At 63.9% G+C, this 54067-nt stretch carries 57 protein-coding genes (2 of these 57 only partly in view); 31 read left to right on the forward strand and 26 right to left on the reverse strand.

Annotated features, from left to right (window positions below; translation table 11 throughout):
- Positions 1-113: the 3' portion of a DUF2846 domain-containing protein gene (locus AC1RNN_RS01350; RefSeq protein ID WP_493086641.1), read on the forward strand. The gene continues 322 nt to the left of window position 1, outside the view; only the last 113 of its 435 coding nucleotides appear in the window; its start codon lies beyond the left edge, outside the window; the stop codon is at positions 111-113.
- 47 nt (positions 114-160) lie between these two features.
- Here the strand turns inward: AC1RNN_RS01350 and AC1RNN_RS01355 are convergent, their stop codons facing one another.
- On the reverse strand, positions 161-685 hold the full coding sequence (locus tag AC1RNN_RS01355) for a 3'-5' exonuclease (RefSeq protein WP_493086639.1): 525 nt from the start codon (positions 683-685) through the stop codon (positions 161-163).
- Between the two features lie 151 nt (positions 686-836).
- Here AC1RNN_RS01355 and AC1RNN_RS01360 point away from each other — a divergent pair, with 151 nt between their 5' ends.
- Genes AC1RNN_RS01360 through AC1RNN_RS01370 form a run of 3 tightly spaced genes read left to right on the forward strand, consistent with a single transcriptional unit; the run spans position 837 to position 3466 of the window.
- Complete coding sequence (locus AC1RNN_RS01360; protein WP_493087085.1) at positions 837-1733, forward strand: DUF808 domain-containing protein; 897 nt, start codon at positions 837-839, stop codon at positions 1731-1733.
- Between the two features lie 18 nt (positions 1734-1751).
- On the forward strand, positions 1752-2672 hold the full coding sequence (locus tag AC1RNN_RS01365; protein WP_493086638.1) for a DMT family transporter: 921 nt from the start codon (positions 1752-1754) through the stop codon (positions 2670-2672).
- Positions 2672-3466 (forward strand): SDR family oxidoreductase, encoded by a 795-nt coding sequence (locus AC1RNN_RS01370; RefSeq protein ID WP_493086637.1) that lies wholly within the window; start codon positions 2672-2674, stop codon positions 3464-3466. Before AC1RNN_RS01365 ends, AC1RNN_RS01370 begins: the two co-directional genes overlap by 1 nt.
- 12 nt (positions 3467-3478) lie before the next feature.
- On the opposite strand, the gene AC1RNN_RS01375 is transcribed toward AC1RNN_RS01370, so the two are convergent.
- Entirely contained in the window at positions 3479-4435 is a 957-nt protein-coding gene (locus AC1RNN_RS01375) for a helix-turn-helix transcriptional regulator (protein ID WP_493086635.1), read from the reverse strand.
- 142 nt (positions 4436-4577) lie between these two features.
- Here AC1RNN_RS01375 and AC1RNN_RS01380 point away from each other — a divergent pair, with 142 nt between their 5' ends.
- Positions 4578-5783, forward strand: a complete 1206-nt coding sequence (locus tag AC1RNN_RS01380) for an MFS transporter (protein WP_493086633.1) — start codon at positions 4578-4580, stop codon at positions 5781-5783.
- On the opposite strand, the gene AC1RNN_RS01385 is transcribed toward AC1RNN_RS01380, so the two are convergent.
- Positions 5772-6674, reverse strand: a complete 903-nt coding sequence (locus tag AC1RNN_RS01385) for a DMT family transporter (protein ID WP_493086631.1) — start codon at positions 6672-6674, stop codon at positions 5772-5774. The genes AC1RNN_RS01380 and AC1RNN_RS01385 overlap by 12 nt on opposite strands.
- A 107-nt stretch (positions 6675-6781) precedes the next feature.
- On the opposite strand from AC1RNN_RS01385, the gene AC1RNN_RS01390 reads away from it, so the two are divergent.
- Positions 6782-7777: a quinone oxidoreductase family protein gene (locus AC1RNN_RS01390; protein ID WP_493086629.1), complete on the forward strand. Its 996-nt coding sequence runs from the start codon at positions 6782-6784 to the stop codon at positions 7775-7777.
- A 52-nt stretch (positions 7778-7829) separates the two neighbouring features.
- On the opposite strand, the gene AC1RNN_RS01395 is transcribed toward AC1RNN_RS01390, so the two are convergent.
- The 5 genes from AC1RNN_RS01395 to AC1RNN_RS01415 all read right to left on the reverse strand — a co-directional run bounded on the left by AC1RNN_RS01395 (position 7830) and on the right by AC1RNN_RS01415 (position 15014).
- Positions 7830-8774, reverse strand: coding sequence for a hypothetical protein (locus AC1RNN_RS01395; protein WP_493086628.1), 945 nt, complete (start codon positions 8772-8774; stop codon positions 7830-7832).
- A 76-nt stretch (positions 8775-8850) separates the two neighbouring features.
- Positions 8851-10512, reverse strand: a complete 1662-nt coding sequence (locus AC1RNN_RS01400; RefSeq protein WP_493086627.1) for a Na/Pi cotransporter family protein — start codon at positions 10510-10512, stop codon at positions 8851-8853.
- A gap of 37 nt (positions 10513-10549) precedes the next feature.
- Positions 10550-11059 (reverse strand): signal peptidase II, encoded by a 510-nt coding sequence (lspA, locus tag AC1RNN_RS01405; protein WP_493086626.1) that lies wholly within the window; start codon positions 11057-11059, stop codon positions 10550-10552.
- Complete coding sequence (ileS, locus tag AC1RNN_RS01410) at positions 11059-13947, reverse strand: isoleucine--tRNA ligase (RefSeq protein ID WP_493086624.1); 2889 nt, start codon at positions 13945-13947, stop codon at positions 11059-11061. The genes lspA and ileS overlap by 1 nt, the downstream gene beginning before the upstream one ends.
- Before the next feature lie 92 nt (positions 13948-14039).
- The gene (locus tag AC1RNN_RS01415; protein WP_493086622.1) at positions 14040-15014 is read right to left on the reverse strand and encodes a bifunctional riboflavin kinase/FAD synthetase; all 975 of its coding nucleotides are present in this window, start codon (positions 15012-15014) and stop codon (positions 14040-14042) included.
- Between the two features lie 176 nt (positions 15015-15190).
- Between AC1RNN_RS01415 and AC1RNN_RS01420 the strand changes: the two genes are divergently transcribed.
- The gene (locus tag AC1RNN_RS01420; RefSeq protein ID WP_493086620.1) at positions 15191-15748 is read left to right on the forward strand and encodes an HNH endonuclease; all 558 of its coding nucleotides are present in this window, start codon (positions 15191-15193) and stop codon (positions 15746-15748) included.
- A gap of 10 nt (positions 15749-15758) precedes the next feature.
- Positions 15759-16166 carry a methylglyoxal synthase gene (locus AC1RNN_RS01425; RefSeq protein ID WP_493086619.1) on the forward strand — a complete coding sequence of 136 codons (408 nt, stop codon included), beginning with the start codon at positions 15759-15761 and terminating at the stop codon, positions 16164-16166.
- Positions 16167-16242: 76 nt separating this feature from the next.
- Here the strand turns inward: AC1RNN_RS01425 and AC1RNN_RS01430 are convergent, their stop codons facing one another.
- Both AC1RNN_RS01430 and AC1RNN_RS01435 read right to left on the reverse strand, forming a co-directional pair.
- Positions 16243-16677, reverse strand: a complete 435-nt coding sequence (locus AC1RNN_RS01430; protein WP_493086618.1) for a hypothetical protein — start codon at positions 16675-16677, stop codon at positions 16243-16245.
- 33 nt (positions 16678-16710) lie between these two features.
- Complete coding sequence (locus AC1RNN_RS01435; protein WP_493086616.1) at positions 16711-18174, reverse strand: DegQ family serine endoprotease; 1464 nt, start codon at positions 18172-18174, stop codon at positions 16711-16713.
- Positions 18175-18403: 229 nt separating this feature from the next.
- Between AC1RNN_RS01435 and AC1RNN_RS01440 the strand changes: the two genes are divergently transcribed.
- The 7 genes from AC1RNN_RS01440 (at position 18404) to AC1RNN_RS01470 (ending at position 22634) form a co-directional block, all read left to right on the forward strand.
- A complete protein-coding gene (locus AC1RNN_RS01440; protein ID WP_493086614.1) occupies positions 18404-19432 on the forward strand; it encodes an AI-2E family transporter in 1029 nt (342 codons plus the stop codon).
- A gap of 89 nt (positions 19433-19521) precedes the next feature.
- A complete protein-coding gene (locus tag AC1RNN_RS01445) occupies positions 19522-19914 on the forward strand; it encodes a VOC family protein (RefSeq protein WP_493086612.1) in 393 nt (130 codons plus the stop codon).
- A 181-nt stretch (positions 19915-20095) separates the two neighbouring features.
- On the forward strand, positions 20096-20431 hold the full coding sequence (locus AC1RNN_RS01450) for a DUF6980 family protein (RefSeq protein WP_493086611.1): 336 nt from the start codon (positions 20096-20098) through the stop codon (positions 20429-20431).
- A gap of 114 nt (positions 20432-20545) precedes the next feature.
- Positions 20546-20848 carry a hypothetical protein gene (locus tag AC1RNN_RS01455; RefSeq protein ID WP_493086609.1) on the forward strand — a complete coding sequence of 101 codons (303 nt, stop codon included), beginning with the start codon at positions 20546-20548 and terminating at the stop codon, positions 20846-20848.
- Between the two features lie 89 nt (positions 20849-20937).
- Complete coding sequence (locus tag AC1RNN_RS01460; protein WP_493086607.1) at positions 20938-21534, forward strand: hypothetical protein; 597 nt, start codon at positions 20938-20940, stop codon at positions 21532-21534.
- 95 nt (positions 21535-21629) lie between these two features.
- A complete protein-coding gene (locus AC1RNN_RS01465; protein WP_493086606.1) occupies positions 21630-22079 on the forward strand; it encodes a lysozyme inhibitor LprI family protein in 450 nt (149 codons plus the stop codon).
- Between the two features lie 147 nt (positions 22080-22226).
- Positions 22227-22634 (forward strand): hypothetical protein, encoded by a 408-nt coding sequence (locus AC1RNN_RS01470; protein ID WP_493086604.1) that lies wholly within the window; start codon positions 22227-22229, stop codon positions 22632-22634.
- 38 nt (positions 22635-22672) lie between these two features.
- On the opposite strand, the gene AC1RNN_RS01475 is transcribed toward AC1RNN_RS01470, so the two are convergent.
- From AC1RNN_RS01475 to AC1RNN_RS01490, 4 genes are all read right to left on the reverse strand, one after another.
- Positions 22673-22978 carry a DUF3892 domain-containing protein gene (locus AC1RNN_RS01475; protein ID WP_493086603.1) on the reverse strand — a complete coding sequence of 102 codons (306 nt, stop codon included), beginning with the start codon at positions 22976-22978 and terminating at the stop codon, positions 22673-22675.
- A 53-nt stretch (positions 22979-23031) separates the two neighbouring features.
- Positions 23032-24147 carry an acyl-CoA dehydrogenase family protein gene (locus tag AC1RNN_RS01480; protein ID WP_493086602.1) on the reverse strand — a complete coding sequence of 372 codons (1116 nt, stop codon included), beginning with the start codon at positions 24145-24147 and terminating at the stop codon, positions 23032-23034.
- 12 nt (positions 24148-24159) lie between these two features.
- Positions 24160-25341, reverse strand: a complete 1182-nt coding sequence (locus AC1RNN_RS01485) for an acyl-CoA dehydrogenase family protein (protein WP_493086601.1) — start codon at positions 25339-25341, stop codon at positions 24160-24162.
- A 61-nt stretch (positions 25342-25402) separates the two neighbouring features.
- Positions 25403-26071: a YceH family protein gene (locus tag AC1RNN_RS01490; RefSeq protein ID WP_493086599.1), complete on the reverse strand. Its 669-nt coding sequence runs from the start codon at positions 26069-26071 to the stop codon at positions 25403-25405.
- A 13-nt stretch (positions 26072-26084) separates the two neighbouring features.
- Between AC1RNN_RS01490 and purN the strand changes: the two genes are divergently transcribed.
- Positions 26085-26675 (forward strand): phosphoribosylglycinamide formyltransferase, encoded by a 591-nt coding sequence (purN, locus tag AC1RNN_RS01495; protein ID WP_493086597.1) that lies wholly within the window; start codon positions 26085-26087, stop codon positions 26673-26675.
- A 36-nt stretch (positions 26676-26711) separates the two neighbouring features.
- Here purN and AC1RNN_RS01500 read toward each other — a convergent pair whose 3' ends face one another.
- From AC1RNN_RS01500 to xopAW, 5 genes are all read right to left on the reverse strand, one after another.
- Complete coding sequence (locus AC1RNN_RS01500; protein WP_493086596.1) at positions 26712-27914, reverse strand: ABC transporter permease; 1203 nt, start codon at positions 27912-27914, stop codon at positions 26712-26714.
- Positions 27914-28669: an ABC transporter ATP-binding protein gene (locus tag AC1RNN_RS01505; protein ID WP_493086594.1), complete on the reverse strand. Its 756-nt coding sequence runs from the start codon at positions 28667-28669 to the stop codon at positions 27914-27916. Before AC1RNN_RS01505 ends, AC1RNN_RS01500 begins: the two co-directional genes overlap by 1 nt.
- Positions 28666-29997 (reverse strand): efflux RND transporter periplasmic adaptor subunit, encoded by a 1332-nt coding sequence (locus AC1RNN_RS01510; protein ID WP_493086593.1) that lies wholly within the window; start codon positions 29995-29997, stop codon positions 28666-28668. Before AC1RNN_RS01510 ends, AC1RNN_RS01505 begins: the two co-directional genes overlap by 4 nt.
- The gene (locus AC1RNN_RS01515) at positions 29994-31421 is read right to left on the reverse strand and encodes an efflux transporter outer membrane subunit (protein WP_493086591.1); all 1428 of its coding nucleotides are present in this window, start codon (positions 31419-31421) and stop codon (positions 29994-29996) included. The genes AC1RNN_RS01510 and AC1RNN_RS01515 overlap by 4 nt, the downstream gene beginning before the upstream one ends.
- A gap of 149 nt (positions 31422-31570) precedes the next feature.
- Positions 31571-32440 carry a XopAW family type III secretion system calcium-binding effector gene (gene xopAW, locus AC1RNN_RS01520; protein ID WP_493086590.1) on the reverse strand — a complete coding sequence of 290 codons (870 nt, stop codon included), beginning with the start codon at positions 32438-32440 and terminating at the stop codon, positions 31571-31573.
- A 237-nt stretch (positions 32441-32677) separates the two neighbouring features.
- Between xopAW and AC1RNN_RS01525 the strand changes: the two genes are divergently transcribed.
- Together AC1RNN_RS01525 and AC1RNN_RS01530 are read left to right on the forward strand one after the other, a co-directional pair.
- Positions 32678-33418 (forward strand): response regulator, encoded by a 741-nt coding sequence (locus AC1RNN_RS01525; protein ID WP_493086588.1) that lies wholly within the window; start codon positions 32678-32680, stop codon positions 33416-33418.
- Positions 33419-33447: 29 nt separating this feature from the next.
- Positions 33448-34590 (forward strand): ATP-binding protein, encoded by a 1143-nt coding sequence (locus tag AC1RNN_RS01530; protein WP_493086586.1) that lies wholly within the window; start codon positions 33448-33450, stop codon positions 34588-34590.
- Positions 34591-34626: 36 nt separating this feature from the next.
- Here AC1RNN_RS01530 and AC1RNN_RS01535 read toward each other — a convergent pair whose 3' ends face one another.
- Positions 34627-34866, reverse strand: coding sequence for a DUF1653 domain-containing protein (locus tag AC1RNN_RS01535; protein WP_493086584.1), 240 nt, complete (start codon positions 34864-34866; stop codon positions 34627-34629).
- 16 nt (positions 34867-34882) lie between these two features.
- On the opposite strand from AC1RNN_RS01535, the gene AC1RNN_RS01540 reads away from it, so the two are divergent.
- A complete protein-coding gene (locus tag AC1RNN_RS01540) occupies positions 34883-36154 on the forward strand; it encodes an RsmB/NOP family class I SAM-dependent RNA methyltransferase (protein WP_493086582.1) in 1272 nt (423 codons plus the stop codon).
- 147 nt (positions 36155-36301) lie between these two features.
- Positions 36302-37516 (forward strand): DesA family fatty acid desaturase, encoded by a 1215-nt coding sequence (locus AC1RNN_RS01545; protein ID WP_493086580.1) that lies wholly within the window; start codon positions 36302-36304, stop codon positions 37514-37516.
- A 271-nt stretch (positions 37517-37787) separates the two neighbouring features.
- Here AC1RNN_RS01545 and rpmG read toward each other — a convergent pair whose 3' ends face one another.
- From rpmG to trxB, 3 genes are all read right to left on the reverse strand, one after another.
- Positions 37788-37958: a 50S ribosomal protein L33 gene (gene rpmG, locus AC1RNN_RS01550; RefSeq protein ID WP_087496788.1), complete on the reverse strand. Its 171-nt coding sequence runs from the start codon at positions 37956-37958 to the stop codon at positions 37788-37790.
- Between the two features lie 13 nt (positions 37959-37971).
- Positions 37972-38205 (reverse strand): 50S ribosomal protein L28, encoded by a 234-nt coding sequence (gene rpmB, locus AC1RNN_RS01555; protein ID WP_087496789.1) that lies wholly within the window; start codon positions 38203-38205, stop codon positions 37972-37974.
- A 230-nt stretch (positions 38206-38435) separates the two neighbouring features.
- On the reverse strand, positions 38436-39386 hold the full coding sequence (gene trxB / locus AC1RNN_RS01560; RefSeq protein ID WP_493086577.1) for a thioredoxin-disulfide reductase: 951 nt from the start codon (positions 39384-39386) through the stop codon (positions 38436-38438).
- Positions 39387-39525: 139 nt separating this feature from the next.
- On the opposite strand from trxB, the gene AC1RNN_RS01565 reads away from it, so the two are divergent.
- The 9 genes from AC1RNN_RS01565 to AC1RNN_RS01605 all read left to right on the forward strand — a co-directional run bounded on the left by AC1RNN_RS01565 (position 39526) and on the right by AC1RNN_RS01605 (position 48841).
- Positions 39526-40200: a Crp/Fnr family transcriptional regulator gene (locus AC1RNN_RS01565; RefSeq protein ID WP_493086575.1), complete on the forward strand. Its 675-nt coding sequence runs from the start codon at positions 39526-39528 to the stop codon at positions 40198-40200.
- A gap of 48 nt (positions 40201-40248) precedes the next feature.
- On the forward strand, positions 40249-42579 hold the full coding sequence (locus AC1RNN_RS01570; RefSeq protein WP_493086573.1) for a DNA translocase FtsK: 2331 nt from the start codon (positions 40249-40251) through the stop codon (positions 42577-42579).
- Between the two features lie 5 nt (positions 42580-42584).
- On the forward strand, positions 42585-43214 hold the full coding sequence (gene lolA / locus AC1RNN_RS01575) for an outer membrane lipoprotein periplasmic chaperone LolA (RefSeq protein WP_493086571.1): 630 nt from the start codon (positions 42585-42587) through the stop codon (positions 43212-43214).
- A 6-nt stretch (positions 43215-43220) separates the two neighbouring features.
- Entirely contained in the window at positions 43221-44513 is a 1293-nt protein-coding gene (locus AC1RNN_RS01580; protein ID WP_493086569.1) for a replication-associated recombination protein A, read from the forward strand.
- 224 nt (positions 44514-44737) lie between these two features.
- A complete protein-coding gene (locus AC1RNN_RS01585; protein ID WP_493086567.1) occupies positions 44738-45667 on the forward strand; it encodes a branched-chain amino acid ABC transporter permease in 930 nt (309 codons plus the stop codon).
- Between the two features lie 13 nt (positions 45668-45680).
- Entirely contained in the window at positions 45681-46766 is a 1086-nt protein-coding gene (locus AC1RNN_RS01590; protein ID WP_493086565.1) for a branched-chain amino acid ABC transporter permease, read from the forward strand.
- A 58-nt stretch (positions 46767-46824) separates the two neighbouring features.
- A complete protein-coding gene (locus AC1RNN_RS01595; RefSeq protein ID WP_493086563.1) occupies positions 46825-47595 on the forward strand; it encodes an ABC transporter ATP-binding protein in 771 nt (256 codons plus the stop codon).
- Between the two features lie 11 nt (positions 47596-47606).
- Positions 47607-48326 carry an ABC transporter ATP-binding protein gene (locus AC1RNN_RS01600; protein WP_493086561.1) on the forward strand — a complete coding sequence of 240 codons (720 nt, stop codon included), beginning with the start codon at positions 47607-47609 and terminating at the stop codon, positions 48324-48326.
- A 128-nt stretch (positions 48327-48454) separates the two neighbouring features.
- On the forward strand, positions 48455-48841 hold the full coding sequence (locus tag AC1RNN_RS01605; protein WP_493086560.1) for a hypothetical protein: 387 nt from the start codon (positions 48455-48457) through the stop codon (positions 48839-48841).
- Positions 48842-48891: 50 nt separating this feature from the next.
- On the opposite strand, the gene AC1RNN_RS01610 is transcribed toward AC1RNN_RS01605, so the two are convergent.
- Positions 48892-49944 carry a CDP-6-deoxy-delta-3,4-glucoseen reductase gene (locus AC1RNN_RS01610; protein WP_493086559.1) on the reverse strand — a complete coding sequence of 351 codons (1053 nt, stop codon included), beginning with the start codon at positions 49942-49944 and terminating at the stop codon, positions 48892-48894.
- Positions 49945-49986: 42 nt separating this feature from the next.
- On the opposite strand from AC1RNN_RS01610, the gene AC1RNN_RS01615 reads away from it, so the two are divergent.
- Positions 49987-50907 (forward strand): NAD-dependent epimerase/dehydratase family protein, encoded by a 921-nt coding sequence (locus AC1RNN_RS01615; RefSeq protein WP_493086557.1) that lies wholly within the window; start codon positions 49987-49989, stop codon positions 50905-50907.
- On the opposite strand, the gene AC1RNN_RS01620 is transcribed toward AC1RNN_RS01615, so the two are convergent.
- Positions 50896-51594: a phosphatase PAP2 family protein gene (locus AC1RNN_RS01620; RefSeq protein ID WP_493086555.1), complete on the reverse strand. Its 699-nt coding sequence runs from the start codon at positions 51592-51594 to the stop codon at positions 50896-50898. The genes AC1RNN_RS01615 and AC1RNN_RS01620 overlap by 12 nt on opposite strands.
- Positions 51595-51679: 85 nt before the next feature.
- On the opposite strand from AC1RNN_RS01620, the gene AC1RNN_RS01625 reads away from it, so the two are divergent.
- Positions 51680-52129 carry an META domain-containing protein gene (locus AC1RNN_RS01625; RefSeq protein ID WP_493086553.1) on the forward strand — a complete coding sequence of 150 codons (450 nt, stop codon included), beginning with the start codon at positions 51680-51682 and terminating at the stop codon, positions 52127-52129.
- Between the two features lie 3 nt (positions 52130-52132).
- Here AC1RNN_RS01625 and AC1RNN_RS01630 read toward each other — a convergent pair whose 3' ends face one another.
- On the reverse strand, positions 52133-54067 hold the 3' portion of the coding sequence (locus AC1RNN_RS01630; protein WP_493086551.1) for a xanthine dehydrogenase family protein molybdopterin-binding subunit. 339 nt of this gene lie beyond the right edge of the window; only the last 1935 of its 2274 coding nucleotides appear in the window; its start codon lies off the right edge, out of view; the stop codon is at positions 52133-52135.

Genomic DNA, 54067 nt, shown 5'->3' on the forward strand with positions numbered 1-54067 from the left:
TCTGGCAGGAAGTCAAAATGGGTTTCATGTATGCACGCAACAAATTGCAACTGGTGGATGAAAGCGCTGGCAAGAAAGGCGTGTTGGAAACCAAGTTGGCTGAAACGAAGTAATCAGGCCTATCAGAATTGCCGAGCCAGCTCTCGGCAAGCCTGGTGTTTCAATACGGCCCGCGCAGCCGCTGCAGCGTGAGTTGCAGCAGACGGGCGTCGGAGCTGGCGCGGTGGCGCTGGGTGCCGCGTTCGCTGGCGATCTGGGCCTTGACCTGGTGCCACTGCTCGGCCTCGGCGTCGCTGAGCAGGCTGCGCAGGTTCTCCAGCTTGAAGCGCGGTGTCATCTCTGCGGCCTCGAACAGGGCCGAGAGCCAAGTGTAGTCATTGGCCCAGCCATCGGAATACACAGTCTGGCCGGCCAGTTGTTCGTTCAGGCGCCTGGCCACCTCGCGGGCGGGCAGGCCGCGTTCCTTGAGAAGGCCGCGGGTGATGCGGTGCAGGGCGGCGGCGCTTTCATCCCAGTGGGTCCATTCTTCTTCGGGTTGCACCAGGGTGCAGTAGGCGTGGCCGTCGGGCAGCACGTAGCCCACTTCGATGGGGTAGCTGCTGCGCCCCAGGCCGGAGGCTTCGATGTCCAGCACAGTGGGGTTGGCCAATGGTGCGTTGGCAGGCGCTGGGGTAGTAGTGACCATGGTGCGAAGCAATTGCAGCGTTTTACACATTCTCCAGCAAGCTTCGGGCCAGGTTTGTTCGGGTTAGCACTAAGGGGCTATACGCCAAATGGGGGATGCCGTCGGGCAAGCGGTGACAATGGCTGCTCCATTCACTTCCAAGTCTTACGCCATGGCCAGCAGCCTTCTTGCCCTGATCGATGACATCGCCACCATCCTGGACGACGTGGCCGTCCTGACCAAAGTGGCGGCCAAGAAGACGGCTGGCGTGCTGGGCGACGACCTGGCGCTCAACGCCGAGCAGGTGGCCGGCGTGCGCGCTGACCGCGAGCTCCCGGTGGTGTGGGCAGTGTGCAAGGGCTCGCTGCTCAACAAGCTCATCCTGGTGCCGGCGGCGTTGGCCATCAGCATCGTGGCGCCCTGGCTGGTGACGCCGCTGCTCATGGTGGGCGGCGCCTTTCTCTGTTTTGAAGGCTTCGAGAAGCTGGCCCACAAATTCCTGCACCGCGCTGAGGACGACCAGGCCCATGAGGCAGCGCTGATGGACGCTCTGGCCGATCCTGCTGTGGATCTGATGGCGCTGGAGAAGGACAAGGTCAAGGGCGCGATCCGCACGGACTTCATCCTCTCTGCCGAGATCATTGCCATCACCTTGGGCACGGTGCAGAGCCAGCCCTGGAGCACGCAGCTCACGGTGCTGGCGGGTGTGGCCTTCATCATGACGATAGGCGTGTACGGCGCGGTGGCTGGCATCGTGAAAATCGACGATGCGGGCCTGTTCCTGAGCCGACAATCAGGTGAAGGCGCTTGGGCCAACGCGCAGCGTGCGCTGGGCCGGGGGCTGCTCGTGGCAGCACCTTGGCTGATGCGGGCGCTGTCGGTGGCAGGCACGGCGGCCATGTTCCTGGTGGGCGGCGGCATCCTAGTGCACGGCCTGCCCTGGCTGCACCATGCACTCGAAGGCCTGCCGCTGTCCTTCCTGGCTGATGCCGGAGTGGGTATCGTGGCCGGCGGACTGGTGCTGCTGGGCGTAGTGGTCGTACAGCATATGCTCAAGGTTTTTAAATAGAAATTGCCTCTGGCCCCTATGGATAGTGCGCAAGCAGCTCCTAAGTCGATAGCGACCGGCATTCTGTTGTCGATGGCCGGTGCCATCGCGTTCAGCGGCAAGGCCATCATCGTCAAGCTGGCCTACCGCCATGGCGTGGATGCGGTGACCCTGATCATGCTGCGCATGCTGTTTGCGCTGCCCTTCTTTTTGGCCATCGTGTGGTGGACGGGACGGCAGGCCAGGGCCGCTGGCACGGTGGTGCCGCTCACGCGCCAGGACGTGCTGGGCATTCTGGGCCTGGGCATCGCCGGCTATTACTTGGCCAGCTACCTGGACTTCGCGGGCCTGGCCTACATCTCGGCATCGCTGGAGCGACTCATCCTGTACCTCAACCCCACGCTGGTGGTCTTGCTGGGGGTGGTGCTATACCGCAAGCGCGTAAGTGGCCCGCAGGCACTGGGCATGGCCATAAGCTACAGCGGCGTGCTGCTGGTGTTTGGCCACGAGGTCACGCTGGCCGGCAGCAATGTGGCGCTGGGTGCGGCGCTGGTGCTGGGCAGCGCCATCAGCTATGCCATCTACCTTGTCTACAGCGGTGAACTGGTGCAACGCCTGGGCTCGCTGCGCCTGGTGGGGTTGGCGACCAGCGTGGCCTGCGTGCTGTGCATTGCACAGTTTGTGGTGCTGCGTCCGCTGGATACAGCCTTTGCCGTGGCGCCGCAGGTGCTGTGGCTCTCGCTGCTCAACGCCACAGCCTGTACCGTGGTGCCGGTGCTGATGGTGATGATGGCCATCGAGCGCATTGGTGCCGGCCTGGCCGCGCAGGTGGGTATGGTGGGCCCCATGTCCACCATAGCCATGGGCGTGGTGCTGTTGGGAGAGACCATGAATGTGTGGATCGTGGCGGGCACGGTGTTGGTGCTGGCCGGTGTGTATGTTGTGACCAGGAGACGCTGATGGACTTGGGACTGAAGGGCAAATGGGCTTTGGTGGGTGGTGCCAGCAAGGGGCTGGGGCTGGGTTGCGCGCAGGCGCTGGTGGCCGAGGGCGTGAACGTGCTCATGGTGGCACGCGGTGCTGAGGCGCTGGAGCGCAGTGCTATGAATCTGGAAGCGGCTTACGCAGTGCACACGGGGGCTGAGGTGCTATTTTGCGCCCAGGACATTACCACTGTGGAAGGCCGCGCGGCCATCTTCGCCATGCGAAAAGACTTTGACATCGTTGTCACCAACGCGGGTGGCCCGCCGCCCGGCGACTTTCGCGACTGGGACCGCGAGGCCTGGATCAAGGCGGTGGACGCCAACATGCTCACGCCCATCGAGCTCATCAAGGCCACGGTGGACGGCATGGCCGCGCGCGGCTTCGGGCGCATCGTCAACATTACCTCCAGCTCGGTGAAGTCGCCCATCGATATCCTGGGGCTCTCCAATGGCGCGCGCAGCGGCCTCACGGGCTTTGTGGCGGGCGTGGCACGCAGCAGCCTGGCCGCCAAGGGCGTGACCATCAACAACCTGTTGCCAGGCAAGTTCGACACGGACCGCGTCGCCACCACGGTGAAGGCCGCGGCGGCCAAGACGGGCAAGTCGATTGACGACATCCGCGCGGCGCAGCAGGCGCAGATTCCCATGGGCCGCTATGGCACACCGGAGGAGTTTGGCCAGGTCTGCGCCTTCCTCTGTAGCCAGCAGGCTGCCTACCTCACGGGGCAGAACATCCTGCTTGACGGCGGCGCCTTCCCCGGTACCTTTTAGTCTGGCGCGGACTCAGGCCTGCGCTTGGGTGCGAAAGGCCTTGGGCGTGACGCCGAATTGCTGGCGGAAGCTGCGGATGAAGTAGCTGGCGCTGGCAAAACCGCAGCACCAGGCCACCTCTTTCACTGCAGAGTCGCTCTCGGTCAGCAGGCGCGCGGCGCGCGCCAGGCGCTGGCGCAGTACCACCTGCCACAGGTGCTCGCCCGTGCTGCGGCTGTACAGGTTGGAGAGGTAGTCCGCCGTGCAGCCCACTTCATCGGCCAGGCTGGCCACGGTGAGCTCCGGGTCGCCCAGGCGGTTTTGCACCGCCACGCGCAGGCGCCCCAGCAGCGCTGGTTCGCTGGAGGTGGCTTTCTGCGGCGTGTCCAGCATGCGTGCGACGGAGGATAGCGCCGTCAGCACCAGCGCGCGCTGCTGCAGCGGCCACAGGCCATGGGCGTCGTCGGCAGGGGGCTTGGCCGCGTCGTTGAGCCAGGCCTCGATGCGTGGGGCCTCCACATGCTGGAAGCTCTCCAGAAACAAATTCGCCGGGCGGCCGGGGCGGGCCTCGTTGGCCGAGTGGCAGGACATGCTCTGGTGGTCCGCGTAGACCACGATGTTGGAAAACGGCTTGCCATCGGCGCTTCCCACCCACTCGTCATGCAGCAGCTTGGGCGGCATCACCAGGGCTTCGCCCGCCCGCAGCGTCACCGCACCATGCGGAAAGCGGAACTCGGTATAGCCCTGCACCTGCAAAAACAGCTCGGCGTTCATGTGCAGATGGCCCGCGCCGCGCATGGTCCAGTGCGTTTGGGGCGGGGGAGAGACCATGCGCAGGCTGCCTGCTGCTGCGCGGGCGATGAAGTCCGCAATGTCCTCACGCAGCTGGCGCGCATGCTCCGGGGCGCTGGGGTCGTCATGCCCGATGGCGGCCACACTGCAGCATTCGGGCTGGCCGTGGGAAGCAATGTTTTTTGCTATTTTTGTCATTTTGCTGGTATGGATTGGCGTTGCCGCCCGTGGCGCAAGGCCTTACGCTATACGAATGAGATAGCGCCATTGTGGTGCGTTTTTGAACTATTTGGCAAATCCCCATGAAAACCAAGAGAAAGCTTATTTTGAAGGGCCTGGCATGAACAAGGCCTCCATGCCGCATGGCACGCCCGCCCAAATCCGCGAGGCCACCTGGGCCACGCGCAGCCTGTTTGCCGCCCTGGGCGTGTTCGCCGGCGCCTGGGGGGTGCACATCCCTTCGGTCAAGGAAGCCTATGGGCTGGGCGAGGCCGCGCTCTCCGGGGTGCTGGTGGCGGCCGCGGTGGGCTCTGTGGCCGCACTGTTGTTCGCGGGCCGACTCATCGGCCGCCTGGGCGCCCGTGGCGCCGTGGTGCTGTGCTCCGTGGCCATGGCGGTCGTGCTGAGCTTGGTGCTGCACTGGCCCCACTACGCGCTATTGCTGCTGGCCATGGTGGTGTTTGGCTCGTCCATCAGCGTCTATGACGTAGCCATCAACTCCGAAGGTTCGGCGCTGGAGGCGGCGGGTGGCAAGCCCATTATGGGCAGCCTGCACGGCATGTTCAGCGTGGGCGGCATGACGGGGGCGGCGCTGACGGCGGCGCTGTTGCGCGCGGGCATGCCGGCGAGCTGGCAGCTGACGGCCGTGGGCTTGCTCATGGTGCTGTGGATTCCGCTGGCGGCGCGCTGGATGTTGCCCACGCCGGCGCCTGCCGGCGGTGGCAGCGGAGCGGCGCACTTTGCCTGGCCGCATGGCGCGTTGCTGATCATCGGCGTGCTGATTTTTACCGGCATGAGCGCCGAGGGCGTGATGTATGACTGGTGTGTGCTCTACCTCAAGCAGGAGGTGCACATGCCGCAGGACCGTGCGGCCCTGGGCTACGCGGCCTTCTCGGGCGCCATGGCGGTGATGCGCTTTGCGGCCGATGGCCTGCGTGCCCGCCACAGCGAACGCCTGCTGCTGCGCGCCAGCGGCAGCCTGACGGCGGTGTCCATGGCGGTGGTGCTACTCAGCGGCCACCCCTGGGTTTCGCTGTTTGGCTATGCGCTGGTGGGTGCGGGCCTGGCCATGGTGGTGCCGATTCTGTATAGCGCGGCGAGCCGCGTGCCGGGGACCACGCCTGCGGCGGCCATTGCGGCGGTGTCCTCCATTGGTTACAGCGGCTTCATGGTCGGCCCGCCGCTCATTGGCGGCATTGCCCAGCATGCCTCACTGACGGCCGCCATGACGGTGGTTGTGATTGCGGCCACCATCCTGGCATGCAGCGCCCACTATGTGCCCGAGAAGGAATCTGCGGCCGGGGCGGGCCAGCCCTCACTTGCGTGAGGACAAGACGATCCCCGAGACGATCAGCACAAAGGCCAGCGCGTGATACGCCTGCGGCGTTTCGCCCAGAAAGGCCGATGAGAGCAGGGCAGTGAACAGTGGCGTGAGGTTGATGAAGAACCCCGCCACGGCCGGCCCCGTGCGCGCCACGCCCGCGCCCCAGGAGGCGTAGGCAATGATGGCCGGGCCCACGGCGATAAAAGCCAGCGCGGCTGCCAGCGGCCAGCTCCAGTCGATATGGGCAGGCGTCAGCGCCCACTCACCTGCGCTGAACAGCGCCGACCAGCCCAGGCCGAACACGATTTGTGCGAGCAGAAAGCGCGCCCAGTCGGCGCGAATGGGGGCCGACTCGGGCGTGGGGTGCGCCAGCAGCCAGCTGTAGAAGGCCCAGGCAATGGAGGCCAGCAGCACATAGAGGTCGCCTGGTACCAGGCGCAGACGGGTGATGACCTGCCAGTCGCCGCGGCCCAGCACCAGCATCACGCCACTCAGCGAGAGCAAGGCACCCAGCAGCTGGCGCCGGGTGACGCGCATCTTGAAGAAGAGCTGGCCAATGATGAGCATCCAGATCGGCGTGCTCGCGCCCACCAGAGTCACGTTGATGGCGCTGGAGGTATTGAGGGCCAGGTAGAGCAGGGCGTTGTAGCCGCCGATGCTGAACAGGCTCAGCAGCGCAAAGCGCCGCCACTGCGGCCACAGCACGCTGCCCGGGCGCAGCACGGCGCCAGCCAGGGGCAACATCAGCACAAAGGCAATCGCCCAGCGCAGCAGGTTCAGCGTGATGGGTGAGACCAGGGGCGCGACCACACGGCCCACCACCGCATTGCCCGACCACAGCAGCGGCGGGATCACAAGCAGGGCGATGGCAGTAGGCGTGAGGCGTTGGGTCATGGGGGGCGACTGTAGCAAGGCGTGAATTCCCTCGCTGGCATGCGGCTGACGCGCATTTCTGGCAACATGCCCGGCAGAATTTCCAACCCCGATTCAGGAGACCCCCCATGACCGCCATCGCCTCCCGCGCCATCCATATCACCCAGCACGGCGGCCCCGAGCAGCTGCAGCTGGTGAACGTGACTGTGGGTGATCCCGGCCCCGGCGAGGTGCGCTTGCGCCACCATGCGGTGGGCTTGAACTTCATTGATGTGTACCAGCGCAGCGGCCTCTACCCGCAGCAGTTGCCCGTGCAACTGGGCATGGAGGCGGCTGGTGTGGTGGACGCCGTGGGCGAGGGCGTCACGCACCTGCAGGTGGGCGACCGCGTGGCCTATGCCAGCAACCCGCCCGGAGCCTACTGCGAGGTGCGCGTGTTGCCGGCCAAATGCGTGTGCAAGCTGCCCGATGGCATCAGCTTCGAGACCGGTGCGGCCATGATGCTCAAGGGCCTGACCGCGCAATACCTGCTGCTGCGCACCCTGCCGCAGGGCGGCCTCAACCCGGGCGACTTTGTGCTTTTCCATGCAGCGGCCGGCGGGGTGGGGCTCATCGCCTGCCAGTGGGCCAAGGCCCTGGGCCTGAACCTGATTGCCACCGCAGGTTCGGATGCGAAATGCCAGCTAGCCATCGCCAATGGTGCGCAACATGCTATCAATTACGCAGCAGATGATTTCGCCGCACGGGTCAAGGAGATCACCGGTGGCAAGGGCGTGAAGGTGGTGTATGACAGCGTGGGCAAGGACACCTGGGATAAATCGCTGGACTGCCTGGCGCCCTTCGGCCTGATGGCCAGCTTCGGCAATGCGTCCGGGCCGGTGCCACCGTTTGCCCCCGGCGTGCTGGGCGCCAAGGGCTCCATCTATGTGACCCGCCAGACCCTGTTCACCCACATCGCCACGCGCGAGAGCACCCAGGCCATGGCCGACGCGCTGTTTGCCGTGGTGGGCAGCGGCCAGGTGAAGATCCACATTGCCCAGCGCTACCGCCTGGAAGATGTGCAACAGGCGCACCGTGACCTCGAAGCCCGCCAGACCACGGGCAGCACCATCCTGACGCTGTAAATACAAAGGGCACCCCAGGGTGCCCTTTGTACGAATGTTTGACGGTTCCGCGTCAGAAGAGGAAACCGGCCGACAGCACCTGCTCGCTCATCCAGAGCTTCTGGTCGGCCGTGCCCTTGTAGACGGGTACGCCGATCAGCACGCCATAGGCGAACTTCTGGGTCAGTTCCAGGAACATGCTCTTGTAGACACGGTAGCGCACACCCACTTCGACGCCAGCCGTCCAGCCGTTGATCTGCCACCAGTCGTTCTTGTTGAAGCAGCAGATGTTTTCGTTCTTGGGGCCGACTTCGTTGGCCTTGCCCAGAATGGTGTTGTCGGCATGCGGCAGCAGGATGCCGGCGCCCACGCGGCTGATGAGTTGCAGGTCACCAGGCTTGTCCTGCGGGCCACGCAGATGGCGCAGCCAGACGGCGTTGATCATCACGTGGTTCAGGCCGTTGTGCAGTGCGTAGTTGAAGTTCTGCCCGTCCACCGTCATGGTGGCGGGTGCGGCACTGCCGTTGATGGTGCCGTCCACGGCCACGGTCTGTCCCAGGTCCACGTTGTACTTGCTGTGGTCCAGCGAGAACTCGATCGCAAAGGTCTTGTCTTCATTCATGAACTTGCCAATGCGCAGATTCTCTTGCGGGTTGGTGAAGTCCAGGTTGATGAGGGAACTCAGCGTGTCAGGGATGCTGGAGGGAAAGTCACTACCGCGCGCCTGGCGGATCGTGAAGTCGTTGCCCAGTTCGGGCTGGGTAACGCGAATGTCGGAGGGCGCGTACTGCTGGCGGCTGTAACCCCAGGAGAAGTACCAATTGGCGGGCTTGTTCACCGTGCGATCAAACTGGGTAGAGACGGCGTTGTCTGCCGGGGCAGCAGGGGCAGGTGCGGCTTGGGCCAGGACCACGCTGGACGTTGGCGTGGTTTCCTCGCTTTGGGCCATGGCGGCCGGGGCAGAGAAGGCTGCCAGCACGGCGCCGGCGAGCCAAAGTTTCTTGAAAAGCATTTGCATGGGTGGGTATGGGTCTAGGGTGCCATGCCGGGGTGTGCCCCCGGCCTGCCCAAGGTGGGGCAGCGATCAATGGTGTCTATTTTCCTCTATCCGACCCTTCGCTCATGCGCAGCCGGTTCGGCGCCAGTTCGCCAGCCGAATCGAGGATGGGGTAGGCGATGGAGCAGATGTGGGAGTTGATGCGTTTGAGGTCGCTGATCAGGTCCAGGTGCAGGGAGCTGGTCTCGATGCTGGAGAGCGTGTTGTCGGAGAGGCGGGCGATGTGGGTGGCGGCGTACTGGCGCTCCAGGTCGCGGAAGCGGGTCTTTTCCTCTAGCAGGCGGCGTGCGTCGCGCACATTGCCGTTGAGAAACACGCTCATGCCCAGGCGCAGGTTGTCCACCAGGCGGCTGTGCAGCTCGCAGATCTCGGCCAGGCCCGCGTCGGAGAACTCGCGCCCCTTGTGGATCTTCTTGTCCTCCACATCCTGCACCACGCGTTCGATGATGTCGCCGATCTGCTCCATGTTGATGGTGAAGCTGATGATGTCAGTCCAGCGGCGCGCCTCGTTTTCGGCCAGGGCCTCGCGCGAAATCTTGGTCAGGTAGTACTTGATGTCGCTGTAGAGCTCATCGACGGTGTCGTCCATCTCGCGCAGCTGTTTGGCGAGACCCAGATCGTTGTCGCGCATCACGGTCAGTGTGCCCAGCAGCATGGCTTCCACCACATCGGCCTGGTGCATGGATTCACGCACCGCGCAGGAGATGGCCAGCGAGGGCGTGGCCAGGGCTGAGGGGTCCAGATGGCGCTGGCGACCGGCCACGGTGGTCTTTTGCGGCTTGGGCAGCCAGTGTTCGACCCAGCGCGCCACCACCTGGGTAAAGCCGATGAATGCGAGGCCCACGCCCACATTGAAGGCCAGGTGAAAGCCCACCACCAGCGTGGCCGGATCGTTCAGGTAGGGGCTGGCGTACTGCATCCAGACGCCGGGGAACGGCACGATGGCCAGCACGCCCAACACCTTGAAGACCAGGTTGCCCAGTGGCACCTGGCGCGTCTCCACATTGGCGCGCAGCGTGGTCAGCACGGCCAGCGTGCCGCTACCCAGGTTAGCCCCCATGACCAGACCCAGCGCTACCTCCATGGGGATCACGCCAGTGCTCGCCAGCGTGGCGGTGAGCAGCACGATGGCCAGGCTGGAGTAGGACACCACGGCCAGCACCGCACCCACGGTCAGCTCCAGCAGCAGGTCACTGGTCAGGCTTCCCAGCAGGGCCTTGACGGCGGGCGCCTGGGTCAGCACATGGGTGGATTCGGAGACCAAGCGCAGCGCCAGCAGCATCAGGCCCAGGCCGATGAGCACGCGGCCCACGCGGCCCGGCGTGGTGGATTGCTTGGCAATGAACAAGACCACGCCAATAAAGATAAACAGGGGCGAGAGCCAGGACAGATCGCGCGAGAAGACCACGGCCATCAGGCTGGTACCGATGTCCGCACCCAGCATCACGGCCAGCGCGGCGGGCAGGCTGACCAGGCCCTGGCCCACGAAGGAGGAGACGATGAGCGCCGTGGCCGTGCTGGACTGCACCACGGCGGTCACGCCAATGCCAGAGACGACGGCGGCGAGGCGGTTGCTCACGCTGCGCGAGAGGATGGTGCGCAGATTGGCGCCGAATACGCGCAGGATACCGGTACGCACCTGCTGGGTTCCCCACACCAGCAGTGCGATGGCAGCAAACAAATTCAATAAATGGGTCACATCGAATCCTTGCAGTGCTGCGCGGCGCGTCCTGGGCTTATTTGGTTTTGCGCACCCGCAGCAATTCGTCCAGTATCAGGCAAATTGCGCCCAGCGAAATCGCACTGTCGGCCATATTGAAAGCCGGAAAGTGCATGCCGCTCCAGTGGAAGTCCAGAAAGTCCACCACATAGCCGTGCATCAGGCGGTCGATCACATTGCCGATGGCGCCGCCCAAAATGCAGGCCATGGCAAAGCTGAACAGCTTCTGCCCGGGGTGCGACTTCAGCATCCAGATGATGACGGCGGCTGCCACCACGCCCAGCCCGGTGAAGAACCAGCGCTGCCAGCCCGAAGCGTCTGCCAGGAAGGAGAAGGCCGCACCCGTGTTGTGCACGCGCACCACGTTGAAGAAGCTGGTTACATAGGTGCTGTCTCCCAGGTGGTAGTAGCCCAGGATCAGCACCTTGGTGAACTGGTCCACCAGGAAGATGATGAAGGCCAGGCCCAGCCACTGCCACAGGCCGCTGCTGGAGCCGCCGCCCAGGGATTTGCCGCCGCGCGCCATCAGGCAAACACCCGCTTTTCGCCGGCGCCGTACAGGTTGCTGGTGCAGCGGCCGCATAGCGTGGGGTGCGCGGCGTCCACGCCAATGTCACTGCGGTAGTGCCAGCAACGCTCGCACTTGGTGCCGTTAGAGGCTGCAACCGCGATGGATTGTGCGCTACCCGCTACCAAAGTGATAGCGGAAGTGATGAACACAAACTTCAGGTCTTCGCCCAGACTGCTGAGCAGGGCGTGCTCCTCGGCAGGCACAGTGAGCGTCACTTCGGCTTGCAGGGACGCACCCACCTGGCCCGCGGCGCGCAGGGTTTCGATGTCCTTGTTAACGGCTTCGCGCACGGCGCGAATGCGGTCCCACTTGGCCAGCAAGGCCTCGTCGGCTGCCGCCAGTGGCACATAGCCGTCCATGAAGATGGACAGTTTGCTGGCCGCAGGTGTCTTGCCCTCGGCGCCCAGCACGGCCCAGGCTTCCTCGGCCGTGAAGCTCAGGAAGGGCGCCATCCAGCGCAGCATCGCTTGCGTGATCTGCCACAGCGCGGTCTGCGCGGAGCGGCGGGCCAGGCTATTGGCGCCGGTGGTGTAGAGGCGGTCCTTGAGGATGTCCAGATAGAACGCGCCCAGGTCTTCACTGCAATACACCTGCAGCTTGGAGACCACGGGGTGGAACTCGTAGACCTTGTAGTGCGCCAGGATGTCGGCCTGCAGCTGGGCCGCGCGGCTCAGCGCGTAGCGGTCGATTTCCAGCAGCTGGTCGGCCGGCACGGCGTCCTTGGCCGGGTCAAAGTCGGAGACGTTGGCCAGCAAGAACTTCAGCGTGTTGCGCACGCGGCGGTAGGTATCCACCACGCGGGCCAGGATCTTGTCGTCGATGTTCAGGTCACCCGAATAGTCGGTGCTGGCCACCCACAGGCGGGCAATCTCTGCGCCCAGCTTGCTGGTTACCGTTTGCGGGTCTACGGTGTTGCCCAGGCTCTTGCTCATCTTGCGGCCCTGGCCGTCGGTGGCAAAGCCGTGCGTCAGCAGGCCCTTGTAGGGTGCGCGGTCGTACAGCGCGCAGCCCAGCAAGAGCGAGCTGTGGAACCAGCCACGGTGCTGGTCGTGGCCTTCGAGGTAGAGGTCGGCTTCGGGGCCTTCGGCGTGGAAGGGAGGCACGCTGTAGGCGTCCTTGTGGCTGCCGCGCAGCACGTGCTGGAAGGTGGAGCCGGAATCGAACCAGACTTCCAGAATGTCAGTGCTCTTGGTGTAGCTCGGCGCGTCGGCCGCACCCAGCATCTCTTCCACGGTCACACGGCTCCAGGCTTCGATGCCGCCCTTTTCGACGATGTCGGCTGCCTGGTCCAGGATTTCCATGGTGCGCGGGTGCAGCTCGCCGCTGTCCTTGTGCAGGAAGAAGGGCACAGGCACGCCCCAGCTGCGCTGGCGCGAGATGCACCAGTCGGGCCGGTTGGCGATCATGTCGCGCAGGCGGGTCTTGCCGTTCTCGGGGTAGAAGCTGGTTTGCTCGATGGCGTCCAGCGCGAGCTGGCGCAGGGTCTTGGGCGCCTTGTCCTTGGTGAACACGCCAGGGCCTTCGTCCATGCGCACAAACCACTGGGCGGCGGCGCGGTAGATCACCGGTGTCTTGTGGCGCCAGCAGTGCGGGTAGCTGTGCTGGATCGGTACGGTGGACATGAGGCGGCCGGCGAGCTTGAGCGCATCCAGGATGGCGGGGATGGCCTTCCAAATGTGCTGGCCGCCGAACAGCGGGAAATCCGGCGCGTAGGTGCCGTTGCCCTGCACGGGGTTGAGGATCTCGTCGTACTTCAGGCCATTGGCCACGCAGCTGTTGAAGTCGTCCAGGCCGTAGGCCGGCGAGGAGTGCACGATGCCGGTACCGTCGCCATCGCTCACATACTCAGCCAAGTACAGCGGCGAGAGGCGCTTGTAACTGTATTCGTTGCCACTATCTGGCAAGTCGTAGAGCGGGTGCCGGAACACCTGGCCGCGCAGGGCTTCGCCCTTGGCAGTCGCCAGCACGGTGCCGGTCAGGCCGAAGCGCTCCAGGCACTTGTCGACCAGGTTGGCGCCGAGTAGCAGCACACCCTTGGGTGTGTCCACCAGCGCGTACTCCAGCTCGGGGTGGGCATTGAGCGCCTGGTTGGCGGGGATGGTCCAGGCGGTGGTGGTCCAGATGACGGCGAAGGCTTGCTTGCCTGTGGGCAGTGCGCTCAGGCCAAAGGCCTTGGCCAGGCCGGCCGCATCGTTGGATTCGAAGGCCACGTCCAGCGTGTCGCTCTTCTTGTCCGCGTATTCGATCTCGAATTCGGCCAAGGATGAGCCGCAGTCAAAGCACCAGTACACCGGCTTGAGGCCGCGGTAGACAAAGCCGCGCTCGATGACGCGCTTAAAGGCGCGGATTTCGCCAGCCTCGTTCTTGAAGTCCATGGTGCGGTAGGGACGCTCCCAGTCACCCAGCACGCCCAGGCGCTTGAAGTCTTCGCGTTGCTGGTCAATCTGCTCGGTGGCGAAGGCGCGGCTCTTGGCCTGCATGTCGTCACGGCTCAGGTTGCGGCCATGCAGTTTTTCGATCGCGTTTTCGATGGGCAGGCCGTGGCAGTCCCAGCCGGGGATGTACTGCGCGTCAAAGCCGGCGAGCTGCTTGCTCTTGACGATCATGTCCTTGAGCACCTTGTTCAGCGCGTGGCCGATGTGCAGCTTGCCGTTGGCGTAAGGCGGGCCGTCGTGCAACACGAACAGCGGGGCGCCAGCGCGGGCATCGCGCAGTTTTTTGTAGAGGCCTTCTTCGTTCCACTGTTTGACCCAGGCCGGCTCGCGCTTGGGCAGGTCGCCGCGCATGGGGAAGGGGCTGTCGGGCAGGTTCAGGGTGCTGCGGTAATCAACTTTGTCAGTCATGGCAAATCTCAAGGGGAGTTGGACGGCCTGCGGTGGGCGCAACGGCAAGCAATGGGGGCAAGACGCGGGGCAAGGTGCGTCGGGGGGCCCCGTCAAATTCGGGCGGCAAGCCAGGCACGTGCATCGTCGCGGTCTTTTTGTATGCCCCGGGTGAGGGCGTCCAGACCGTCGTACTTGAGTTCGTCGTGCAGTTTGTGTAGCAGTTCCACGCGGATGATTTTACCGTAGGCCCCCTCCGGGCCCAGGGCGGCTGGCCAGTCCAGGCAATGGGTCTCCAGCAGCACGCGCCCGCCGTTCACGTCGGTGGGGTCCAGCGAGGGGCGCACGCCCAGATTGGCCACGCCCTGCAGCGGCTTGTCCGAGAGGCCATGCACCAGCACCACAAAGATGCCGCTGGCAGCCGGTTTCCAGTGCGCAAAGCGCAGGTTCAGGGTCTTGAAGCCCAGCGTGCGGCCCAGCTTGCGCCCGTGCACCACGTGGCCGCTGATGCAGTAGGGTCGCCCCAGCAGGCGGGCTGCGTCCTGCATGCGACCCTGGCCCAGCGCCTCGCGCACGGCGGAGCTGGAGACGCGCAGGCCGTGCACCTCGTAGCTGTTCATGCGCGCCACGTCAAAGCCCTGGTTGTCTCCCGCGGCGTCCAGCAGCGCGTAGTCGCCCGCGCGCGCCTTGCCAAAGCGGAAATCGTCGCCCACCAGCACGTAGCGCGCGCCCAGGCCGCCCAGCAACACCTGGTCGATGAATTCCTGCGGGCTCTGGTTTGCCAGCCGGGCATCGAAGGGCAGGACGATGGTCTGGTCCACGCCGGCCTTGGCCAGGTCTTCGAGCTTGTCGCGCAGGGTGCCCACGCGGGCGGGGGCCAGCTCGGGTTTTTTGTGCAATTCGGCGAAATAGTCGCGCGGGTGGGGCTCGAAGGTCAGCACGCAGCTGGGAACACCGCGCTGCTGTGCCTCGCCCTTGAGCAGCGCCAGCATGGCCTGGTGGCCCCGGTGCACGCCGTCAAAGTTGCCGATCGTGACGGCGCTGGCGCTAGCCACGCCGGGATGCTTGAAACCGCGAAAAACCTTCATGGAGTTGTTATCTTTTTGATAGCAGGCCGCGCAAATCCGGCCGGGGCCTGAAGCCAATTTGTCATGGAAACACGGTATATTGTCACCTAGCAGGGCCCGGACGCATGTCCGGTGCGCACTGGCAGACCTTTGCAGTCCGTGTTGGTGGTAGGTTTTACCGTTGATGGAGGCGCTTTGTGAAAGTCTTGAAGTTGTCGGCCCAGGGGCTCCCTCAGTCCTGGATTTCGCTGGAACAGGCGGTGATTCACTACGCCGCTGGTGAGGTGCGCTGGGAATCTGGCGGCGAAGTCGCCGTCTTCCGCGGCGGCCACAACGCCGTCACCGGCCAGCAGTCCGTCATCCGGGTCAACAGCATCATCGGTACGCGCGGCGTGCCCAACATCAACCCCTTCGACCTGCGCCCCGGCCTCACCAACGCCAAGCTATTCATCCGCGACCGCAATGTCTGCGCCTACTGCGGCGGCCATTTTCACGAGAGCGAGCTCACGCGCGAGCACATCATTCCCTTTGCCCAGCAGGGCATCGACACCTGGATGAACGTGGTCACCGCTTGCAAACCGTGCAACCACCGCAAGAGCCACCGCACGCCCGAGCAGGCCCACATGCCGCTGCTCTACACGCCCTACGTACCAAGCCTGTGGGAAGACTTCATCCTGCGCAACCGCCGCATCCTGGCGGACCAGATGGAGTTTTTGATGGCGCATGTGCCGCGCTCCAGCCGGCTCTTGATTTAGCATGCGGGGCATGCACAACGCCCCCGCCACTCCCACGCCTTCCGACCGTCCCCGCATCGCGCTGATTGCGCACGACCGCAAGAAAGACACCATGGTCGAGCTCGCCCGCGAGTTCGCCCCGGCCCTGCAGAAATGTATTCTTATGGCGACGGGCACCACGGGGGGCCGGCTGGTGGACGAAGTCGGGCTGACGGTGGAGCGCATGCTCAGCGGCCCCTGGGGCGGCGATCTGCAGATTGGCGCACGCCTGGCGGTAGGCGAGGTGGACGCGGTGATCTTCCTACGCGACCCGATGACGCCGCAGCCGCACGAACCCGACATCAACGCCCTGGTGCGGGCCTGCGACGTGCACGATGTGCCCTGCGCCACCAATCTCTCCAGCGCACGCCTGGTTCTGGCGCAACTCCTTGGCAAATAATTGCTACTGAAAAAGTAGCTACTTGCGCAATATCCATCGGGGCTAAAGCCCGATTTCATGTATTTCACCGCTCCGGCTAGAGCGGCGGATCAAAGTCCTTTTCGGTATCTGCGCGGGCGTTGCGGCGTTTGATTTCCTTGGTCAGCAGGGTGAGCAACAGCGCCGCCGCTGTGGTCCCCATGAGCGCGGGCGAGCCCATCAGCACCTGGCGCATGCCATCGAAGGAGTGCACGCTGACCTGCTGCACATAGTGCGCCAGAGCGAACACATCGTCGGACTGCACGTTCTGCACGTCTTCGGTCTGCAGCTGGAAGCGCGTCCAGTTGCTGCGCAGGGCGATCTGGGCAAACAGGCCGTTGGCCACCGCCGCCAGCGACAAAACGCCCAGCGGACGGATCATCAGCTCCAACAGGCGTTTGCGCTCAGGCAGCGGGGCGGCGTCGAACACGGCGGCCACGAGTTCAGGCACGTCTTCGGGACTGGCCTGGGGTGGGGGTGCTGGTGGTGGCATGGCAGGCTCCTCGTATGGTGGACGGCATGGGTCTTAACCCACGGTCACGGGGACGAACAGCCGGTCGTCCCCACGCAGTACCAGCAGGGCCATGCGCTTGCGGTCCTTGGCCAGCTGGGATTTCAGGGTGTCCACGCCGCTGGCGAGTTCACCGTTGACAGAAAGAATCACATCACCCGGTTGCAGGCCAGCGCGCTTGGCGGGGCCATCGGCCACGTCCTCCACCACCAGGCCGCCGGCCACCTGGGCTTCGTTGCGCTCCTGGCGGGTCAGCGGCCGCACGGCCAGGCCCAGCTGGCGATCGCCTGTGGGCGCGGCTGCGGCAGGGCTGGCATCGGCCACATCCATTTGGCCCACGCTGAGGCTGATGTCCTTGGCCTGGCCCTTGCGCCAGATGGTGACGGGTACCTTGGCACCCGGTGCGGTGTCCGACACCAGCGGCGGCAACTCAGAGGACTGGGCCACGGGCGTGCCGTTGAACTTGAGGATCACATCGCCCGGCTGCAGTCCGGCCTTGTCAGCCGCTGCGCCTTTTTCCACCGAGTTGATCAGCGCGCCGGTGGGCTTGTCCAGCCCGAAGGACTCGGCCAGCTCGGGGCTCACTTCCTGGATGGTGACGCCCAGGCGGCCGCGCGAGACCTTGCCGTGCGCCAGCAGTTGGCCTTCGACCTTCATGGCCACGTCAATCGGAATGGCAAAGCTCAGGCCCTGGTAGCCGCCGCTGCGGCTGTAGATCTGGGAGTTGATGCCAATGACCTCGCCGGCCAGGTTGAACAGCGGGCCGCCCGAGTTGCCGGGGTTGATGGCCACGTCGGTCTGCAGGAAGGGCACATAGCCGTCGTCCGGCAGCGTGCGCGACTTGGCCGAGACGATGCCGGCAGTGACCGTGTTGTCAAAGCCAAAAGGCGAGCCGATGGCGATCACCCAGTCGCCCACGCGGGCTGCCTTGGGGTCGCCGATGGTGACCGTGGGCAGGTCCTTGGCGTCGATCTTGAGCACGGCCACGTCGGACACCTTGTCCAGGCCGATGACCTTAGCCTTGTACTCGCGCTTGTCCTGCAGCTTGACGGTCACCTCGTTGGCATCGGCCACCACGTGGGCATTGGTCAGCACCACGCCGTCGGACTTGACGATGAAGCCCGAGCCGGTGCCGCGCGTGGGCGCCTCGCTGGGGCCTTGTTGCGGGCCCTGGAAGCGGCGGAAGAACTCATAGAACGGGTCGCGCGGATCCAGCTGCGGGCCTGCCGGACCGCTGGTCTTGACCATGCCGGCCACGCTCACGTGGACCACGGCCGGGCCTTGGCGCTCTGCAATGTCAGAGAAGTTGGTGGGCGCAAACACTGGCGGCGTGGCGCCACGGGCGGCCGCTGCGGGTTGACTGGGGGACGGGGGAGGGAGGTTGTGTTGCGACACCGCATAGCCGCCCAGAAAGCAGGTGGACACCAGCAAACCGATCGCGGTTGCCTTGGCGTAGGTTGACTTTTCTTTTGTATCCATTGAGACACCTCCTATGCACAGGACAAAACATCCCGCCGCACCCGTTGCGACGGGCTCTGCTCCAAGGTAGGTTGGGATGCGGAAATTTCCAGACCGGTTCCGCGAACTTTTGCAAAGAAGTGTTAACGCAGTGCGGCAAATCCGTGACAAGAACGGGTTTGGTTCTAAGTCCCCGGCCTTGTGCGGGAAATTTCATCCTTGGCAGGGCGCTTGCTACCATCGCTTACACATGACGCCTCCCTCTCCCGCTCCCCGCGCCCCGCGCTTCTCCCCCCGTTTGGTAACTACCAGCGCCCAGGTGCTGGTGCTGCTGATGTGCCTGTTGACCCTGTGCTACGGGCTCCTGCCCGGCTTGCTGGCCGTGTGCCTGGGCTATATGGCCACCAAAGCCATGAGCGAAGGGCTGCGCCTGGGCCGCTTGCGCCTGTCCGCTTTCTGGGCGGCGGCCATCGTGATCGTCCTGCCCCTGCTGGCGCTGGCCGTGGTCATGGTCAACGCCCAGGGCATGCTGGTAGGCGCGGTGGCGCAGTACGAGGCCTTGCTGCAGCACCTGGCCCGTACCGTGCTCGAAATCCGGCAGAAGCTGCCACCCAACCTTGCCTCCCACCTGCCCGATGAGCTGATCGCGGCCCAGGCCTGGCTGGCGGCCTACCTGCAGTCCCAGGCCAGGGCACTGACCGGCATGGGCTCTGCCGGCCTGCAGGGTGGCTTGCTGGCCTATGTGGGCCTGGTCATTGGCGCGCTGGTGGTGGGTACGCCCGCGATGGACCACCCCGCACCGTTGCGTGGCGCCATGCGTACCCGCGCTGCGCACTTCATCCAGGCCTTCCGCCAGATCGTGGTCGCCCAGTTCTGGATTGCGGCGTTCAACGCCATGTGCACGGCTATCTTCCTGCTCGCCGTCCTGCCGCTCTTTGAGGTGCACATTCCCTACCGCGGCATGCTGGTCGCGCTCACCTTCTTTGCCGGCCTCATCCCCATCGTCGGCAACCTGCTGTGCAACGGCGTGCTCACCCTGGCCGGCGTGTCGGTGGCGCCCATGGTGGGCCTGGCCTGCCTGATGTTCCTCATCGCCATCCACAAGTTCGAATACATCATCAACGCCAAAGTGGTGGGCAAGCGCACCGGCACGTCCGCTTGGGAGCTGCTGGCGGTGATGTTTGTCGGCGAAGCCATCTTTGGTGTGGCCGGCCTGGTGGCCGCGCCGCTGTACTACGCCTATGTGAAGCGGGAGCTGCTGGAGGAGGGGCTGGTCTAGCCATTTACGGTGTTTCAGGCCTCCAGCCCCCGTGGAATCTGCGTAAGCAGCTTCTTATTTGATAGCAAATCAGTTGAACTGGAGGGCCCATGTTTTCCCACATCTTCGTCGGCGTCATCGACTTCGAACGAGCCCTGCGCTTCTACACCCCGCTCATGCAGGCCTTGGGCCAACAGCAACGCTTCATCGACCGCAGCCGCCCTTGGGCGGGCTGGCAGACTGGAGGCGTGGCGCGTCCGTTGTTCCTGATCGGCAAGCCGTTTGAAAACGAACACTTGGTTGGCAACGGCCAGATGACAGCTTTTCTGGCGAGCAGCCGCGCGCAGGTGGATGCGGTGTACCAAGTGGCGTTGGCCCATGGTGGCAGCAGCGAAGGTGCCCCCGGCCTGCGGCCCGAGTACCACGCCAACTACTACGGGGCTTACGTTCGGGATACGGAGGGGAACAAGCTGTGTGTGGCTTGTCATGAGGCACAGGCGTAATAGCTGCTCCTACCCGAATGCTTTCTTGCGGGGTTTGGCTTCATTTTCAAGAAAACCAGGTAGCTTTGAATCTGCTAGATCAGATATAAATCAATCACTTAATAAGTACACGGGAGGAAAAAATGTGGCGACGCGACTTTGTTCATAAGACCTGTTTGACGGCCATAACACGTTAAAGCGCATGGCCTTCTCGCTTGTTCTGTCCGACGAACCAAGCTATGCCAAAGAGCATTGCTGCGCGGAAATGTCTGAGCAAGTAAACATGGCGTTTCCTCGCGCAGAGAGCCCTTTGCTAGGGTCAACTGATAAGCGCATCTATTGGTCACCAGTCTTCAACGAATATGGGCTCATTTGCCAACCTTCGGCTGAAATCCTTCAAATCCACCATTGCCCATTTTGTGGTTCTCGCCTTCCAGAATCGCGGCGTGACGAGTGGTTCGAAAGACTGCAGAAAGAAGGTTGGAAGATTTGGGGCGACCTCATACCAAGTGAGCTGCTTTCACATGACTGGAAGTAGCTTTGACTCATTGCTCCATCGGACGGCTATGCCGCCCGCTGACCGCCAACGGTAGGTCGCAGTCAGTCTATGCGTCCTCCAGAGAGCTTCAATGACTATGAGCGGCGTCGAGCTATGACAGAAGCCCTCAGCCCGGCTTGGGTGCCATATTTGGGCGTTGTCCTGGCCGCCTTTTTCTTCTACTCCGCCGCACATCTGCTGCTTGACCCTGGGCGTGTTGCAGTGAAGTGCACCGGTCGCGGCGAGTTGCTTTGCCGAGTGATCTTCGATCCACTGCAGCTTCTCCTGTCCGGAAGGGAGACGAACTTCGTTTATTCGCTGGTGCTCGTCCTAGCGGGCGCGATCGTTGGCTTCGGTTCTGTCAAGCGTCTCATGGAGAAGCGCAGGAGCACTGACGAGGTGAACGATGCGACTTAACTCATCAATCGACACGGACCCACAACAGGAGCAGGCGGTTTCGCTGTTCATGTTGGTGGCCCGGTCATCTTCACGTGAAAGATCAGTGCATGTATTTCGATCATGATGATGTCGTTCGCATGATCACAGATCTGCAGTACATACGAATCATGAAGGTGTCAGCTGCGAAACAGCGCACTGCGGAATTGGTGCGCGATGCAGTTGAGCTAGGGAGCGTGCTGGCGCAGTACCTCCAGGTCCGTTACGAGCCGCTTGACTATCACTACGTCTTATTGAAGTATTTGGCGGCGTTCAATGCGAATGTTTTGGCCGACCTTTGCTCAGGGGAATACTCATGGCGCGGCATTGTCGCGGCTGGTTGGTTGGCTTGCCTCAAACCTAGCGAGAGTTACATGAGTCATTTGTCGTCGGTGTCTGCGACCAACTATTCGCACAATTTCTGGCTTATCCGGCTTGCGATTGCTGAAGCCAAATGCGAGCGTTGGTCTGAAGACACGGTCTTACAAGACCTCATCGTTCAACTCCGTACGTGCCTTGCACCAATCTCGCTTCCGAATTTCAGTTTGAGGGCGGCCCCCAGCCTTCCGGAGCAAGATGCTGTCAGGACAGCCTATCGGTCAGGGGGCGCCAGTGCGGCCCTGCTGTCCCTTAAAGGAAGTCCGTTTGAACGATCAACCACCCAATGACCTTCACATGTCGGTTCACACGGACAAGCAATTTCAGGATGCCGCTTCGCGGCGCGTGTTGCTTGTCAGTGGCCTCCAACGATAGCGTTCATATCATGCGGCTTCTAGTTCTGATTTTCGTTTTATGCTCTTCGGTAGCCCATGCGGCGGTAGACGAGCGAGCCATTCGCGCAATGGTGTCCTCTCAAAATACCGGTTACGACGAGCAGCAAATCCGGAGGGAAATCGCGAAGGGGTGTGGTGGTGCAGGGGATATGGCTATTTGTGCTTGGTACGGGTATTTCCAAGCAGACGTATTACTAAATGACGCCTATAGCAAGGCAATGAAATGGCTTGAAGAGCCTGCTGCGAAGGATGCCCTTCTCGACGCGCAACGAGCTTGGATCGCCTATCGTGAAGCCGGTTGCCGTTTTGAGACCGTTGCTTGGGAGGGCGGTAGTTTCCGATACGTAGCCACCGCCGTCTGTTGGCAAGGTATGACGAAGCAGCGAACTAAAGAGCTCAAGGCCATTTTGACTTGCAAGGGCGAAGATTGTCCACGTTAGTCAAAACGAGTTCCGGTCTCAGACACAATGAAAGCTAGCAGGTCCGCCCACTCAGCACTCAGATATGAAACATCTGGGCGTTGCTTCGTCGCGGATGTTGCGTGCTGGTGGCCTCGGACGCTTAAAAATCAATGGAAGTCACATCGGATGTTCAAGTATTTTCAGCAAGCTTTGCTCGTCATGACACTTTTCGCATCGTCTGTGTGTCTTGCCGAGACCTATGCTGAAGCGGAGAAAAAGTCAGAAGCTTCATCATCTAACCCCGCATTGCTGGAGTGGTACCAAACCAAGATGCAACCCGCCTTTCGGGGCGTTGTCGGCCCAGCAGTGGGCAAATGTCTTAGCCAACCGGCTCTCGAACGCCCACCGAGAGTGGATCTCGTGTTTGTGGTGACCACTTCGGGCAAGGTCGGTGCAATCTACTGGAAGGAGCAAACAGCTTTTGCTTCTTGTGTTGAATCAAGCCTTCAATCGGCAACATTCCCTCCGCCCCCAGAGACCGACTTTTATTTTGGTGTCGGATTCGGGATTCCCGCGAAGAAAGCCGGGCAGTAGATCGTGGCGTGGGTTCTGAGCCGAGGCTGACACCCGACTCACTTGTCAGGCAAACCCAACAAGTCCTCCGTAGGCCGCCCGTCCCGATAAGCCTGTAAATACTTCTTGCGCCCCAAGGTTTGCACACCCACCCACGCCCCGGGCCGGCCGGGTTTGGCGGCGGGGCACCACAGAGCCTGCGGGCCGCTGGATTCCACGAAGTCGATCAACTGCGTTTGGGTGGAGAAGCCAGTCTCGCTAGTGGGCTTGCCGTCCACCACTTGCACCCACCACAGGATGTGGATGTGCTCGTGTTTGTAGCCGCCGCGCATGCGCTTGGCGACACATTGGAGGTAGACGGCCATGGTGGTTTCAAGGCAGGGGCTGGCGTTTGTGTGCCGTCCAGCCCCGGGCCCGTTCAGGCAAACACGCCAGCTGTGTCTTGCATGCGTGCCGACACCTCGCCCAGATGGTGCAGGCTGTCGCCAAAGGTCATTTCCAGTTGGGTGAGTTTCTTGAAGTAGTGGCTGCCGATGTACTCGTCGGTCACGCCGATGCCGCCGTGCATCTGCACCGACTGCTGGCCGATGAAGCGCATGCTTTGGCCCAGCTGGTACTTGGCGCGGGCCATGGCGGCGCGGCGTTCGGGCGCCGGGGCGTTGAGCTTGAGGCTGGCGTAGTAGCTCATGCTGCGGGCCAGTTCCAGCTGCATCTTCATGTCGGCCGCGCGGTGGCGCAGGGCCTGGAAGCTGCTGATCGCCACGCCAAACTGCTTGCGAGTGTTGAGGTACTCGGCCGTCAGCGCCACGGTCTTGTCCATCACGCCCACGGCCTCGGCGCAGGTGGCGGCAATGCCCACGTCCATCGCATGCTCCAGCGCGGCCAGGCCTTGTGTGGTGATGAGTGTGGCGGGGGCGTTCTTGAAGGTCACTTCGGCGGCGCGGCTGCCGTCTTGCGTGCCATAGCCGCGTGTGCTCACGCCAGCCGATTCACGTTCCACCAGGAACAGGCCCAGCACACTGTTGACCTTGGCCGAGACCAGATACGCATCCGCCAGATCGCCGGCGGCTACTATGCTTTTGGTAGCGTTCAGCACATAGCCACCGGGGGCTTGGTGGGCTTTTCCTGCAATGGCGTCCAGTGAATAGCGGCTGCCGCGCTCCTGGTAGGCCAGCACCACCAGCTTTTCACCACTGGCCACACCGGGCAGCCAGGCTGCCTTGGTAGCGGCATCGGCATAGCCGGCAATCATTGCGCCAGCGATGAGGGCCTGGGCCAGGGGCTCCAGCACCATGCCGCGGCCCAGTTCCTCCATCACCACCATGCCTTCGATGGGACCCATGCCCATGCCGCCATCGGCTTCGGGCACATAGAGGCCGGTCAGGCCCAGCTCGGCCAGCTCGGTGTAGGCAGCGCGGTCAAAGCCACCGGCTCGGGTGATGGCGCGGCGGCGCTCGAAGTCATAGCCCTTGTCCACGTACTTGCGCACGGCGTCGCGCAGTTGTTCCTGGTCGTCAGAAAAATCGAAATCCATGTTCTTCTCCTCTTAACCCAAAACAACCTGGGCCACGATATTGCGTTGCACTTCGTTGCTGCCGCCGTAGATGGTGGTCTTGCGGAGGTTGAAGTAGTGAGAGGCCAGGGGCGCGTTGCCGGCTTCGCCACCGGGGAAGTCCCCTTGCCAGCCGGCCTCCATGGCCTCGCGGATCAGGGGCAGGGCGAAGGGGCCGGCGGCCAGCATCATCAGCTCGCTGTAGCGCTGCTGGATCTCGCTGCCGCGAATCTTGAGCAGGCCCGCAATGTCCAGCGAGTTCTTGCCGCTCTTCTCGGCCGACAGCACGCGCAGCACCAGCATTTCCAGCGCAATCACGTCCACTTCCAGCTTGGCAATCTCGTCGCGGAAGCGGCTGTCTTCCCACACGCCTTCGCGCTTGGCGATGCGCTTCAAGCGCTCCAGCTCGCGCTTGCTGCGGTTCACGTCGGCGATGTTGGTGCGCTCGTGGCTTAGCAGGTGTTTGGCGTAGGTCCAGCCCTTGTTCTCTTCGCCAATCAGGTTCTCGGCGGGCACTTCCACGTTGTCGAAGAACACCTCGTTCACCTCGTGGCCGCCGTCCAGCATGATGATGGGGCGCACGGTCACGCCGGGGCTCTTCATGTTGATGAGCAGGAAGCTGATGCCGGTCTGGGGCTTGCCTTCGTTGCTGGTGCGCACCAGGCAGAAGATCCAGTCGCCATATTGGCCCAGCGTGGTCCAGGTCTTCTGGCCGTTGACGATGTACTTGTTGCCCTGGCGTTCGGCGCGCGTCTTGACGGAGGCCAGGTCCGAACCGGAGCCGGGCTCGCTATAGCCCTGGCTCCACCAGACCTCGCCGCTGGCAATGCCGGGCAAAAAGCGCTGGTGCTGTTCGGCATTGCCAAAGGCCATGATCACCGGGGCCACCATCACCGGGCCAAAGGGCACGATGCGCGGTGCGCCAGCCAGTGCGCACTCTTCTTCAAACAAATGTTTCTGCACGGCGGTCCAGCCCGGGCCGCCAAATTCCTTGGGCCAACCAAAGCCCAGCCAGCCTTTTTTGCCCAAAATCTTGGCCCAGCGCTGCATGTCGTCGCGCGTGAGCTCCAGGGCGTTGTGCACTTTGTGGGCAATGTCGGTGGGCAGGTTCGCGCTGACCCAGGCGCGAATCTCTTCGCGGAACTGTTGTTCTTCGGGGGTGAAAGCCAAATCCATTGAAAAGATCTCCTGAAAGGCGGTCTGAAGCCGCTACAACGCGTGTTTTAGCACGATCGTTCTATTCTGTTTGTCCGGGTTGCGACAAGCCCAGTTCCTTGCACAGCAGCTCGACGGTCGCGCGCAGGCTGGCCACCTCGGCCTCCAGCTGGGTCACCCGGGCCTGTAGCTCGCCGTTGGCCGGGGCCGCACTGCGTGCGGTGGCAGCGGCATTCGCGTCCACCGGCCCGCACAGCAAATGCGCCCAGCGCTGCTCGCGCGCGCCCGGTGCGCGGTCGAGCTTGATGACCAGCGGGCCGCCTTTCTCCTCGCTGCGCTCCTGCAGCTCGTCCAGAAAGGCTTCGACGGAGGAAGTATCGGCAAAGCGGTACCAGCGCTCGGCGTTCAGGCGCAGCTCAGCCGCCGTCTGCGGGCCGCGCAGCATGAGCAGGCCCAGCAGCACGGCGCTCTGCTCGGGCACGCCGATGCCGCGTTGCGCGTTGTGGGTGAACTTGGTGGCACGGCCGCCACTGGTCTCGTGCACCAGTCCGGCTTCGCGCAGCGTGTCCACCGCGCTGCTGACTTCGGATTCGCTCAGCTCCATCAGCGGCTCGCGGCTGGTTTTCTGGTTGCAGCCCAGCAACAGGCTGTTCAGGGTGAGCGGGTAGCTGTCGGGCACGGTGCGCGCCTTTTCCATCAGCGTGGCCAGCACGCGGGCTTCGACAGGGGTGAGCAGCAAGGGGGTGGTCATAATTAAGCCAGTTATGAAAAACATCGTCATTCTCATCTCTGGCGGCGGCTCCAACATGGCCGCCATCGTGCGGGCCGCACAACGTGAAGACTGGGAGAGCCGCTTTGGCGCGCGCATTGCCGCCGTCATCAGCAACAAGGGCACGGCCGGCGGCCTGGTTTTCGCCAAGGAGCAGGGCATAGACACCGCCGTGCTGGACCACAAAACCTTCGAGAGCCGCGAAGCCTTCGACGCGGCCCTAATGGCCGAGATTGACCGCTACAACACGCCCGAAGCGCCGGTGCTGGTGGTGCTGGCCGGCTTCATGCGCATCCTCACGCCGGGTTTTACCGCCCACTACGAAGGGCGCCTCACCAATATCCACCCTTCGCTTTTGCCCGCCTTCCCCGGCCTGCACACGCACCAGCGCGCTATCGAGGCCGGCTGCAAGTTCGCCGGTGCCACGGTGCACCTGGTCACCGCCGAACTGGACCACGGCCCCATCCTGCAACAGGCCGTGGTGCCCGTGCTGCCAGACGACAACGCCGACACCCTGGCCGCCCGCGTGCTCACGCAAGAGCACCTGATCTACCCCCAGGCACTGCGCGATCTGCTATCGAAGTAGGAGCTGCTCGCGCAGATTCTGCGGGGGCTGGAGGCACTATTCGTGCCGCAACGCCTCAATCGGGTCCAGCTGCGCCGCGCGCCGTGCCGGCACAAAGCCGAACACCACGCCAATCGCCGCCGAGAAGGCGAAGGACAGCAGGTTGATGCCCAGGTCGAAGCTGTAGGGAATCTGCATCAGCGCGGCCAGGCCCAGGCTGGCCACGGTGGCCAGGGCCACGCCCATGAGTCCGCCCAGCGAGGCCAGCACCACGGCCTCGATGAGGAACTGCAGCAGCACCTCGCGTTCTAGCGCGCCAATGGCCAGGCGCAGGCCGATCTCGCGGGTGCGCTCGGTCACGCTGACCAGCATGATGTTCATCACGCCGATGCCGCCTACCAGCAGGCTCACGGCTGCCACCGCACCCAAGAGCGTGGTCATGATCTGCGTAGTGCCCGAGAGCGTGTCGGCCAGTTGCTTGGTGTCGAGCACATTGAAGTTGTCCTCCACGCCATCGGCCAGCTTGCGCTGCTCGCGCAGCAGCTGGGTGATGCTGGCCTTGATGCGGGTGGCGTCGCTGCCCTCGGCCATGGAGACCAGCAGGGTGTTGACGCGGGTGTTGCCGGTGATGCGGCGCTGCAGGGTCTTGAGCGGCACCAGCACCATGTCGTCCTGGTCATTGCCAAAGCTGCCCTGGCCCTTGGAGCCCAAGATGCCGATGACCTCGCAGGACATGGCCTTGACGCGCAGCGCCTGGCCCAGGGCCGGCGTGCCGCCAAACAGTTCGCGGCGCACGGTTTCACCGATGAAGCAGACGGCGGCGCCTGCGCGCAGCTCGTCTTCGCTGAAGGCGCGGCCTTCCTTGATCTGCCAGTTGCCCGTGGTCAGCCAGGCGTTGTTGCTGCCCACCACGCTGGACGACCAGTTGCGCCCATTGGCCACCAGGGTCACGCTGGCGCGCGATTCGGGTGCCACGGCGGCAATGCCGCCGATCTGGCTGCCGATGGCGGTGGCGTCCACTTCCTTGAAGGAGGGCGCGCCGCCCGAGCCCGGGCCCATGCGCTGGCCGGGGCGGATCTGCAGCAGGTTGGTGCCCAGGCTGGAGATCTGCGTTTGCACCGCCTGGGTCGCGCCGTTGCCCAACGTGACCATGGTGATGACGGCGCTCACGCCGATCACGATGCCCAGGATGGTGAGGAAGGAGCGCATCAGGTTGCGCCGGATGGAGCGCAGCGCGAGGAGGATGGTGTTGAGGAGCATCAGTGCACCCCGGCCTCGTCGTGGGCTTTGCGTTGCTCCCGGCCCATGGGGTGGGCGTTGCGCACATCGCTTTCCACCACGCCATCCACAAAGCGCACGATGCGCTTGGCGTAGGCCGCCATGTCGGGCTCGTGCGTGACCATGAGCACGGTGATGCCGTGTTGCACGTTAAGGTCCTGCAGCAGCTCCATGATCTCGGCGCTGCGTTGCGTGTCCAGGTTGCCGGTGGGCTCGTCGGCCAGCAGCACCGTGGGTTCGGTGACGATGGCGCGCGCAATCGCCACGCGCTGCTGCTGCCCGCCGGAGAGCTCGGCCGGCGTGTGGTGCTCGCGCCCCTGCAGGCCGACCTGGGCCAGGGCGCGGGCGGCGGCCTTGTGGCGGGCGCTGGCGGATTCGCCGCGGTAGAGCAGGGGTAGCTCCACGTTCTCCTGCGCGCTGGTGCGCGGCAGCAGGTGAAAGCCCTGGAACACAAAGCCCAGGTAGTGGCGGCGCAGCTGGGCGCGCTGATCGCGGCTCAGGGTCTCCACATGCACGCCCTGGAACAGGTATTCGCCCGTGGTCGGCGTATCCAGGCAGCCCAGGGTGTTCATGGCGGTGGATTTGCCCGAGCCGCTGGGGCCCATGATGGCCACAAATTCACCGGCGGCTATGCGCAAGTCCACGCCCTTGAGCGCCTGCAGCGCGGTGGCGCCCTGGCCGTAGGTGCGCGTGACGCCGCGAAGCTCGATCAGGGGCTGGGTCGCCGTTGCACTCATCGCGTGGCTCCGCCACTGCGCTGGTCGGTGATGACGCGCATATCCGCCGTCAGCTCGCCGCCCAGCACTTCGGTCATGCGGCCATCGCTGATGCCGGTCTGCACCGCCACGGGGGTGGGTGCACCGTCGCGCAGCACCCAGACCTGCTTGGCATTGCCGCCGGCACCGGCGGCGGTGCCCGCGATCTTGCTGCGCGCGCCGCCACCGGGCGGGCGCGGCATCAGGCTGCTCATGATGCTGCTGCCGCCGGCTGCAGGCCGGCCAGCACTCGCCTCGGTGCTGGGGCTAAAGCGCAGCGCAGTGTTGGGTACCAGCAGCACGTCCTTGCGTTCCGTCGCGGTGATGGTGGCGGTGGCCGTCATGCCGGGGCGCAGGGTCAGGTCGCTGTTGTCCACCTCCAGGTAAGTGATGTAAGTGACCACGTTTTCGGTGGTGGTGGAGCCGTAGGCCACGCGGGTGATGGTGGCGGGGAACTTGCGCGAGGGGTAGGCGCTGACCGTGAAGCTGGCCTTCTGGCCTACCTTGACCGAGCCCACATCGGCCTCGTCCACATTCACCTGCAGGCGCAGCTTGCTCAGGTCCTCGGCCACGCTGAACAGCGTGACGGCCTGTAGCGAGGCGGCCACCGCATTGCCGGGGTCCACGCTGCGCGTGAGCACCACTCCGTCGATGGGCGAGCGGATGGAGGCCTTGGACAGATTGGTCGCGTCGCTGGACGCACCAGCCTGCGCTTCCACCACGCTCGCGCGTGCGCTGGCCTCGTCGGCCTGGGCGCGTTCCAGTGTGGCGCGGGCAGCGTCCAGCTCGCTCTTGGCCGGCACCTTGCCGCCCGAAAGGCGAGACACCTCTTCCAGGCGCGCCAGGCTGACCTGGGCTTCCTTCACGGTGACCACCGTCTGCGCCACCTTGGCCTGGGCCGCGCTCAGCGTGGCGCGGCTCTTGGTGAGCTGGTCGGTGAGCTTGGCCGTGTCCAGCTCCACCAGCAGCTGGCCCTTGCGCACGCGATCGTTCACGTCCACCAGCACATTGCGCACCGTGCCCGACAGCTCGCTGCCGATGGCCACCGAGCGCGTGGGCTGCAGCGTGCCGTTGGCCGACACGCTCAGCGTCAGGTTGCCGCGCTGCACGGTCTCGCTCACATAGCTGGGTGCGGCCTTGGCTTGGCTGCGCGCGCGCAGTGCGTAGGTGGTACCCAGGGCGAGCAAGACGACGGCCACGCTGACCAACACCACGGGCCGGCGCCACCAGGGGCGCGGTGCGGTGTGCAGCAGAGCCTGGATGGCGCTGGCACTGGGGGCGGAAGAGGTGGGAGTGAGGTCGGAACTCATGGTTGTCCTGCAGAAGAAGGGGAGGTGGCCGACCAGCCACCGCCCAGCGCCTTGTAGAGGCGCACATGGTCGGTGCCCAGGTCGGTCAGGGTGCTGGCCACGCTGTTTTGCGCGCTCAGCAAGGTGCGTTGGGTGGTCAGCACGGTCTGGAAGTCGATGAGGCCACTGGCGTAGCGCTGCTGCGCAAGCAGGGCGGCCAGTTCGGCCGATTGGGCCGCGCTCTGCAGGTGCTGCAGGCGCGCGCGGTCGCCGCGCAGGGCGGCCAGGGCGTCTTCCACATCCTTGAGCGCAGTAAGCACCGTGCTTTGGTAGCTCGCCTGCGCCTGCGTCAGCGCGGCCTGTTGGGCGCGCAGGTTGGCGTTGCCCGCGCCGCCATCAAACACCGGCCAGGACACGCTGGCCAGCAGGCTGCCCAGTACGCTGGCGCCATTGGTCAGCCCGGCCAAGGTGAGTGCGCTCACACCCAACGAGCCGCCTATGGAAAAACTGGGGTAGCGCGCTGCATCGGCCACCTGCACACGCGCCAAGGCCGCACCAATGCGGGCCTCTTCGGCGCGCACGTCGGGGCGCTGGCGCAGCGTCTCGGCCGGGAAGGCCAGGCCCAGTTGCTCGGGCGCGCTAGGGATAGGGCCGGCGGTACCTAGTTGTTCGGTCAGCGCCGTAGGCGCCTGGCCGGTCAGCACGGCCAGGCTGTGCTGGCTGGCCGCAATGCTGGCCTGCAGGCTGGGGATCTCGGCACGCGTCTGCTCCACGGAGGTGCGGGCCTGTTCGACTTCCAGGCTGGTGGTGAGGCCGGCCTGGGCGCGCCAGTCGGTCAGCTGCAGGGTTTCCTGCTGGCTGGCCAGGTTGGTTTGGGCGATGGCGAGCTGGCTTTGCTGGCCGCGCAGTTGCAGGTAGGCCAGCGCCACTTCGGCCGCCAGCGAGACCTGGGCATCGGCCAGCGTGGCCTGCTGGGCCTGGGTGTCGGCTTCGGTCGCGTCCAGGGCGGCGCGCTTGCCGCCAAACAGGTCGGGCTCCCAGCTCGCGTCCAGCCCGGCCTTGAAGCTGCTGGTGGCGGGCTGCTGGTCGGTCTGGCTGCGCTGGGCGGAGCCGCTGGCGCCCAGGCTGGGCAGTTGGCTGCCCTGCTTGGCGTCGCGCAGGGCGCGGGCCTGCTGCAGTGCGGCCTCGGCCTTGCGCAGGCTGGGGTTGGCCTGCAGCGCCTGGGTGACCAGGGCGGAGAGCTGGGTGTCGTTGAACTTGTCCCACCACTGGGCCAGGCTGTCGGGCGTGGTGCTGCTGGTTTGCGACCAGGCAGGCATGGCAGGTGTTTCGGGGATGGGGGTGGCTGCATGGCCGCCCAGAGCGGCCAGCGCCATCAGGCTGGCGACAGCGATTTGCCGCAGCCGGGCGGTGGGGAAACGTATTCGTGGGGGCATGGCCTGCATGGTGCGGGCCAGGGGTGTCGCCTTGATGCCCTGTTTGTAAAGACGGGTAAAGACAGCGCGGCGCCGACAACCACAGGGGTTGGTGGCGCCGCATTTGCTATGGAATCAGGAGCTGCTTGCGCATATTCCACAATGGATAGAGGCCCATATCATGCTGTTGCGCTGAGGGTATTGCCCTTGTCTTCGTTGAGGGCTTGTGACACCTGCGTGTAGATCTTCTGCGCCAGCTCGGCGATCTGCTGGTTGGTGCTGGTCTTGTTGGATTCGTCGCTGCTGCTCAGGTTGGCCAGGGCCTCGCGCAGCTCGCCCACCATGCGTTCCACCTCGGAAACCACACCGTCCTGGTTGGTGTCCAGCGGGTCGTAGGTGGTGCTGGCGGAAGATGCGCCTTGCGCACCGCCGGCGCCGCTTGGGCCACCAGGTCCCCCGGGGCCTCCAGCTCCGCCCGGCCCGCCGGCACCCTGGGCCGCCTGACTGCCTTCGGGCGGCTGGGGGCGGCCAGCCTCGAACTCGGTCTGGCTCAGCGCGCCGTCGCCATCCGTGTCGAGCTTGGCAAAGTCCTGGCTCACGTCCTGGCCGGTGTCTTCCTTGATCTTGTCGGTCAGCACCTTCAGCTCGTCCTGGCTGACCTTGCCGTCGCCATCGGTGTCAATTTTGGCGAAGAGGTCGTCCTGGCTGCCCTCACTGCTACCGCCCATGCCGCCCATGCCGCGCGATTGCGCGAATTCCATGGTGCTGGGTGGCGGCATCAGTTCTTTCATGCCGGCGTCCAGCTCGTCGCTGGAGAGGCTGCCGTCTCCGTTGCTGTCCATCTTGGTGAACAGCTCCTTGGCATCGCCCACGGTGGTGCCGGTTTTTTCGCTGATGTCACTCAGCATGGTGCTCAGTTCGGTCTGGTCGACGCCGCCGCTGCCGTCGGTATCCACTTTGGCGAACATCTTGGCCTGGTGCTGGCTGCGTTGGGTGTTGAGGGCAGCCCAGGCATTGCTGGAACCGCTCACCCCGCTGATGGTGCTCATGGTCATTCCTTTCAGGATGGTGGTGGGAGTGCCACCCGGAAAGCAGGAAAGCACCGAGCGACGTCACCAATTCTTGGGAGCGCAGGTATCGGGGGTTTGTCATCTGTGTACCAAGGCTGATACAAAAGCCCGGTTCAAGCGCGCAACTGGGGGGCGCTTAGCGGCCAATTCGTGGCTTCAGTTGGGGGCCGTTTTTCTACACTGGGGCGGCCGCAAGGACTCCCCCGGAGCGCCCCCATGAGCCCCAAAACATCCATTCTTCTCGTCGATGACGATGCCGACATCACCGCGCTGCTGGGCGACTACCTGCGCCGCTTCAGCTTCGAGGTGCACACCGCCTGCGATGCTGGCACCATGCGCCAGCAGCTCGCACGCCAGCGCGTGGACCTGGTGGTGCTGGACGTGATGCTGCCCGGCACCGACGGGCTCACGCTCTCGCGCGAGATCCGCGAGCGCTCCCACATCCCCGTCATCATGTTGACTGCGCGCACCACGCCCTTTGACCGCATCATGGGTCTGGAGAACGGTGCAGACGACTACATGGGCAAGCCCTTCGAGCCCCGCGAGCTGGTGGCGCGTATCCAGACGGTGTTGCGCCGCGCCCAGGGCGCACGCGAGTTCGCACCCAGCGTGGCGCGCAGCGATGTGGTCTGCTTTGACGGCTGGGAGCTGCATCGCGAGGAACGCACCCTGGTTTCGCCCACGGGCCTCACCGTGGCGCTCTCCAACGCCGAATTCCGCCTGCTCACCACCTTCTTGCAAACCCCGCGCCGCCTCTTCAGCCGCGACCAGCTCATGGAGCAGGCCCGTGGCCGCGCCATGGACGCCTTCGAGCGCAGCATCGACCTGCTGGTCTCCCGCCTGCGGCAAAAGCTGGCCGACGATCCGGACGAGCCCTCCATGATCAAGACCGTGCGCGGAGCCGGCTATATGTTCAACGTGCAGTCCGTCCAGGGGCGCATGGCGTGGCGGGCCTGATCACGCCAGCTCCGTCTCTCATGGGGCGGATGGGCACCTTAGTACAGCGTTGCCTGCCCGACAGCCTGTTTGGCCGCCTGGCCTGGCTACTGGGTCTGACGGTGCTGTGCAGCCATATCCTGGCGCTCACCCTCATGTTTGAAATGCGGCCCGACATGCGGCCGGATCTCCGCGCCGATGGCCCGCTGCCTGGCCCGCCGGCCGGTGCGGTGCACTGGGGCGATGCACCCCCACCGCCGCCACCGCAACACGATCCCTCGGACAAGCGCCATCACGGCGGTCCGCCGCCCGCGGGCTTGCTGGTCGACATCGGTGTGCGCCTGGGCGCACTGCTGATGGCGGCTTGGGTGGCTGCGCGTTGGCTCAGCGACCCGATACGCCGTCTGGCTGGTGCTGCGCGCGAACTGGGCCATAACATCCACCGCGCGCCCCTGCCCGAGGCCGGTTCGTTGGAATGCCGGGAGGCCACGCGCGTCTTCAACCAGATGCAGCAGCACATCCGCGCCCAGCTGGCCCAGCGCGACCAGTTTGTGGCCGCCGTCTCGCATGACCTGCGCACGCCACTAACCCGTCTGGCGCTGCGCGTGGAATCGCTGCCCGATGCGGCCGAGCGCCAGTCTTTCGGCCGCGACATCGCCGAGATGGACACCATGATCCGTGCCACGCTGGACTACCTGCGCGGCGCGGCGGCAGCAGAACCCTGGGTGGCGCTGGACATGCGTTCGCTGGTGGAAAGCCTGGTGCACGACCAGCAGGACAGCGGCCACGACGTGCAATTGCTAGAGCCTGCTGCGGCGTTGGCGCCGGTGCGGGCCCAGGCTTCTTCGCTGCGTCGCTGTGTTGGCAATCTGCTGGACAACGCCGTGCGCTACGGCGGGGCGGCCAAGGTGGAACTGGCACAGAACGCCGAAGGCCTACGCGTCACCGTGCGGGACCGCGGCCCCGGCATTCCCGAGGATGAGCTGGAAAAAGTGCTGGAGCCGTTTTACCGCGTGGAGTCATCCCGCAACCGCAACACCGGCGGGGTGGGGCTGGGCTTGGCTTCAGCCAACGATATTGCCCGCCAGCACGGCGGCCATCTGCAGCTGCGCAACCGCAGCGGTGGTGGTCTGGAGGCTGTGCTGTGGCTGCCGCAGGCGCCGGGAGATGGCAAGTTGCTACCAATTCAGTAGCTTCTCACGCAAATTCCATGAGGGCTGGGGCCCGGTTCAGTCCCCAATCCGCGTGAAGCGCGTTTGCGCCACGCCATCAATCACCACCGTTTCCAGAAACATGGCCGCTGGCCGCACCCAAAGCCCATGTTCGCCATACAGCGCGCGGTACAGGGTCATGGGTTCCAGCGTTTCGCTGTGGCGCACGGTGTCCAGTACCTGGTATTCCATGCCCTTGTAGTGGCGGTAGCGGCCGGGTAGGGTGATGACTAATGGGGGTAGGTTTTCATCGCTCATGGGACAATCCTAGGCTATGCATCCAAAAGCCCTGCTTGAGGCCTGTACCGAACTGGTCAGGCTCGTTCTCAAATTCGACCATCCCGCGGACGCCGTCGTCTCGCGTTTTTTCCGTGACAACCGCGGCCTGGGCCCGCGCGAGCGCGCCACGCTGGCCGAAACGGCCTACACCGTGCTGCGCAAAAAGCTGCTGTTCGACCACCTGTCCCCCAGTGGCAGCGGTCCCAAGGAGCGCCGCATGGCCATTCTTGGCTTCTACGGCCCGGGCGATTTTCTGCGCAGCGCGCTGACCGACCAGGAAAAGCGCTGGCTGGACCAGTGCGAGGCCGTCAAGCCCGACGACCTGATGGAACGCCACCGCCACAACCTGCCGGAATGGCTGGTGCAGCCGCTACGCGAGCAGCTGGGCGACGAATTCTGGCCTCTGGTGGAGCATCTCAACCTGGGCGCAGGCCTGGATTTGCGCGTCAACACCTTTAAGGCCAAACGCGCCGATGTGCAAAAAGAACTGCAGCAGGCCGGTATCAAGGCTGTGCCTACCCCCTATTCCCCTTGGGGCTTGCGCATTGCCGGCAAGCCGGCGCTGAACAAGAACGAAGCATTCCTGCGCGGCGACTTTGAGGTGCAGGACGAAGGCTCCCAATTGCTGGCCATGCTGCTGGACGCCAAGCGCGGCGAAATGGTGGTGGACTTTTGTGCCGGCGCCGGCGGCAAGACCCTGGCCATTGGCGCCGCAATGCGCAGCACCGGCCGTCTCTACGCGTTTGACACCTCGGCCCACCGTTTGGACTCGCTCAAGCCCCGCATGGCGCGCAGCGGCCTGTCCAACGTGCACCCCGCTGCCATCGCCCATGAGCGCGACGAGCGCGTCAAGCGCCTGTCCGGCAAGATGGACCGCGTGCTGGTGGACGCCCCCTGTACCGGCCTGGGAACTCTGCGCCGCAACCCTGATCTCAAATGGCGCCAGACCATGGCGGGCGTGGAAGAGATGGCCGTCAAGCAAGCCGCCATCCTGCAAAGCGCCGCGCGCATGGTGAAGTCGGGCGGACGGCTGGTCTACGCCACCTGCAGCATCCTGCCGCAGGAGAACGAGGCCATTGCCGAAGCCTTTGCGGCCACCAACCCGGACTTCGTGGCCTTGCCTGCGGGCGAGGTGCTGGCTGGGCTGAAAGTGGAGAACGCACCAAGCCTGTGCGCCGGTGGAGAAGACGGTCAGCTCTACCTCCGTCTATGGCCCCACAAACATATGACTGATGGTTTTTTTGCTGCAGTTTGGCAAAAGAAGTGAAATAATTGACGAAAGTTAATGTTTTTTAACTTGAAGTTGATTTGACTGGTCAAAAAAGACTACAGCCTCTAAAATCGGGGGTGTTCAGGGGCGCGTGTCGTCCCTGTTTCATAACTAACCAAACCTCGTTGAGAGATTGAACCGACTATGTTGTTACCTGATTGGGCTGTGCTGAACGCAGCAATCGAATGGCTGGCCCATGGCATGTGGAATATTGCCTGGTGGCAAATGGTGCTGTTCACGCTGGCCCTGACGCATGTCACCATGATCAGCGTGACGGTGTTCCTGCACCGCCACCAAGCCCATCGCGCGCTGGACCTGCACCCGATCGCGTCGCATTTTTTCCGCTTCTGGTTGTGGCTGACTACCGGCCAGGTGACCAAGGAGTGGGCAGCCATCCACCGCAAGCACCACGCCAAGTGCGAGCAGGCTGAAGATCCGCACAGCCCGCATGTTTACGGTATCAAGAAGGTGCTGTTTGAAGGTGCTGAGCTGTACCGCGCCGAGTCCAAGAACAAGGAAACCTTGGCCCGTTTCGGCCACGGCACGCCCGATGACTGGATTGAGCGCAATCTGTACACCCGCTACTCTTGGCAGGGCGTGGGTCTGATGATGATCATCGACCTGTTCCTGTTCGGTGCTGCTGGCCTGGCCGTCTGGGCCGTGCAAATGGCGTGGACCCCCGTCACCGCTGCCGGCATCATCAACGGTGCGGCCCACTACTGGGGTTACCGCAACTTTGAAGCGGCCGACCAGAGCCGCAACATTTCGCCTTGGGGCATCATCATTGCCGGCGAAGAGCTGCACAACAACCACCACACCTATCCCACCTCGGCCAAGCTGTCGGTCAAGCCTTATGAGTTCGACATCGGCTGGATGTACATCAGCATCATGCAAGCCGTTGGTCTGGCCAAGGTCAAGAAGACTCCGCCCAAGGCTGCCTATGGCGATATTCGCCCCGTGGCTGACGAGAAGACGCTGGAAGCCCTGATCGCCAACCGTTACGAGATCATGGCCACCTATGCCAATGGCGTGCGTGCTGCTGCCCGTGCCGAACTGGAAGCCATGAAGGCCCGCAGTGCCGATGCCGCCGTCATCAAGGCTGCCAAGCGCTGGATGCACCGCGACGAAGAGAAGGTGCCTGCCGCCCAAGTGCCCCAACTGGCCCAGGCTCGTGCCGCTTCGCCCGTGCTGGACAAGATGGTGACCATGCGCGAAGAGCTGCGCCAGCTTTGGCTCAACACCAACGTGTCCCGCGAACAGCTCATCCATGATCTGCAAGCTTGGTGCCATCGTGCTGAAGAGAGCGGCATTGCAGCGCTGCGTGAGTTCTCCATGAAGCTGCGGGCTGCACACGCCTGATTCGCTTCATTGCCTTGCTTGAAAGCCCGCCTTGTGCGGGCTTTTTTGTGTTCGCGCGTTTGCTCCAGATGGACCGAGCTGCACGTTTTACTCCGTGTCCCCCGGCCTTCGGCCTCCTCCTTTACCTACGTAAAACGCACAGCCCGGCCCATCTTGCGAGTGATTGGTGCGCCTGCCTGAGAACAAGGGGGCAGAGCCAACTTCCATTCCAATTGTTGAGATGTAAAAAAGCCCGCACGAGGCGGGCTCTTTTGCACAAGGCCAAACTGAATTACTTCAGCTTGATTTCCTTGTAGTCGACGTGCTTGCGAGCGACGGGATCAAATTTCTTGATCAGCATCTTCTCGGGCATGGTCTTCTTGTTCTTGTCGGTCGTGTAGAAGTGACCGGTACCAGCTGTGGATTCCAGCTTGATTTTTTCGCGTCCGCCTTTGGTTGCCATGGTGCTCTACTCCTTAAGCTTGACCACGTGCGCGCAGGTCGGCGAGCACAGAATCGATACCGTTCTTGTCGATCAGACGCAGACCGGCGTTGGAAATGCGCAGACGCACCCAGCGGTTTTCAGACTCGACCCAGAAACGGCGGTATTGCAGGTTCGGCAGGAACCGGCGCTTGGTTTTGTTGTTGGCGTGGGAAACATTGTTTCCGACCATGGGGCCTTTGCCCGTAACTTCACATACGCGTGCCATGTGGACACTCCGATAGTTCAACGGCTATTACTGTCGATCCTGGTAGCTTGAACAACAAGCCGGCCCGATCTCGCTCTAGCCTCACCTCGCCAAGAAAAGGGGTGGCGGTAACCCCCCGCCAAGGTCATTGGCGGAACTGTTGCGCTCCCGAAACGGGCAAGCCCCTCACAGGGCGAACGCAGCAAAGCCTTGAATTATAGCCGTTTTGGCCCAAAGGGCGCAAACGGCCCTTATTCCTGTTCGAGGAAACGCTGGGCGTCCAGCGCAGCCATGCAACCCGTGCCGGCGCTGGTGATGGCCTGGCGGTACACATGGTCTTGCACATCGCCGGCTGCAAATACACCAGGGATGCTGGTCTGGGTGGCAAAGCCCTTGAGGCCACCCTGGGTCACGATGTAGCCGTTTTCCAGCTCCAGCTGGCCCTTGAAGATGTCGGTATTGGGCGAGTGGCCGATGGCGATGAAGCAACCCTTGAGGGTGAGGTCTTCGGTGCTGCCGTCGTGCACGCTTTTGAGGCGGATGCCGGTCACGCCCGAGGCGTCGCCCAGCACTTCTTCCAAGGTCTGGAAGGTCTTGAGTTCAATCTTGCCGGCGGCGACCTTTTCCATGAGCTTGTCCACCAGAATGGGTTCTGCCTTGAACTTGTCGCGGCGGTGCACCAGATAGACCTTGCTGGCGATGTTGGAGAGATAGAGCGCCTCTTCCACGGCGGTGTTGCCGCCACCGACCACGCAGCAGACTTCGTTACGGTAGAAAAAGCCGTCGCAGGTGGCACAGCCCGAAACGCCGCGGCCCATGAAGGCCTCTTCGGAGGGCAGGCCCAGGTACTTGGCGGACGCGCCAGTGGCGATGATGAGGGAGTCGCAGGTGTAGGTGCCGCTGTCACCGGTCAGGGTGAAGGGGCGCTTGGTGAGGTCTACTGCGCCAATGTGGTCGAACACGATCTCGGTCTTGAAGCGCTCGGCGTGCTCCTGGAAGCGCTGCATGAGCTCGGGGCCCTGCACGCCATGCACGTCGGCGGGCCAGTTGTCCACTTCGGTGGTGGTCATGAGCTGGCCGCCTTGGGCCATGCCGGTGACGAGTACGGGGTTGAGGTTGGCGCGTGCGGCGTAGACGGCTGCTGTGTAGCCGGCGGGGCCGGATCCCAGAATCAGGACCTTGGCGTGTTTGGGAGAGGACATGTTGTAACCTTTGTGCTCGGAAAACCGGCGAGCCGGCCGTGTACAGTTCGGGGCGGCCCCAAGTGAATCAAGGTGCCGCTTGGCAGATGTAAGCCAACGATTGTAAGAAACCGGCATTCAACCTTCAGAGACCAGAACAATGGCAATGCTGAGTAACCAGGAATTGATACGCAGGGTGCCCCTGTTTGCCATGCTGACCCCGGCACAGGTGGACTCCCTGGCGGCCAATGTGGCCAAGCTGCGCATCAAGCGTGGCGCGAATGTGGTGGAGCAGGGCAAGAACTCCAATGCCTTGTTCCTGATCCTGGCGGGCCGCGCCCATGTGGTGATGGCTGACAACAAGGCGCGCGAGGTGATCGTCGCCACGCTCAAGGCGGGTGACTATATCGGCGAAATGAGCCTGATCGACAACGAGGCCCACTCGGCTACGGTGGTGGCGGACACCCAGATGGACGTGTTGGTGCTGGGCCGCGACGATTTCACGCGCTGCGTGAGCGAGAACGCGGCGATTGCGTCCTCGGTGATGCGCGGCCTGGTGCAGCGCCTGCGCAATGCGGACCAGAAAATCGTCTCGCTGGCGCTCATGGGTGTGTACGGGCGTGTGGCCAATGTGCTGCTTGATACCGCCGAGCCCAATGAAAACGGTGAATTGTTGATACGCGAGAAGATTTCCCGCCTCGATCTGGCGAAAATGGTGGGCGCTTCGCGTGAGATGGTGAGCCGTGTCATGAAGGATTTTGAAGAGCAGGGCTTTGTGCAGACTCTCAAGGACGGGGGGCTGCGTGTGTGGGAACGCCGCTCCAAGCCCCGCTGAGGTGCTGCTTTGGTCCAGAAGCCCTTGCCCCAGGCAGCGGCGAACACAATGACTTATTCACTCCATACATTGAATTCCTCGACTCCCGAGGCGAATGACCCACCCTCGGGGGCGTCGCGCTTTCTCAATGAAATTGCCCTGGTGGCTGGTTTTGTCCTGCTGCTGCTGTGGCTGATTGCGCTGCTGAGCTACGCACCGCAAGACCCCGCGTGGTCCACTTCGGGCACGGGAGCTCCCTTGCGTAACCAGGTCGGACGCTTGGGCGCTTGGCTGGCCGATGTGAGCTATTTCTCATTGGGCTTCTCGGTCTGGTGGTGCATGGCTGCGGGCTGGCGCGCCTGGTTGTCACTGCTGGCCAGCCGCCTGCGTGGCGAGGGGCAGGTGGATAGTGCTGGTGCGGGGCGTCGTGGCGCCTGGCTGGCAGGACTAGGGCTGGTGCTGCTGTTGTGCGCCAGCACCTCCCTGGAATGGTCGCGCCTGTACCGGCTGGAGGCTCTTTTACCGGGCAGCAGTGGCGGTGCGTTGGGGCAATTGGTTGGTCCCTGGGCGCTGCGCTGGCTGGGTTTTGCGGGCGCCGGGCTAGTGGCGATTGCGCTGGGGCTCTTGGGTTCAGCCATGGTATTTGGCTTTTCCTGGACGCGTACGGCCGAGCGCCTAGGGGCCTGGCTGGATTCGCTGCTGGAGTCGCGTCGCGAAAAGCGTGAAGAGGCGCAGGACCGCGAGCTGGGGCAACTGGCCGTGCGCGAACGCGAAGAAGTGTTTATCGAGGAGCGCGAGGAAGCTGTGGTGCACCAGCCTCCGCCCGCGCCCGTGGTGGTGATCGAGCCGGTGCTGGTGGAGCCGCCGCGCAGTGAGCGTGTGGCGAAAGAGCGCCAGAAGCCGCTGTTCATTGAGATGCCCGACAGCAAGCTGCCCCAGGTCGACCTGCTCGACGGTGCGCAGGCACGCCAGGAGACGGTGTCGCCTGAGACGCTGGAGATGACCAGCCGCCTGATCGAGAAAAAGCTCAAGGACTTTGGTGTCGATGTGCGCGTGGTTACGGCCCAGCCCGGCCCGGTCATCACGCGTTACGAGATCGAACCCGCTACCGGCGTGAAGGGCTCGCAGATCGTCGGACTGGCCAAGGATCTGGCGCGCTCGCTGAGCTTGGTGTCCATCCGCGTGGTGGAGACCATTCCCGGCAAGAATTTCATGGCGCTGGAGCTGCCCAATGCCAAGCGCCAGAGCATCAAGCTGTCCGAGATTCTGGGCTCGCAGGTCTACAACGAGGCCAAGAGCCTGCTGACCATGGGCCTGGGCAAGGACATTGTGGGCAACCCGGTGGTGGCCGACCTGGCCAAGATGCCGCACGTGCTGGTGGCCGGTACCACGGGCTCGGGCAAGTCGGTGGGGATCAACGCCATGATTCTCTCGCTGCTCTACAAGGCCGAGGCGCGCGATGTGCGCCTCTTGATGATCGACCCCAAGATGCTGGAAATGTCGGTCTATGAAGGCATCCCGCATCTGCTCGCGCCGGTGGTGACCGACATGAAGCAGGCCGCACACGGCCTGAACTGGTGCGTGGCCGAGATGGAGAAGCGCTACAAGCTCATGAGCAAGCTGGGTGTGCGCAATCTGGCCGGTTACAACACCAAAATCGACGACGCCAAGGCCAAGGAGCAGTTCATCTACAACCCCTTCAGCCTCACCCCGGAGAGCCCGGAGCCGCTGCAGCGCTTGCCGCACATCGTGGTTATCATCGACGAGCTGGCCGACCTGATGATGGTGGTGGGCAAGAAGATCGAAGAGCTGATTGCACGTCTGGCGCAAAAGGCGCGTGCCGCCGGTATCCATCTCGTGCTGGCAACGCAGCGCCCCAGCGTGGACGTGATCACAGGCCTGATCAAGGCCAACATTCCCACGCGCATTGCCTTCCAGGTCAGCAGCAAGATCGACAGCCGCACCATCCTCGACCAGATGGGCGCGGAGGCGTTGCTGGGCATGGGCGACATGCTCTACATGCCCAGTGGTACCGGTCTGCCCATCCGCGTGCACGGCGCCTTTGTGAGCGACGAGGAGGTACACCGCGTGGTGAACTACCTCAAGAGCCAGGGTGAGCCCGATTACATCGAGGGCGTGCTCGAAGGCGGCACTGTGGACGGTGAAGACGGCCCCGGTGGGGAGGGTGGCTTGAGCGGTGAGAAGGACCCCATGTACGACCAGGCCGTGGAAGTGGTGCTCAAGAACCGTAAGGCCAGCATATCGCTGGTGCAGCGCCACCTCAAGATTGGCTATAACCGTGCAGCCCGCTTGGTGGAAGACATGGAGAAAGCCGGGCTGGTCAGCGCGATGAGTGGCAGCGGCCAGCGCGACATCCTGGTGCCCGCACGCAACGAATGAAGCCCATGAAAAAAGTTGCTCTTGTTTTGATAGCTGCTTGCGCTCTGTCTGCGCGGGCTGGAGGCCTGGATAGCCTGGAATCCTTCGTCAAGACGGTAAAGACCGGCAAGGCCGAGTTCACCCAGGTGGTGACTGCACCGGCCAAGGAAGGCCAGGCTGTGCGCAGCAAGACATCGAGCGGCAGCTTTGAGTTTGCGCGCCCCAGCCGTTTCAAGTTCGTCTACAAAAAGCCCTTCGAGCAAACCATCGTTGCCGATGGTCAGACGCTGTGGCTGTATGACGTGGACCTCAACCAGGTGACCGCGCGCAAGCAGGCGCAAGCCCTGGGCTCCACGCCGGCCGCGCTGATTGCCGCCGCACCCGACCTCAAGAGCCTGCAGGCCGACTTCGCGCTGGCCGATGCACCCGACAAGGACGGCCTGCAATGGGTGCAGGGCACGCCGAAAAACAAGGACAGTCAGCTGCAACTGGTGCGCGTGGGTTTCAAGCAGGAGCAGCTTGCGGTGCTGGAAATCCAGGACAGCTTTGGCCAGCGCTCGGTGCTCACCTTCACGGGCTTTCAGTCCAACGCAGCGCTGGAGGCTGCCGCCTTCCAGTTCAAGCCGCCTGCCGGTGCGGACGTGGTGCGCCAGTAAACCCGCATGGCCCTGGCACCCAAACACCAGCCGCTGGCCGAGCTGCTGCGCCCGCGTTCGCTGGGTGAGGTCATAGGCCAGCAGCACCTGCTGGGTGAGGGCATGGCGCTGCGCCTGGCCTTCGAGTCGGGACAACCGCACAGTTGCATCCTCTGGGGGCCACCCGGCGTGGGCAAGACCACGATTGCGCGCCTTATGGCCGATGCCTTTGATGCGCAGTTCATCACGATCAGTGCGGTGCTGGGCGGCATCAAGGACATCCGCGACGCGGTCGAGCAGGCCCAGCATGCGCGTGACGGCCTGGAGCAGCGCCGCACCATCGTGTTCGTGGATGAGGTGCACCGCTTCAACAAGAGCCAGCAGGACGCGTTTTTGCCGCATGTGGAAAGCGGCCTCTTCACCTTCATTGGCGCGACCACCGAGAACCCTTCGTTTGAGGTGAACTCTGCGCTGCTGTCGCGTGCCGCGGTCTACGTGCTGCAGCCGCTGGATGCCGACAATTTGAAGCAGATTGTGGCCCGGGCCCTTGAAAGATCTGCGCTGCCAGCTATCGAAACCGTAGCAGAAGACCGCCTCATCGCCTACGCCGACGGGGACGCCCGGCGCCTGCTGAATACGCTGGAAACCCTGGCCGTGGCAGCGGTGCAGGAAAAAGTGCCGGAGATCACCGATGCCTGGCTGCTCAAGGTCTTGGGCGAGCGCATGCGCCGCTACGACAAGGGCGGCGAGCAGTTCTACGACACCATTTCCGCCCTGCACAAAAGCGTGCGTGGTTCGGACCCGGATGCCGCGCTGTACTGGTTTGTGCGCATGCTCGATGGCGGCGCCGACCCGCGCTACATGGCGCGCCGCCTGATCCGCATGGCCGCTGAAGACATTGGCCTGGCGGACCCGCGTGCGCTCCGTCTGGCGTTGGATGCGGCAGAGGTGTACGAACGCCTGGGCAGCCCCGAGGGAGAGTTGGCGCTGGCCGAGTGCGTGGTCTATCTGGCTGTGGCGCCCAAGTCCAACGCCGTCTACAAGGCTTTCAACGAGATGAAGGCCTTTGTGAAGAAAGATGGCACCCGCCCGGTGCCCATGCATTTGCGCAATGCCCCAACCAAGCTCATGAAGGAGCTGGATTACGGTAAAGGCTACCGCTATGCGCATGACGAGGAGGGGGGCTTTGCAGCGGGCGAGCGCTACCTGCCGGACGGCATGCCTGATACGCAGTTCTATCGACCCGTGGAGCGGGGGCTGGAGATTCGTATCGGCGAGAAGCTGAGAGAGCTGAAATCTCTCAATCAGAAGAAAAGCTAATAGTGCATGAAATGCGGCACAAGTTGCCAAATACGCATAAAAGTCGAGGGTAAACCCACCCCGACTCCCCAAGACCCGGGAATCCGACCCCGCTAGAATCCCGGCACTGCTTTAGCCTGCGACGCCGGTGAACCTGACGTGGCAGGCTTATTGCTTTCGATGGTCTAACACCACCAGTGTTGACGGCCACGGCCGTTCGCACACAAGAACAACGGAGTTTTTTTATGGATATATTGATACAGCAGATCATTAACGGTCTGGTGTTAGGTAGCATGTATGCGCTCATCGCGCTGGGCTACACGATGGTGTACGGCATCATCAACCTGATCAACTTTGCCCACGGCGAAGTGGTGATGGTGGGAGCGCTGACCAGCTGGACCATGATCGGTCTCATGCAAGACGCGATGCCCGGCACGCCCGGTTTCATCATCCTGTTCCTCGCCCTCGTCATCGCCTGCGTGGTGGCTGCGGCTCTGAACTTCACCATTGAAAAAATCGCATACCGTCCGCTGCGCAACAGCCCCAAGCTCGCGCCCCTGATCACCGCCATCGGCATGTCCATCCTGCTGCAGACACTGGCGATGATCATTTGGAAGCCCAACTACAAGTCTTACCCCACGCTGCTCCCCAACACGCCCTTTGACATCGCTGGCGCTGTGATCACCCCTACGCAGGTCGTGATCCTGGCAGTCACTGCCGTGTCGTTGGCAGTACTGATGTGGCTCGTCAACTACACCAAGCTGGGCCGTGCCATGCGTGCCACTGCTGAAAACCCACGCGTGGCGGGCCTGATGGGCGTCAAGCCGGACGTGGTGATCTCCGCGACCTTCATCATCGGCGCCGTGCTGGCCGCGATTGCCGGCGTGATGTACGCCTCCAACTACGGCACTGCACAGCACGCCATGGGCTTCCTGCCCGGCCTCAAGGCCTTTACCGCCGCAGTGTTCGGCGGCATCGGCAACCTGGCCGGTGCCGTGGTCGGTGCCATCCTGCTGGGCCTGATCGAATCCATCGGTGCCGGCTACATTGGCGCGCTGACCGGCGGTGTGCTGGGTAGCCACTATTCCGACATTTTTGCCTTCATTGTTCTGATCATCGTGTTGACACTGCGCCCCTCCGGCCTGCTGGGTGAGCGCGTGGCGGACCGTGCCTGAGGAGACCCAACACATGAAACCACAACAACGTCTGATTGCCATGCTAGTGGCCGCAGTAGGCCTGCTGGTCCTGCCCCTGATTCTGCAGAGCTACGGAAACGCCTGGGTGCGCATTGCCGACATGGCCCTGCTGTTTGTGCTGCTCTCCCTTGGTCTCAATATCGTGGTCGGTTACGCCGGTCTGCTGGATTTGGGCTATGTCGCTTTCTTTGCCATTGGTGCCTACATGTTTGGACTGATGGCTTCGCCCCATCTGACCGATACGTTCCCGATGATTGCTGCCATGTTCCCCAACGGCATGCACACGCCCCTGTGGCTGGTGATTCCGCTGGCGGCTGCACTGGCCGGCGTGCTGGGCATCCTGCTGGGCGCGCCCACGCTGCGCCTGCGCGGTGACTACCTGGCCATCGTGACCCTGGGCTTCGGTGAAATCATCCGTGTGTTCATGAACAACATGGACCACCCCGTCAACATCACCAACGGCCCCAAGGGCATTGGCCAGATTGACGCTATCCAGTTCTTCGGAATTAGCCTTGGCAAGCGTCTCAACATCGGTGGTTACGAGCTGTCCTCGGTGACGCTGTACTACTACCTGTTCCTGGCCTTGGTGGTCGTGAGCGTGATCATCTGCCACCGCCTCGAGTTGTCCCGCGTGGGCCGCGCCTGGATGGCCATCCGCGAAGACGAAATCGCAGCCAAGGCCATGGGCATCAACACCCGCAACGCCAAACTGCTGGCCTTCGGCATGGGTGCCACTTTCGGTGGCGTCTCTGGTGCCATGTTTGCCGCCTTCCAGGGCTTCATCTCGCCCGAGTCCTTCAGCCTGATGGAATCCGTGATGATCGTGGCCATGGTGGTGCTCGGCGGCGTGGGCCATTTGCCCGGCGTCGTGCTGGGTGCGGTTCTGCTGGCGGCGTTGCCCGAGGTGCTGCGCTATGTGGCTGGTCCCTTGCAGACCCTGACCGATGGCCGTCTCGATGCCTCCATTCTGCGCCAGTTGCTCATCGCGCTGGCCATGATCACCGTCATGCTGTTGCGTCCGCGTGGCCTCTGGCCTTCGCCCGAACACGGCAAATCCCTGCAAAACGCCAAAACCTGAACCTAGTAGCGCGGTGCCCGGCTGGCTGGGCGCCGCGTTGACCTGAATGGAATTCCATATGACAGATACAGTATTGAACGTCTCCGGCGTCTCCAAGCGGTTTGGCGGTTTGCAGGCCCTCAGCGACGTAGGCATCAAGATCGAGCGCGGCCAGGTCTATGGCCTGATCGGCCCCAACGGTGCTGGCAAGACCACCTTCTTCAACGTGCTCACCGGCCTGTACACGCCCGACAGCGGCAAGTTCGAGCTGGCTGGTAAGACCTACCACCCCACGGCGGTGCACACCGTGGCCAAGGCCGGTATTGCCCGTACCTTCCAGAACATTCGCCTGTTTGCCGAAATGACGGCGCTGGAAAACGTGATGGTGGGTCGCCACATCCGCACCCACTCCGGCCTGCTGGGTGCGGTGTTCCGCACCCCCGGCTTCAAGGCCGAGGAAATTGCCATCGCCAAGCGTGCCCAGGAACTGCTGGATTACGTGGGCATCGGCAAGTTTGCCGACTACAAGGCGCGTACCCTGAGCTATGGCGACCAACGCCGCCTGGAAATCGCCCGCGCCCTGGCCACCGATCCGCAGCTGATTGCGCTGGACGAGCCCGCCGCCGGCATGAATGCTACCGAGAAGGTCATGCTGCGCGAGCTCATCGATCGCATCCGCAAGGACAACCGCACCATCCTGCTCATCGAGCACGACGTGAAGCTGGTCATGGGTCTGTGCGACCGTGTGACCGTGCTGGACTACGGCAAGCAGATTGCCGAAGGCACGCCTGCCGAAGTGCAGAAGAACGAAAAAGTGATTGAGGCCTACTTGGGCACGAGCGGCCACTAAGGACAAATAGCATGACAACCCAGACTCTGCTCAAAGTAAAAGGCCTCAAGGTCGCGTATGGCGGCATCCAGGCCGTCAAGGGCGTGGACTTTGAAGTCCACGAAGGTGAATTGGTCTCCCTGATCGGCTCCAATGGCGCCGGCAAGACCACCACCATGAAGGCGATCACCGGCACCCTTGCCATCAACGCTGGCGACATCGAATACCTCGGCAAAAGCATCAAGGGCCAAGGCCCCTGGGACCTGGTCAAACAGGGCCTGGCCATGGTGCCCGAAGGCCGTGGTGTGTTCACCCGCATGACCATCATCGAAAACCTGCAGATGGGCGCCTACATCCGTAGCGACAAGTCCGCCATCGCTGATGACATGGAAAAGATGTTCACCATCTTCCCGCGTCTGCGCGAACGCAAGGACCAGCTCGCCGGCACCATGTCTGGTGGCGAGCAGCAAATGCTGGCCATGGGCCGTGCGCTCATGAGCCGTCCCAAGGTGCTGCTGCTCGACGAGCCCTCCATGGGGCTGTCGCCCATCATGGTCGACAAGATCTTTGAGGTGGTGAAGGACGTCTACGCCCAGGGCGTGACCGTGCTGCTGGTCGAGCAGAACGCCAGCCGTGCGCTGTCCATCGCCAACCGCGGCTATGTGATGGAGTCGGGCCTGGTCACCATGACTGGCAAGGCCTCCGACATGCTGGTCGACCCCAAGGTGCGCGCCGCCTACCTGGGCGAGTAAGCACCACCGACATCCCGGATACACGCTGTTACCGGCGTTTGCATTCGGGATGTCGTGCCCCCGACTCCGGGGCACGTTGTAGGGGCATGGAGCCTTTCCATGCAACGCAAACCCTACAGGAGTTCCCCATGAAGAAGATGCACGCAGTACTTACCGCCCTGGTGTTGGCCGCCACGGGCATGGCTTTCGCCCAGACTGCACCCGCTCCCAAGGACCCGCTGGCCACGCCGCGCATAGACCAGCGCGAAGCCAATCAGGACAAACGGATTGACCAAGGTACGGCCTCCGGCCAGCTGACTCCACGTGAGCAACGCCGCCTTAATCGTGGCGAGGCTCGCATCGACAAGGCCGAAAACCACGCGGCAGCCGATGGCAATGTCACGTCCCAAGAACGCAAACGGATTCGCCACATGCAGCGCGCCGAGAGCCGGGACATTGCGCAGCAAAAGCATGATGCACAGGTAGACCTGAACCACGACGGCAAGCGTGACCGCAAGCTGGGCGGCAAGCTCTGAGACCTGCGTAGGCTCAAGGCCCGCACACCGGACGGTATGCGGGCTCTTTGCTATGCAGCGGCCTTGTCGGCCTCCGAGGTAAAGGCGTCGGCAAAGAACTCTTCCTCGGGCAGACCGGCCAGCGCGCAGAAATCCCTGCGCGCCGAGTCCACCACGATGGGCGCGCCACAGGCATAGACCTGGTGGCCGCTCAGGTCGGGTAGGTCGGCCAGTACGGCTTGGTGCACAAAGCCGCTGCGCCCGCTCCAGCCGTCCTCGGCCTGGGCGTCGGACACCACGGGTACATAGCGCAGATGCGGCATCAGCGTCTGCTGGGTCTGCAGCCAGGCATCCATATAGAGATCGGTTGGGCGGCGCCCGCCCCAATAGACCGTGACCGGGCGCGTGATCGCCTGGGCCTGCATCTGTTCCAGCAGTGCCTTGATGGGCGCAAAGCCGGTGCCCGAGGCCAGGAACACCAAGGGTTTGTCTGATTCCTCGCGCAGGAAGAAAGAACCGTATGGCCCTTCGATACGCAGAATCTCCTTCTCCTTCATCGCACCAAACACATGGTCGGTGAACTTGCCGCCAGGCATATGGCGGATATGCAGCTCCAGCGCATTGGCCTGGCCCGGTGCGCTGGCCATGGAGTAGCTGCGGCGCGCGCCATCGCGCAGGATGAACTCCACATACTGGCCGGCGCGGTACAGAAAGCTGTCGTTGGCGGGCAGCTGCAGATTGAGCAGCATCACATCGGAAGACACACGCGTCATGGTCGTCACGCGCGTGGGCATCTTCTTGATGGGCAGGGCGCCTTGCTCAGTGACCTGGCGAGACTCCAGCACCACATCGTTTTGCGGTTTGGCGCAGCAGGTCAGCACCAGGCCCTGGGCCATTTCTTCGGCGCTCAGTGCCTTGGCCTGGTGCGGGCCGTGTACTACTTCGCCACTGATCTTGCGGCACTTGCAGGAGCCGCAGGCGCCGTCCTTGCAGCCATAGGGCAGGCCTATGCCCTGGCGAATGCCGGCGGCCAGAATCGTCTCGTCGGCACTGGCATCAAAGGCCCGTCCGCTGGGCTGCACGGTGATGGTGAAGGCGGGGGTGCCCTCGGGGGAAGCGCTCATCTTTGGGTATCCTACTGACACAGAAAACGTCAACCCTCAATTTTGCCTTCAAACCAGAATCCCCTCGGCGCGCTGCCTGCGCGCTTCCGCCGTCCGCGCGTACTGGTGCTGGGCTGCGGCGATGTCGGCATGCGCCTGCTGCACGCCCACGCAGCCCAAGGCCGCTGGCTGGCCGCCACCTCCAGCCCGGAGCGCGTCGCCACGCTGCGCGCCCAGGGTGCCACGACCTTGCTGCTCAACCTTGACCAGCCCGCCACCCTGCAGCGCCTGGCCGGCCTGGCCCAGCGCGTGGTCTATCTTGCGCCCCCGCCCTCGGAGGGCTGGACCGACCCGCGCGTGCTGGCGCTGAGTCGTGCGTTGCGCCGGCGCAGCGCGCCGGTCAGCGCCGTCTACGCCTCTACCAGCGGCGTCTATGGCGACTGCCAGGGCGAATGGGTGGCCGAGACGCGTGCGTTGGCACCGCAGACGCCGCGTGCCCAGCGCCGCGTGCAGGCCGAGTACGCCATGCGCTTCTGGGGTCGCAGCGCGGGCGTACCGGTCTCACTATTGCGCATTCCGGGCATCTACGCGCCCGATCGCGTTGGCGGTACGCCGCAGGCCCGCCTCACCAAAGGCACACCGGTACTGCTGGCCGAGGAAGACGTCTACACCAACCATATCCACGCCGACGACCTGGCCCGCGCCTGCTGGCGCGCTCTCTGGCTGGGCGCGCCGCAGCGCGCCTACAACGTCAGCGACGACTCCGAGCTGAAGATGGGTGACTACTTTGACCTCGCGGCCGACCTTTATGGCATGGCGCGCCCGCCACGCGTCTCGCGCAGCACGGCGCGCGCTGAACTACCGGTGATGCTGCTGAGCTTCATGGACGAATCACGTCGCCTGCGGAACGCGCGCATGGTGCAGGAGCTGCGCCTGCGCCTGCGCTACCCCACGGTGCACATGGGTCTGCGTTCAGGCGTTTGAGGCGCGGGCTTCGTGCCAGCGGTAGGCGCGCCACAGGCCTTGCCAGACCAGCCAGCTGCTGGCCAATGTGATGGGGTAGGCCCAGAGCACATCGCTGAACCAATGTGCCACATCGGACATGCGCGCAAAGCCGACGAGCAGGCCTACACCCGTGCCACCCACAGCCCAGGCCAGCGCGCGGCGGCGGTGCACCAGCAATAGCGTGCTGAAGAAGAAACCGCAGGCCACATGCCCACTCACAAACGAGCAGTTGTTGTCGCACTGGTCGGTCATGACGGTGGCGCGGGTGAACTGTTGGGTGCCGCCAAAGTTCTGCACCTGGTAAGGGCGGGCGCGTTGCCAGTTGTCCTTGAACACCGCATTCACCACCACACCGGGGCCGGCAATGCCGGCCAGTACCACAAAGGCCAGCGGCAGGCGCCAGGCCTTCCAGTGCTGGCTGAAGGTGACCACCAGCCAGCCCACAAAGCACAGGCCCAGCAGCACCCGGAAGATGGCCGGCACATAGAGATTGATGTCTTCCACCCACCACCAGTGGATCGACGCGATGGCCGGCGTGTCGCCCGTGAACAGGCCCGCCATCGCAATGTCCACACCGGGCCAGACCGTGGGCACTAGTGCGGTGGCGATGGAGAGCAGCAGCAGCACAGTGAACAGGCGTGGGGTGGTCGTGGGGGCGGTCTGCATGGAATGGAGCACTAACAAAGCACCGGATTGTGAGGCAATTCCACGAATGTTTAAGATGCTCGCTTCAGCTTTACCCCGCACCAGCATGGCTTATTCACGCATCTCCTCCCTGTTACTGGCCGGCGGCATCGCCCTGGCCTTGAGCGCTTGTGTGGTGCCACCTGCCGAGCAGACCCCACAGGTCACGGCCTCGGGCGCTGCTCTGGTGGGCAAGGAATGGGTGGCCGTGCAGATTGCCGGTGTGGACAAGGTGACGGAGCCCGCGCCCCGCCTGCGCTGGACCGCGCCTGAGCAGGTCGCTGGTTCGGGTGGTTGCAACAACTTTTTCGGGCGTGCCGTGGTTCAGCAGGGCGCATTGCTCATAGGCCCGCTGGGCGCCACCGGCCGCATGTGCCTGGCCTTGCCGCAGGGCGGGCAGGAGGACCGCTTCTTCAAGGCGCTGGAGTCGGTGCGTACCGTGCGCCAGAGCGGTGACGAGCTGGTGCTGGAAGACGGCGCAGGCCAGTTGCTGCTGCGCTTCAGCGCCAAGCCCTGAGCTTCAGGCCGCCTTGACGAGCGGCAGGCTGCGCTGGCGCTGGCCTGTCAGCGCAAACAGTGCATTGGCTACTGCCGGGGCAATCGGCGGTACGCCGGGTTCTCCCACGCCGCTGGGGGGCCGTGTGCTGGGCACAATCCAGGTCTGCACCACGGGAGCCTGCGCCAGCTGCACCATGGGGTAGCTGGGGAAGTTGCTTTGCTGCACCACACCGTCCTGGATCTGGATCTGGCCGTGGAGTGCCGCCGTCAGTCCGAAAACCACCGCACTCTCCATTTGTTGGGCGACGGAGTCCGGGTTGACCACGGTCCCGCAATCGATGGCGCAGACCACGCGGTGCACCCGGGGTATGCCGTCCTGGAGCGAGACCTCCGCAATCTCTGCCACCACGGAGCCAAATGACTCATGGAGGGCAAGGCCCAGTGCCCGGCCCTTGGGCAGGCTGCTGCCCCAGCGGGCCTTGTCGGCGGCCAGTTGCAGCACGGCTGCGTAGCGTGGTGCATTCTTCAGCAGGGCCAGGCGCATGCCCAGCGGATCCTGCCCGGTGGCATGGGCCAGCTCGTCCATGAAGGACTCGGAGAAGAACGCATTGTGCGAATGCCCCACCGAGCGCCAGAAACCAATGGGCACTTCCATATGCGTGGCCACATGGGCCATGTGTTGGTTGGCAAAGTCGTAAGGCAGGTCAAACAGGCCTTCGGCCGTGGTCTTGTCGGGCATGTCCACGGGGCCAGAAAGCGCGGGCAGCCCCCGCGCCATCCAGCGCGGGCTGATGGCGTCACCCGCCGACTTGATGCGCAAGCTCTGGATCTGCCCCTGCGCGTCGACGGCAGCCCGCAGGTGGGCCACATGCATGGGGCGGTAGAAATCGTGCGTCATGTCCTCTTCGCGTGACCACACCAGTTGCACCGGGTGGCCTTCACACGCCAGAGCCACATGCACAGCTTGCGCGACGTAGTCCACCTCCAGTCGCCGGCCAAAACCGCCGCCCAGCAGGGTGACATGCAAGACGACCTTGTCGGTATCTACCCCCGCCGCTTTGGCGGCCGCAGCACGTGCCATTTCAGGCACCTGGGTGGGGGCCCAGACCTCGACCTTGCCGTCCTTCAGCTGGGCGGTGCAATTCATGGGCTCCATGGTGGCGTGGGCCAAGTAGGGGGCGTGGTAGTCGGCTTCCACCGTGCGGGCTGCGCCAGCTTCTGCGGCGCTGGCGTCGCCACGCTCGTAAAACGCAAAACCGTCCTCCGCCTGCAGTGCGGTCTGCAACTGTGCGCGTATCTTTTCACTGTCGAGCGCGCCATGTGGCGGCGGCGCCCATTGCACCTGCACCGCCTGGACGGCTTGGCGCGCATGCCAGGTGGTTTTAGCCACCACGGCCAGTCCTGCGTTGGTGCCGGCCAGTGCGGGCAGGGCGAGCACTTTTTCCACGCCGGGCAGGGCCATGGCGGCCTGGCCGTCCATGCTGGCCACGCTGCCGCCCAGTTGGGGCGCCAGCCGTATCGCCGCAAACCGCATCTCCGGCAGGCGTACATCGATGCCAAAGCGGGCGGTGCCGTTGACCTTGGCAGGTATGTCGGTGCGCGCCGTGGGTTTGCCCAGCAGGGTCCAGTCCTGGCGGTCCTTGGGCGAAACCTGGGAGGGTTTGAGGCCCGCTGCTGCAGAGGCCAGTTCGCCAAAGTGGGCCGACTTGCCGGAGCTGTGGCGGACCACACCGTTGTCAATGGTGAGTTCGGCACGCGGCAACTGCCACTGGGCGGCGGCGGCATCCAGCAAGCTGGCCCGCGCCACGGCAGCGGCCATGCGCAGGGGCTCCCAGGCATCGGCAATGCTGGACGAGCCCCCGGTGGCATTGATGCCCAGCTCTCGGGCAATCTTGCCCACCAGCCATTGGCCTACGCGCACCTTGGTGGTAGGAGATTCCCCTTCGGCCTCCAGCGG

Source organism: Rhodoferax sp. GW822-FHT02D07, from assembly GCF_058802405.1.

Bases quoted from the DNA above. Each gene is read 5' to 3' on its own strand.
- trxB (WP_493086577.1), bottom strand. From the start codon at position 39,386: ATGTCCTCTCCCAAACACGCCAAGGTCCTGATTCTGGGATCCGGCCCC.
- rpmG (WP_087496788.1), bottom strand. From the start codon at position 37,958: ATGGCAACCAAAGGCGGACGCGAAAAAATCAAGCTGGAATCCACAGCT.
- AC1RNN_RS01515 (WP_493086591.1), bottom strand. From the start codon at position 31,421: ATGCAGGCCATGCCCCCACGAATACGTTTCCCCACCGCCCGGCTGCGG.
- AC1RNN_RS01530 (WP_493086586.1), top strand. From the start codon at position 33,448: ATGGGCACCTTAGTACAGCGTTGCCTGCCCGACAGCCTGTTTGGCCGC.
- AC1RNN_RS01505 (WP_493086594.1), bottom strand. From the start codon at position 28,669: ATGAGTGCAACGGCGACCCAGCCCCTGATCGAGCTTCGCGGCGTCACG.
- AC1RNN_RS01455 (WP_493086609.1), top strand. From the start codon at position 20,546: ATGACAGAAGCCCTCAGCCCGGCTTGGGTGCCATATTTGGGCGTTGTC.
- AC1RNN_RS01435 (WP_493086616.1), bottom strand. From the start codon at position 18,174: ATGGATACAAAAGAAAAGTCAACCTACGCCAAGGCAACCGCGATCGGT.
- AC1RNN_RS01375 (WP_493086635.1), bottom strand. From the start codon at position 4,435: ATGACAAAAATAGCAAAAAACATTGCTTCCCACGGCCAGCCCGAATGC.
- lolA (WP_493086571.1), top strand. From the start codon at position 42,585: ATGAAAAAAGTTGCTCTTGTTTTGATAGCTGCTTGCGCTCTGTCTGCG.
- AC1RNN_RS01620 (WP_493086555.1), bottom strand. From the start codon at position 51,594: ATGCAGACCGCCCCCACGACCACCCCACGCCTGTTCACTGTGCTGCTG.
- AC1RNN_RS01355 (WP_493086639.1), bottom strand. From the start codon at position 685: ATGGTCACTACTACCCCAGCGCCTGCCAACGCACCATTGGCCAACCCC.
- AC1RNN_RS01380 (WP_493086633.1), top strand. From the start codon at position 4,578: ATGAACAAGGCCTCCATGCCGCATGGCACGCCCGCCCAAATCCGCGAG.
- AC1RNN_RS01580 (WP_493086569.1), top strand. From the start codon at position 43,221: ATGGCCCTGGCACCCAAACACCAGCCGCTGGCCGAGCTGCTGCGCCCG.
- AC1RNN_RS01365 (WP_493086638.1), top strand. From the start codon at position 1,752: ATGGATAGTGCGCAAGCAGCTCCTAAGTCGATAGCGACCGGCATTCTG.
- AC1RNN_RS01540 (WP_493086582.1), top strand. From the start codon at position 34,883: ATGCATCCAAAAGCCCTGCTTGAGGCCTGTACCGAACTGGTCAGGCTC.
- lspA (WP_493086626.1), bottom strand. From the start codon at position 11,059: ATGGCGCGCGGCGGCAAATCCCTGGGCGGCGGCTCCAGCAGCGGCCTG.
- AC1RNN_RS01370 (WP_493086637.1), top strand. From the start codon at position 2,672: ATGGACTTGGGACTGAAGGGCAAATGGGCTTTGGTGGGTGGTGCCAGC.
- AC1RNN_RS01385 (WP_493086631.1), bottom strand. From the start codon at position 6,674: ATGACCCAACGCCTCACGCCTACTGCCATCGCCCTGCTTGTGATCCCG.
- xopAW (WP_493086590.1), bottom strand. From the start codon at position 32,440: ATGAGCACCATCAGCGGGGTGAGCGGTTCCAGCAATGCCTGGGCTGCC.
- AC1RNN_RS01480 (WP_493086602.1), bottom strand. From the start codon at position 24,147: ATGGATTTCGATTTTTCTGACGACCAGGAACAACTGCGCGACGCCGTG.
- AC1RNN_RS01545 (WP_493086580.1), top strand. From the start codon at position 36,302: ATGTTGTTACCTGATTGGGCTGTGCTGAACGCAGCAATCGAATGGCTG.
- AC1RNN_RS01430 (WP_493086618.1), bottom strand. From the start codon at position 16,677: ATGCCACCACCAGCACCCCCACCCCAGGCCAGTCCCGAAGACGTGCCT.
- purN (WP_493086597.1), top strand. From the start codon at position 26,085: ATGAAAAACATCGTCATTCTCATCTCTGGCGGCGGCTCCAACATGGCC.
- AC1RNN_RS01360 (WP_493087085.1), top strand. From the start codon at position 837: ATGGCCAGCAGCCTTCTTGCCCTGATCGATGACATCGCCACCATCCTG.
- AC1RNN_RS01510 (WP_493086593.1), bottom strand. From the start codon at position 29,997: ATGAGTTCCGACCTCACTCCCACCTCTTCCGCCCCCAGTGCCAGCGCC.
- AC1RNN_RS01470 (WP_493086604.1), top strand. From the start codon at position 22,227: ATGTTCAAGTATTTTCAGCAAGCTTTGCTCGTCATGACACTTTTCGCA.
- AC1RNN_RS01565 (WP_493086575.1), top strand. From the start codon at position 39,526: ATGGCAATGCTGAGTAACCAGGAATTGATACGCAGGGTGCCCCTGTTT.
- AC1RNN_RS01570 (WP_493086573.1), top strand. From the start codon at position 40,249: ATGACTTATTCACTCCATACATTGAATTCCTCGACTCCCGAGGCGAAT.
- AC1RNN_RS01485 (WP_493086601.1), bottom strand. From the start codon at position 25,341: ATGGATTTGGCTTTCACCCCCGAAGAACAACAGTTCCGCGAAGAGATT.
- AC1RNN_RS01610 (WP_493086559.1), bottom strand. From the start codon at position 49,944: ATGAGCGCTTCCCCCGAGGGCACCCCCGCCTTCACCATCACCGTGCAG.
- AC1RNN_RS01450 (WP_493086611.1), top strand. From the start codon at position 20,096: ATGGCCTTCTCGCTTGTTCTGTCCGACGAACCAAGCTATGCCAAAGAG.
- AC1RNN_RS01585 (WP_493086567.1), top strand. From the start codon at position 44,738: ATGGATATATTGATACAGCAGATCATTAACGGTCTGGTGTTAGGTAGC.
- AC1RNN_RS01525 (WP_493086588.1), top strand. From the start codon at position 32,678: ATGAGCCCCAAAACATCCATTCTTCTCGTCGATGACGATGCCGACATC.
- AC1RNN_RS01605 (WP_493086560.1), top strand. From the start codon at position 48,455: ATGAAGAAGATGCACGCAGTACTTACCGCCCTGGTGTTGGCCGCCACG.
- ileS (WP_493086624.1), bottom strand. From the start codon at position 13,947: ATGACTGACAAAGTTGATTACCGCAGCACCCTGAACCTGCCCGACAGC.
- AC1RNN_RS01425 (WP_493086619.1), top strand. From the start codon at position 15,759: ATGCACAACGCCCCCGCCACTCCCACGCCTTCCGACCGTCCCCGCATC.
- rpmB (WP_087496789.1), bottom strand. From the start codon at position 38,205: ATGGCACGCGTATGTGAAGTTACGGGCAAAGGCCCCATGGTCGGAAAC.
- AC1RNN_RS01600 (WP_493086561.1), top strand. From the start codon at position 47,607: ATGACAACCCAGACTCTGCTCAAAGTAAAAGGCCTCAAGGTCGCGTAT.
- AC1RNN_RS01595 (WP_493086563.1), top strand. From the start codon at position 46,825: ATGACAGATACAGTATTGAACGTCTCCGGCGTCTCCAAGCGGTTTGGC.
- AC1RNN_RS01490 (WP_493086599.1), bottom strand. From the start codon at position 26,071: ATGACCACCCCCTTGCTGCTCACCCCTGTCGAAGCCCGCGTGCTGGCC.
- AC1RNN_RS01445 (WP_493086612.1), top strand. From the start codon at position 19,522: ATGTTTTCCCACATCTTCGTCGGCGTCATCGACTTCGAACGAGCCCTG.
- AC1RNN_RS01625 (WP_493086553.1), top strand. From the start codon at position 51,680: ATGGCTTATTCACGCATCTCCTCCCTGTTACTGGCCGGCGGCATCGCC.
- AC1RNN_RS01390 (WP_493086629.1), top strand. From the start codon at position 6,782: ATGACCGCCATCGCCTCCCGCGCCATCCATATCACCCAGCACGGCGGC.
- AC1RNN_RS01460 (WP_493086607.1), top strand. From the start codon at position 20,938: ATGTATTTCGATCATGATGATGTCGTTCGCATGATCACAGATCTGCAG.
- AC1RNN_RS01440 (WP_493086614.1), top strand. From the start codon at position 18,404: ATGACGCCTCCCTCTCCCGCTCCCCGCGCCCCGCGCTTCTCCCCCCGT.
- AC1RNN_RS01475 (WP_493086603.1), bottom strand. From the start codon at position 22,978: ATGGCCGTCTACCTCCAATGTGTCGCCAAGCGCATGCGCGGCGGCTAC.
- AC1RNN_RS01465 (WP_493086606.1), top strand. From the start codon at position 21,630: ATGCGGCTTCTAGTTCTGATTTTCGTTTTATGCTCTTCGGTAGCCCAT.
- AC1RNN_RS01535 (WP_493086584.1), bottom strand. From the start codon at position 34,866: ATGAGCGATGAAAACCTACCCCCATTAGTCATCACCCTACCCGGCCGC.
- AC1RNN_RS01415 (WP_493086622.1), bottom strand. From the start codon at position 15,014: ATGAAGGTTTTTCGCGGTTTCAAGCATCCCGGCGTGGCTAGCGCCAGC.
- AC1RNN_RS01395 (WP_493086628.1), bottom strand. From the start codon at position 8,774: ATGCAAATGCTTTTCAAGAAACTTTGGCTCGCCGGCGCCGTGCTGGCA.
- AC1RNN_RS01500 (WP_493086596.1), bottom strand. From the start codon at position 27,914: ATGCTCCTCAACACCATCCTCCTCGCGCTGCGCTCCATCCGGCGCAAC.
- AC1RNN_RS01590 (WP_493086565.1), top strand. From the start codon at position 45,681: ATGAAACCACAACAACGTCTGATTGCCATGCTAGTGGCCGCAGTAGGC.